Origin of the sequence: Streptomyces sp. AM 4-1-1 (assembly GCF_029167625.1) — a bacterium.
GTDB lineage: Bacteria > Actinomycetota > Actinomycetes > Streptomycetales > Streptomycetaceae > Streptomyces.
Genome location: NZ_CP119145.1, coordinates 5,343,110 through 5,399,564, shown reverse-complemented (window position 1 = coordinate 5,399,564; position 56,455 = coordinate 5,343,110). Strand labels below are relative to the sequence as shown.

The 56,455-nt window shown below is 70.9% G+C and carries 53 protein-coding genes and 1 pseudogene (2 of these 54 cut by a window edge); 19 read left to right on the top strand and 35 right to left on the bottom strand.

What is annotated here, in order from left to right; translation table 11 throughout:
* A protein-coding gene (locus tag PZB75_RS23000; protein ID WP_275537187.1) for a tetratricopeptide repeat protein crosses the window boundary here: on the bottom strand, positions 1–453 show its beginning. 525 nt of this gene lie to the left of the window's left edge; only the first 453 of its 978 coding nucleotides appear in the window; it begins with the start codon at positions 451–453; its stop codon lies beyond the left edge, outside the window.
* 318 nt (positions 454–771) lie between these two features.
* Between PZB75_RS23000 and PZB75_RS22995 the strand changes: the two genes are divergently transcribed.
* Positions 772–1,398 (top strand): TetR/AcrR family transcriptional regulator, encoded by a 627-nt coding sequence (locus tag PZB75_RS22995; protein ID WP_275538831.1) that lies wholly within the window; start codon positions 772–774, stop codon positions 1,396–1,398.
* A 155-nt stretch (positions 1,399–1,553) separates the two neighbouring features.
* On the opposite strand, the gene PZB75_RS22990 is transcribed toward PZB75_RS22995, so the two are convergent.
* The 4 genes from PZB75_RS22990 to PZB75_RS22975 all read right to left on the bottom strand — a co-directional run bounded on the left by PZB75_RS22990 (position 1,554) and on the right by PZB75_RS22975 (position 5,687).
* Complete coding sequence (locus PZB75_RS22990; protein ID WP_275538830.1) at positions 1,554–3,254, bottom strand: methylmalonyl-CoA mutase family protein; 1,701 nt, start codon at positions 3,252–3,254, stop codon at positions 1,554–1,556.
* A 126-nt stretch (positions 3,255–3,380) separates the two neighbouring features.
* Positions 3,381–3,713 carry a DUF3817 domain-containing protein gene (locus PZB75_RS22985; RefSeq protein WP_275537186.1) on the bottom strand — a complete coding sequence of 111 codons (333 nt, stop codon included), beginning with the start codon at positions 3,711–3,713 and terminating at the stop codon, positions 3,381–3,383.
* Between the two features lie 56 nt (positions 3,714–3,769).
* Positions 3,770–4,279, bottom strand: coding sequence for a MarR family transcriptional regulator (locus PZB75_RS22980; RefSeq protein ID WP_275537185.1), 510 nt, complete (start codon positions 4,277–4,279; stop codon positions 3,770–3,772).
* Positions 4,280–4,289: 10 nt separating this feature from the next.
* Complete coding sequence (locus tag PZB75_RS22975; protein WP_275537184.1) at positions 4,290–5,687, bottom strand: MFS transporter; 1,398 nt, start codon at positions 5,685–5,687, stop codon at positions 4,290–4,292.
* A gap of 73 nt (positions 5,688–5,760) precedes the next feature.
* Here PZB75_RS22975 and PZB75_RS22970 point away from each other — a divergent pair, with 73 nt between their 5' ends.
* Positions 5,761–6,759 carry a DUF5937 family protein gene (locus PZB75_RS22970; RefSeq protein ID WP_275537183.1) on the top strand — a complete coding sequence of 333 codons (999 nt, stop codon included), beginning with the start codon at positions 5,761–5,763 and terminating at the stop codon, positions 6,757–6,759.
* Positions 6,760–6,993: 234 nt separating this feature from the next.
* Here the strand turns inward: PZB75_RS22970 and PZB75_RS22965 are convergent, their stop codons facing one another.
* Both PZB75_RS22965 and PZB75_RS22960 read right to left on the bottom strand, forming a co-directional pair.
* Positions 6,994–7,287, bottom strand: a complete 294-nt coding sequence (locus PZB75_RS22965) for an MTH1187 family thiamine-binding protein (protein ID WP_275537182.1) — start codon at positions 7,285–7,287, stop codon at positions 6,994–6,996.
* Complete coding sequence (locus PZB75_RS22960; RefSeq protein WP_275537181.1) at positions 7,284–7,634, bottom strand: DUF3817 domain-containing protein; 351 nt, start codon at positions 7,632–7,634, stop codon at positions 7,284–7,286. Before PZB75_RS22960 ends, PZB75_RS22965 begins: the two co-directional genes overlap by 4 nt.
* Positions 7,635–7,819: 185 nt before the next feature.
* Here PZB75_RS22960 and PZB75_RS22955 point away from each other — a divergent pair, with 185 nt between their 5' ends.
* The 4 genes from PZB75_RS22955 (at position 7,820) to PZB75_RS22940 (ending at position 10,462) form a co-directional block, all read left to right on the top strand.
* On the top strand, positions 7,820–8,452 hold the full coding sequence (locus PZB75_RS22955; RefSeq protein ID WP_275538829.1) for an AIM24 family protein: 633 nt from the start codon (positions 7,820–7,822) through the stop codon (positions 8,450–8,452).
* Positions 8,452–9,102 carry an AIM24 family protein gene (locus PZB75_RS22950; protein WP_275537180.1) on the top strand — a complete coding sequence of 217 codons (651 nt, stop codon included), beginning with the start codon at positions 8,452–8,454 and terminating at the stop codon, positions 9,100–9,102. The genes PZB75_RS22955 and PZB75_RS22950 overlap by 1 nt, the downstream gene beginning before the upstream one ends.
* On the top strand, positions 9,099–9,860 hold the full coding sequence (locus PZB75_RS22945) for an AIM24 family protein (RefSeq protein WP_275537179.1): 762 nt from the start codon (positions 9,099–9,101) through the stop codon (positions 9,858–9,860). Before PZB75_RS22950 ends, PZB75_RS22945 begins: the two co-directional genes overlap by 4 nt.
* Positions 9,861–9,985: 125 nt before the next feature.
* Positions 9,986–10,462, top strand: a complete 477-nt coding sequence (locus tag PZB75_RS22940) for a MarR family transcriptional regulator (RefSeq protein ID WP_275537178.1) — start codon at positions 9,986–9,988, stop codon at positions 10,460–10,462.
* A gap of 210 nt (positions 10,463–10,672) precedes the next feature.
* Here PZB75_RS22940 and meaB read toward each other — a convergent pair whose 3' ends face one another.
* Entirely contained in the window at positions 10,673–11,632 is a 960-nt protein-coding gene (gene meaB, locus PZB75_RS22935; protein ID WP_275537177.1) for a methylmalonyl Co-A mutase-associated GTPase MeaB, read from the bottom strand.
* 81 nt (positions 11,633–11,713) lie between these two features.
* On the bottom strand, positions 11,714–12,916 hold the full coding sequence (locus PZB75_RS22930; RefSeq protein WP_275537176.1) for an acetyl-CoA C-acetyltransferase: 1,203 nt from the start codon (positions 12,914–12,916) through the stop codon (positions 11,714–11,716).
* 133 nt (positions 12,917–13,049) lie between these two features.
* Between PZB75_RS22930 and mce the strand changes: the two genes are divergently transcribed.
* The 7 genes from mce to PZB75_RS22895 all read left to right on the top strand — a co-directional run bounded on the left by mce (position 13,050) and on the right by PZB75_RS22895 (position 23,058).
* Positions 13,050–13,478, top strand: coding sequence for a methylmalonyl-CoA epimerase (gene mce, locus PZB75_RS22925; RefSeq protein ID WP_275537175.1), 429 nt, complete (start codon positions 13,050–13,052; stop codon positions 13,476–13,478).
* Positions 13,479–13,644: 166 nt separating this feature from the next.
* A complete protein-coding gene (scy, locus tag PZB75_RS22920; RefSeq protein ID WP_275538828.1) occupies positions 13,645–17,508 on the top strand; it encodes a polarized growth protein Scy in 3,864 nt (1,287 codons plus the stop codon).
* A gap of 345 nt (positions 17,509–17,853) precedes the next feature.
* Entirely contained in the window at positions 17,854–18,792 is a 939-nt protein-coding gene (locus tag PZB75_RS22915) for a cellulose-binding protein (RefSeq protein ID WP_275537174.1), read from the top strand.
* A gap of 82 nt (positions 18,793–18,874) precedes the next feature.
* The gene (locus PZB75_RS22910) at positions 18,875–19,894 is read left to right on the top strand and encodes an ATP-binding cassette domain-containing protein (RefSeq protein WP_275537173.1); all 1,020 of its coding nucleotides are present in this window, start codon (positions 18,875–18,877) and stop codon (positions 19,892–19,894) included.
* 5 nt (positions 19,895–19,899) lie between these two features.
* On the top strand, positions 19,900–20,679 hold the full coding sequence (locus tag PZB75_RS22905) for an ABC transporter permease subunit (protein WP_275537172.1): 780 nt from the start codon (positions 19,900–19,902) through the stop codon (positions 20,677–20,679).
* 268 nt (positions 20,680–20,947) lie between these two features.
* Positions 20,948–22,189, top strand: a complete 1,242-nt coding sequence (locus PZB75_RS22900) for an ABC transporter ATP-binding protein (protein WP_275537171.1) — start codon at positions 20,948–20,950, stop codon at positions 22,187–22,189.
* On the top strand, positions 22,186–23,058 hold the full coding sequence (locus PZB75_RS22895) for an ABC transporter permease subunit (RefSeq protein ID WP_275537170.1): 873 nt from the start codon (positions 22,186–22,188) through the stop codon (positions 23,056–23,058). Before PZB75_RS22900 ends, PZB75_RS22895 begins: the two co-directional genes overlap by 4 nt.
* 74 nt (positions 23,059–23,132) lie before the next feature.
* On the opposite strand, the gene PZB75_RS22890 is transcribed toward PZB75_RS22895, so the two are convergent.
* Positions 23,133–23,462 carry an ATP/GTP-binding protein gene (locus PZB75_RS22890; RefSeq protein ID WP_275537169.1) on the bottom strand — a complete coding sequence of 110 codons (330 nt, stop codon included), beginning with the start codon at positions 23,460–23,462 and terminating at the stop codon, positions 23,133–23,135.
* Positions 23,463–23,675: 213 nt separating this feature from the next.
* On the opposite strand from PZB75_RS22890, the gene PZB75_RS22885 reads away from it, so the two are divergent.
* Complete coding sequence (locus PZB75_RS22885) at positions 23,676–24,716, top strand: LLM class flavin-dependent oxidoreductase (protein WP_275537168.1); 1,041 nt, start codon at positions 23,676–23,678, stop codon at positions 24,714–24,716.
* A gap of 99 nt (positions 24,717–24,815) precedes the next feature.
* Here PZB75_RS22885 and PZB75_RS22880 read toward each other — a convergent pair whose 3' ends face one another.
* Complete coding sequence (locus PZB75_RS22880) at positions 24,816–25,208, bottom strand: SCO5389 family protein (RefSeq protein ID WP_275537167.1); 393 nt, start codon at positions 25,206–25,208, stop codon at positions 24,816–24,818.
* A gap of 240 nt (positions 25,209–25,448) precedes the next feature.
* Between PZB75_RS22880 and nucS the strand changes: the two genes are divergently transcribed.
* Positions 25,449–26,120, top strand: a complete 672-nt coding sequence (gene nucS / locus PZB75_RS22875) for an endonuclease NucS (protein WP_275537166.1) — start codon at positions 25,449–25,451, stop codon at positions 26,118–26,120.
* A 212-nt stretch (positions 26,121–26,332) separates the two neighbouring features.
* Here the strand turns inward: nucS and PZB75_RS22870 are convergent, their stop codons facing one another.
* The 3 genes from PZB75_RS22870 to PZB75_RS22860 form a co-directional block, all read right to left on the bottom strand.
* Positions 26,333–28,906 carry an ATP-binding protein gene (locus PZB75_RS22870; protein ID WP_275537165.1) on the bottom strand — a complete coding sequence of 858 codons (2,574 nt, stop codon included), beginning with the start codon at positions 28,904–28,906 and terminating at the stop codon, positions 26,333–26,335.
* Positions 28,907–29,268: 362 nt separating this feature from the next.
* The gene (locus tag PZB75_RS22865) at positions 29,269–29,592 is read right to left on the bottom strand and encodes an STAS domain-containing protein (RefSeq protein WP_275537164.1); all 324 of its coding nucleotides are present in this window, start codon (positions 29,590–29,592) and stop codon (positions 29,269–29,271) included.
* Positions 29,593–29,836: 244 nt separating this feature from the next.
* Positions 29,837–30,685, bottom strand: coding sequence for a 3-hydroxyacyl-CoA dehydrogenase family protein (locus PZB75_RS22860; RefSeq protein ID WP_275537163.1), 849 nt, complete (start codon positions 30,683–30,685; stop codon positions 29,837–29,839).
* Between the two features lie 478 nt (positions 30,686–31,163).
* Here PZB75_RS22860 and PZB75_RS22855 point away from each other — a divergent pair, with 478 nt between their 5' ends.
* Positions 31,164–31,736 carry a cob(I)yrinic acid a,c-diamide adenosyltransferase gene (locus PZB75_RS22855; RefSeq protein ID WP_275537162.1) on the top strand — a complete coding sequence of 191 codons (573 nt, stop codon included), beginning with the start codon at positions 31,164–31,166 and terminating at the stop codon, positions 31,734–31,736.
* Between the two features lie 136 nt (positions 31,737–31,872).
* Here the strand turns inward: PZB75_RS22855 and PZB75_RS22850 are convergent, their stop codons facing one another.
* Positions 31,873–32,418: a hypothetical protein gene (locus PZB75_RS22850; protein ID WP_275537161.1), complete on the bottom strand. Its 546-nt coding sequence runs from the start codon at positions 32,416–32,418 to the stop codon at positions 31,873–31,875.
* Between the two features lie 154 nt (positions 32,419–32,572).
* Here PZB75_RS22850 and PZB75_RS22845 point away from each other — a divergent pair.
* From PZB75_RS22845 to PZB75_RS22835, 3 genes and pseudogenes are all read left to right on the top strand, one after another.
* Positions 32,573–33,762: pseudogene (locus PZB75_RS22845) on the top strand (histidine kinase).
* The gene (locus tag PZB75_RS22840) at positions 33,759–34,412 is read left to right on the top strand and encodes a response regulator transcription factor (protein ID WP_275537160.1); all 654 of its coding nucleotides are present in this window, start codon (positions 33,759–33,761) and stop codon (positions 34,410–34,412) included. Before PZB75_RS22845 ends, PZB75_RS22840 begins: the two are co-directional and overlap by 4 nt.
* Positions 34,413–34,699: 287 nt before the next feature.
* The gene (locus tag PZB75_RS22835; RefSeq protein WP_275538827.1) at positions 34,700–36,478 is read left to right on the top strand and encodes a glycoside hydrolase family 18 chitinase; all 1,779 of its coding nucleotides are present in this window, start codon (positions 34,700–34,702) and stop codon (positions 36,476–36,478) included.
* Positions 36,479–36,932: 454 nt separating this feature from the next.
* Here PZB75_RS22835 and PZB75_RS22830 read toward each other — a convergent pair whose 3' ends face one another.
* From PZB75_RS22830 to rho, 20 genes are all read right to left on the bottom strand, one after another.
* On the bottom strand, positions 36,933–37,379 hold the full coding sequence (locus tag PZB75_RS22830; RefSeq protein ID WP_275538826.1) for a DUF2550 domain-containing protein: 447 nt from the start codon (positions 37,377–37,379) through the stop codon (positions 36,933–36,935).
* 131 nt (positions 37,380–37,510) lie between these two features.
* Positions 37,511–37,885 (bottom strand): F0F1 ATP synthase subunit epsilon, encoded by a 375-nt coding sequence (locus tag PZB75_RS22825; RefSeq protein ID WP_275537159.1) that lies wholly within the window; start codon positions 37,883–37,885, stop codon positions 37,511–37,513.
* 110 nt (positions 37,886–37,995) lie between these two features.
* The gene (gene atpD, locus PZB75_RS22820) at positions 37,996–39,447 is read right to left on the bottom strand and encodes a F0F1 ATP synthase subunit beta (RefSeq protein WP_275537158.1); all 1,452 of its coding nucleotides are present in this window, start codon (positions 39,445–39,447) and stop codon (positions 37,996–37,998) included.
* Positions 39,448–40,365 (bottom strand): F0F1 ATP synthase subunit gamma, encoded by a 918-nt coding sequence (locus PZB75_RS22815; RefSeq protein ID WP_275537157.1) that lies wholly within the window; start codon positions 40,363–40,365, stop codon positions 39,448–39,450.
* A gap of 3 nt (positions 40,366–40,368) precedes the next feature.
* Positions 40,369–41,940: a F0F1 ATP synthase subunit alpha gene (gene atpA, locus PZB75_RS22810; protein ID WP_275537156.1), complete on the bottom strand. Its 1,572-nt coding sequence runs from the start codon at positions 41,938–41,940 to the stop codon at positions 40,369–40,371.
* A gap of 138 nt (positions 41,941–42,078) precedes the next feature.
* On the bottom strand, positions 42,079–42,894 hold the full coding sequence (locus PZB75_RS22805) for a F0F1 ATP synthase subunit delta (protein WP_275537155.1): 816 nt from the start codon (positions 42,892–42,894) through the stop codon (positions 42,079–42,081).
* Positions 42,891–43,436 (bottom strand): F0F1 ATP synthase subunit B, encoded by a 546-nt coding sequence (locus PZB75_RS22800; protein WP_275537154.1) that lies wholly within the window; start codon positions 43,434–43,436, stop codon positions 42,891–42,893. The genes PZB75_RS22805 and PZB75_RS22800 overlap by 4 nt, the downstream gene beginning before the upstream one ends.
* Before the next feature lie 39 nt (positions 43,437–43,475).
* Positions 43,476–43,712, bottom strand: a complete 237-nt coding sequence (atpE, locus tag PZB75_RS22795; protein ID WP_275537153.1) for an ATP synthase F0 subunit C — start codon at positions 43,710–43,712, stop codon at positions 43,476–43,478.
* Between the two features lie 86 nt (positions 43,713–43,798).
* The gene (atpB, locus tag PZB75_RS22790) at positions 43,799–44,620 is read right to left on the bottom strand and encodes a F0F1 ATP synthase subunit A (RefSeq protein ID WP_275537152.1); all 822 of its coding nucleotides are present in this window, start codon (positions 44,618–44,620) and stop codon (positions 43,799–43,801) included.
* A gap of 226 nt (positions 44,621–44,846) precedes the next feature.
* Positions 44,847–45,284 (bottom strand): hypothetical protein, encoded by a 438-nt coding sequence (locus tag PZB75_RS22785; protein ID WP_275537151.1) that lies wholly within the window; start codon positions 45,282–45,284, stop codon positions 44,847–44,849.
* A gap of 264 nt (positions 45,285–45,548) precedes the next feature.
* Entirely contained in the window at positions 45,549–46,937 is a 1,389-nt protein-coding gene (locus tag PZB75_RS22780; protein WP_275537150.1) for an MraY family glycosyltransferase, read from the bottom strand.
* A 92-nt stretch (positions 46,938–47,029) separates the two neighbouring features.
* A complete protein-coding gene (glyA, locus tag PZB75_RS22775; protein ID WP_275537149.1) occupies positions 47,030–48,349 on the bottom strand; it encodes a serine hydroxymethyltransferase in 1,320 nt (439 codons plus the stop codon).
* 113 nt (positions 48,350–48,462) lie between these two features.
* Complete coding sequence (locus PZB75_RS22770) at positions 48,463–49,104, bottom strand: protein-tyrosine-phosphatase (protein WP_275537148.1); 642 nt, start codon at positions 49,102–49,104, stop codon at positions 48,463–48,465.
* A complete protein-coding gene (locus tag PZB75_RS22765; protein WP_275537147.1) occupies positions 49,101–49,748 on the bottom strand; it encodes an L-threonylcarbamoyladenylate synthase in 648 nt (215 codons plus the stop codon). Before PZB75_RS22765 ends, PZB75_RS22770 begins: the two co-directional genes overlap by 4 nt.
* 55 nt (positions 49,749–49,803) lie before the next feature.
* Positions 49,804–50,649, bottom strand: a complete 846-nt coding sequence (prmC, locus tag PZB75_RS22760) for a peptide chain release factor N(5)-glutamine methyltransferase (protein WP_275537146.1) — start codon at positions 50,647–50,649, stop codon at positions 49,804–49,806.
* Between the two features lie 47 nt (positions 50,650–50,696).
* Positions 50,697–51,773, bottom strand: a complete 1,077-nt coding sequence (gene prfA, locus PZB75_RS22755; protein WP_275537145.1) for a peptide chain release factor 1 — start codon at positions 51,771–51,773, stop codon at positions 50,697–50,699.
* A gap of 143 nt (positions 51,774–51,916) precedes the next feature.
* Positions 51,917–52,141: a 50S ribosomal protein L31 gene (gene rpmE / locus PZB75_RS22750; RefSeq protein WP_275537144.1), complete on the bottom strand. Its 225-nt coding sequence runs from the start codon at positions 52,139–52,141 to the stop codon at positions 51,917–51,919.
* A 225-nt stretch (positions 52,142–52,366) separates the two neighbouring features.
* Positions 52,367–53,467: an LCP family protein gene (locus PZB75_RS22745; protein WP_275537143.1), complete on the bottom strand. Its 1,101-nt coding sequence runs from the start codon at positions 53,465–53,467 to the stop codon at positions 52,367–52,369.
* A 260-nt stretch (positions 53,468–53,727) separates the two neighbouring features.
* The gene (locus PZB75_RS22740) at positions 53,728–55,500 is read right to left on the bottom strand and encodes a trypsin-like serine protease (RefSeq protein ID WP_275537142.1); all 1,773 of its coding nucleotides are present in this window, start codon (positions 55,498–55,500) and stop codon (positions 53,728–53,730) included.
* Positions 55,501–55,751: 251 nt separating this feature from the next.
* Positions 55,752–56,455, bottom strand: the final stretch of a protein-coding gene (gene rho / locus PZB75_RS22735) for a transcription termination factor Rho (RefSeq protein ID WP_275537141.1). Its footprint extends 1,438 nt past the window's final position; 704 of the gene's 2,142 nt are visible here — the last part of the coding sequence; its start codon lies beyond the right edge, outside the window; its stop codon occupies positions 55,752–55,754.

The following is a 56,455-nucleotide window of genomic DNA, read 5'->3' as shown; positions in this document are numbered from 1 at the left end:
GTCGAGGGTCTGCCGGATCTGGGCCTCGGGGGCGGCGCCCTGGAAGAGCGGGAGGGCCTGGCCCGCGACCACGGCGAAGACCGCCGGGATGCCCTGGATACCGAACTGCTGCATCAACATCTGGTTGGCGTCGACGTCGACCTTGGCCAGCACGAAGCGGCCGGCGTACTCCTGGACGAGGCGTTCGAGCAGCGGTCCCAGCTGCTTGCACGGCTCGCACCACTCGGCCCAGAAGTCGATGACGACGGGAACCTCGGTGGAGCGCTGGAGCACTTCCCGCTCGAAGCCCGCCTCATCGACGTCGATCACCAGGGCGGACGGCGGTACCGCACCACCACCGCCCTGCCGGGCGGCCTCGGCACGCGCCTGCTCCGCCTTCACCTTGGCCTCGTTGGCCGCCTTCACAGCGGCGAGGTCGACGACGCCGCTCATGGACATGTTCCTAGGCTGCATGCGTACATCCTCCCCCCTCGGCACGCCGTAACGGAAAGCGATACGGGAACCACGCCCGTCCGTGGACCCCGCCGGTGTGCGGGATGACGGACGGACACGGCCCTGGGGCCCCTGAAAGACCCGGTTCGGCTCCGGGTCCCCACCCGGTGCCTGTGGTTGTCGCTGTTCGCTGCGGGCTGACGGTACGACCGCCATCCTTACGATACGACCCGTAGCGTAACTGCACGATGCCCCTCGTGCACAGGAGCGAGTGGTGATCTGTCTCACGGAAACCGGGGCCGGACCGAGTTGGCTACCGGCGGGTATGGTCACCGCATGCTGAGCCGCAGCGACCCCCCGCACGCCCGCACAGGACGCCCGCGCAGTGCCGCGGCCGACGCCGCGATCCTGGAGGCGACCCGGGCGTCCCTGGTGGACCTGGGCTGGTCGAAGCTGACGATGGGCGATGTGGCGAACCGGGCGGGGGTCGCCAAGACGACGCTCTACCGGCGGTGGGCGGGCAAGAACGAGCTGGTGGTGGACGCCGTCGCGGTCCTCTTCGACGAGCTGGAACTCCCGGACCTGGGCAGTCTGGCCGCCGATGTGCAGGGCGTCGTGCTCCAGTTCGCCGCGCTGCTGGAGCGGCCCGAGACCAAGACCGCGCTGATGGCGGTGGTCGCGGAGTCGACCCGTGACGACGCGCTGCGCCAACGCATCCGTGACTCGATCGTGGACCGGCAGAAGCGCCTCGTGATGCTGGGCCGGGAGCGGGCGCAGGAGCGCGGGGAGCTGCCCGGCGAGCCGGACGGGGCCACGGCGGCGCGGACGGCCGATCTGATCTTCGATGTGATCGCGGGCGCCGTGCTGCACCGGACGCTGGTGAGCGCCGAGCCGGTGGACGCCGACTGGGCCCGGCGGTTCTCCGTCCTGCTGATCTCGGGGCTGGGGGCGGACGCGGCCCGATGACCGGCCGGGTCCCGCCCGCGGCCCGCCGTCCGGCCGCCCCGTCATGTCCCGCCACCCCCGGCCGCCCGCCGTTCCGCGGCCGGACGGCGGTTCGGTGACGGGGCGGCGGTTCGGGGACGGGGCCGGTGCCTGGAACGGGACGGCGGCTCAGAGGCTCAGAAGCCGGGCGGCTCGGTGTACGTGCCCCATTCGTCCCGCAGGACCCCGCAGATCTCGCCGAGGGTCGCCTCGGCCCGTACCGCTTCGAGCATCGGCTCGATCATGTTGCCGCCGTCGCGGGCGGCGGCCAGCATCGCGTCCAGCCCGGCCCGGACCCTCGCCTCGTCGCGGGCCGCCTTGCGGCTGCCGAGGTGGCTCACCTGGTCGCGCTCGACCTCGTGGCTGACCCGCAGGATCTCCAGGTCCCCGGTGACCGAGCCGTGGTGGACGTTGACGCCGACGACCCGCTTGTCGCCCTTCTCCAGCGACTGCTGGTAGCGGAAGGCGGATTCGGCGATCTCACCGGTGAACCAGCCGTCCTCGATGCCGCGCAGGATGCCGGAGGTGATCGGGCCGATCGGGTGCCGGTTGTCCGGGTGGGCGCGCAGACCGCGCTCCTTGATCTGCTCGAAGACCTTCTCGGCGTCGGCCTCGATCCGGTCGGTGAGCTGCTCGACGTACCAGGAACCGCCCAGCGGGTCCGCCACGTTGGCGACGCCGGTCTCCTCCATCAGCACCTGCTGGGTGCGCAGGGCGATCTCGGCGGCCTGCTCGGACGGCAGCGCGAGGGTTTCGTCGAGGGCGTTGGTGTGCAGCGAGTTGGTGCCGCCGAGGACGGCGGACAGGGCCTCGACCGCGGTCCGTACGACGTTGTTGTACGGCTGCTGGGCGGTGAGCGAGACACCGGCGGTCTGGGTGTGGAAGCGGAGCCACTGGGCCTTGTCGGTCTTCGCCCCGTACACCTCCTTCATCCAGCGGGCCCAGATCCGGCGGGCCGCGCGGAACTTCGCGATCTCCTCGAAGAAGTCGAGGTGCGCGTCGAAGAAGAAGGAGAGGCCGGGCGCGAAGACGTCGACGTCCATGCCCCGGGAGAGGCCCAGCTCCACGTAGCCGAAGCCGTCGGCGAGGGTGTACGCCAACTCCTGCGCGGCCGTCGCCCCGGCCTCGCGGATGTGGTAGCCGGAGACCGAGAGCGGCTTGTACGCGGGGATGGAGCGGGCGCAGTGCTCCATCAGGTCGCCGATCAGGCGCAGATGGGGCTCGGGCTGGAACAGCCACTCCTTCTGGGCGATGTACTCCTTGAAGATGTCGGTCTGGAGCGTGCCGTTGAGCACGGCCGGATCGACGCCCTGGCGCTCGGCGGCGACGAGGTACATGCAGAAGACGGGGACGGCGGGGCCGCTGATCGTCATGGAGGTCGTGACGTCGCCGAGCGGGATGCCCTGGAACAGGATCTCCATGTCGGCGGCGGAGTCGATGGCGACGCCGCAGTGCCCGACCTCGCCGAGGGAGCGCGGGTCGTCGGAGTCGCGGCCCATCAGGGTCGGCATGTCGAAGGCGACGCTGAGACCGCCGCCGCCCGCGGCGAGGATCATCTTGTAGCGCTCGTTGGTCTGCTCGGCGTTGCCGAAGCCGGCGAACTGGCGGATGGTCCAGGTGCGGCCGCGGTAGCCGGTCGGGTGGAGGCCGCGTGTGAAGGGGTACTCACCGGGCCAGCCGATCCGCTCGAATCCCTCGTACGTGTCCCCGGGGCGTGGCCCGTACACGGGCTCGACCGGGTCCCCGGAGAGCGTGGTGAAGTCCGCGTCGCGCTTGCGGGCCTTGTCGTAGCGGGCCTGCCAGCGGAGGCGGCCCTCGTCGATCGCGTCAGCGTCCATACCGTCCATGCTTCGAATTTACTAGGACGTCCTAGTAAATGTCGATGGGAAACCGCCCGGCACTTCGCACGGGCGGTCGGCGGGCGACGGACGGGCGGTGGGTGGACCACCGCCCGGCGCGGTGGTTCAGGCCCTGGCGGTCTGCGGGGTGCCGTCGGTGATCATCGGCTCCACCTCGCGGACCACGGCCCGCTCGACGAAGAACGCGGCGGTGGGGATGGTGCCCGCGACCAGCACCCACAGCAGCTTGCCGACCGGCCACTTCGCCTTGGAGCCCAGGTCGAAGGCGAAGACCAGATAGATGATGTAGAGCACGCCGTGGATCTGCGAGACCACGAGGGTCAGGCCCTCGCCGGTCTCGAAGCCGTACTTGAAGACCATGCAGGTGCAGAGCACGAGCAACATGACAGCGGTGACGTAGGCCATCACCCGGTATCGGGTCAGCACACTGCGTTTCATGCCATCGAGCGTAACCGGACACCTCGGGCGATCTTGCGGCGCCCTGCCGTCGTCGCTCAGACCTCGTCGAAGTCCTGGGCGGCGACCCGCAGGGGCCGCAGCATCGCGAAGATCTCGGCACATTCCTCGGCGTCGTAGGCGCCGAGCCCGAAGTCCATCGCCATCAGTTCGCGGGTGGCCGCCTCGACGACCTCGCGGCCCTTCTCCGTGATGGACGCCAGGGTGCCGCGGCCGTCGTTGGGGTTGGGCCGCTTGTCGACCAGCCCGGACCTGACCAGCCGGTCGACGGTGTTGGTGACGGACGTGGGGTGCACCATGAGGCGTTCGCCGATCTTGGACATCGGTAGCTCACCGGCCCGGGAGAAGGTGAGCAGCACCAGCGCCTCGTACCGCGCGAAGGTCAGCCCGTACGGCTTGACGACCGCGTCGACCTCGGCGAGCAGGATCTGCTGGGCGCGCATGATCGAGGTGATCGCACCCATGGAGGGAACGGGGCCCCAGCGCTGCCGCCACAGTTCGTCGGCGCGCGCGATGGGGTCGAAGGAGAGGCTGAGCGGCTTCGGCACGGCCCCGACCTTACCCAGTGGCCCCGAGGCGTCCGGAGCCGTCCCGCCTTTCGGTCCCCGGACCGCGTTCCGGCGCGGTCGCGCGGGCCTCCCTGACGAGGAGCAGGGTGCACAGGGTGCCGGCGATCCCGGCGGCGAGGACGACCTGGTGGACGGGGAGGAATTCGGCGGCCAGCCCGGCGAGGGCCATGCCGGCGCCCTGGATCGTCATCAGCCCCGCGGTGAGGAGGGTCATGGCCCGGCCGCGCAGTTCCTCCGCCACGGCGTCGACGAACCACTGGTCGAGCCCGATGTTGTACGCGGCGCCCGCCCCGGCCAGCACGAGAGCGGCGACGGCCGGGACCAGGCCGGGCCGGAACCCGTACACCAGGAACGGCAGGAGGCCCACGGCGGCGACCGGCAGCACGATCCGCGAGCGGAGCCGGGGGCCGAGCGCGGTGCCCACGTACAGCTCGGCGGCGATGTGCCCGACCGGCATCGCGCACATCAGCAGTCCGAGGGCCGCGGGGCCCGCACCGATGGCGTCCGCGTAGGGGGCGGCCAGCGCCTCGGGCGCGACGACGAAGAACGCGGGCAGCCAGAAAAGCAGCAGCAGCGCGCGGGTCCTGCGATCGGCGAGGACCCGCCGGGCACCCGCGAACGAGTCCTTGAGCAGGGCGGCCGACGTCCCGTCCGGCCCGGTGCGGGCCGGGCGGTGGCGGGTGCCGAACCGCAGGAGGGTCGCGGAGCAGAGGAAGGTGACGACGGTGACGGTGAGCGCGCCGCGCGGGGAGACGACGGTGAGCAGCACACCGCCCGCGCCGAAGCCGGTGAGCACCGCGCTCTGCGAGACGAGGCGGAGCAGGGACCGGCCGAGTACGTACAGCTCGCCGTCGCCCAGTACGTCGGTGAGGGCCGCCATCCGGGTCCCGGTGAAGACGGGCGACACGGCGGCGATGAGGCAGCGCAGCGCGAGGAGCCCGGCGACGGGGGTGACCGGCAGGACCATCCCGGCGGCGCAGAGCGCGCACAGGAGGTCACAGCCGACCAGGACCCGGCGCGCGGGATACCGGTCGGCGACGCTCGCGAAGAGCGTGCCGCCGACGAGGTACGGGAGGAAGCCGAGCGCGAAGGTGAGGGAGCTGAGCAGCGGGGAGCCGGTGAGGTCGTAGACCAGCACGGTGAGCGCGATCTCGCTGACGACGACGCCGAGGAGGGAGAGCAGATGGGCGGCGAACACCGCCCGGAACTCCCGGACGGCGAACACGGTGGAGTAACCGCGGGCGGCGGACCGGGTCTGGTCCCGGAGCGCGGGGAGCCCGCTCGGGTCGGGGCTCGGGGCGCGCTCCGGGACCGGTGCCGTGGGCGGCACCCTGGGGGCGGACGGGTCGCGGGGATCGCCCGCCGGGGTGTGGGTGTCGCTCGGCATGGACGCAGTCTGTGCGGCCCCGGTCGCCCGCCCGTAGACTTTCGTCCCAGACCGAAACTTCCCGGGGCCGCGTATGCCGTTCCATCTCCGCTTCGACGAGGGTGACCTGCTCCGCTGCCGGTTCGCGCTCTCCCCGCTCTGGGAGACCCAGGAAGCGGTGCGTGTCCTGGACCGCCCGGACCGGCAGGGCTACCACCTGCCGTGGCTGCGGCGTACCCGGGAGGCGGCCGCCGGGCTCGACCTCGCCCCGCTCCAGCTGCTGATGCCGCGCGGCGGGCACAACCCGGACTTCCTCTGCCCGCCGCCGGCGGGTCCGACGGCCTCCTTCGACGAGGAGATCGCGCAACTGCGCACCACCGATCCCGGCGTCGCCCGCCAGGACATGGCGCTCGCCCTCGCGGACAACCCCGGCGCGCTGGACTCCCCCGGCGGCCGGGCCCTGCTCGCGAATCCCGCACGGTCGGTCCAGCAGTTGGCGGATCTGCTCGAACAGGTCTGGCGGGCACTGGTCCGGCCGCACTGGCCCCGGCTGCGCGCCCTGCTGGAGGCGGACATCGCGTACCACTCGCGCCGCCTCGCCGAGATCGGCTTCGAGCGGCTGCTCGGCGAGTTGAGTCCCCAACTGCGCTGGACCGGTTCGACGCTGACCGTGCTGCGGACGACCGGCGATCACGAACGGGTGCTCGGCGGTCAGGGTCTGGTCCTGATGCCGAGCGTCTTCACCTGGCCGAACGTGGTCGGCGGATACGAGCCGCCGTGGCGGGCCGGTGTGGTCTACCCGGCCCGGGGCATCGGCGGGCTGTGGGCGGAGCCCGCCGACCGCACCCCGGACACGCTCGCCCGGCTGCTCGGCCGGGCCCGGGCCGATGTGCTGTGCGCGCTCGACGAACCGTCCGGGACCACCGCGCTGGCCCACCGGCTGGGCCTCGCGCCGTCCTCCGTCTCGGAGCATCTGTCGGTGCTGCGGGCGTCGGGGCTGCTGACGTCACGGCGGTACGGCCACCAGGTGCTGTACGAGCGGACACCCCTGGGCATCGCCCTCGCGGTCCCCGATCCGTACGCGGGGCCGTGAACCGGGCGTCGTGGGCCGGGGATCGTGCACCGGCCGCCGTGACTCCGGCGCTGTCGGCCGGGCGTCGTGCGTCCGGTGTCGTGTGCCGGCCGCCACGCACCCGGGCGGGGGCCGGGATGTCAGCCCGCCAGATCGCACATCCGGGCGGGGACAGGGTGTCAGCCCGCCAGATGGCACACCGGGCCGGCCGGGGTGTCAGCCCGCCAGATGGCACACCCGGGCGGGGACGGGATGTCAGCCCGCCAGATGGCGTTCCACCGTCTCCACCTTGGAGGTGAGACCGTCGGTGACACCGGGTCGGATGTCGGCCTTGAGCACCAGCGAGACGCGCGGGGCGCGGGCCTCGACGGCGGCGACGGCGCGCCTGACGACGTCCATCACCTCGTCCCACTCGCCCTCGACGGAGGTGAACATGGCGTCCGTGCGGTTGGGCAGTCCGGACTCGCGGACGACCCTGACGGCGTCGGCGACGTACTCGCCCACGTCCTCACCGACGCCGAGGGGGCTGACCGAGAAGGCGACGATCACGCGCTGACCGTCCCTTCCCTGCGGGCGCGGGCGGCGATGACGCCGTCGGCCTCGTACCGCTTGAGGACCTTGTCGCCGTAGAGCCCGCCGAACGGCAGCAGGCAGAGCAGGAAGAAGAACGCGACCCGCTTCAGCGGCCACTTGGTCTTCGCCCAGACGTCCAGCAGCAGCACGACGTAGATCACGAAGAGCACCCCGTGCAGGGCGCCGAGCGGCATCATCAGGAAGTCGATGTCCGAGACCCGGCTGAGCACCGAGCCGAAGAGGATGAGCGCCGGGAAGGAGAGCGCCTCGGGAATCGAGATGAGGCGCAGCCGGTGCAGGGCGGAGGCGGTCTTGATGTCCACGGGGGCACCTTCGGTGGGAGGAGCGTGACGGCTTGTGAACGGACGCACAAGCGCTCCCATTGTGCACCGTCCGGCGCGCGGTCCGGCGCCCGGGGTGGGGCGGGTGTCGGGGGCGGGTCGGGGTCCGTGTCGTTCCCGGGACTCTGTGCGGAGGCGGTCCGGGCCGCTACGGTCGCTCCGTGGCAATGTTCCGACTGCAAGGCAGCAAGACGCTCGCCGTCGACCTGACCGACGACGCCGTCAAGGCGAAGAACGGTTCGATGGTCGCGTACGACGGCCGGATGACGTTCAAGAAGATGACCGGCGGGGGTGACGGCATACGCGGGATGGTGACCCGCCGCCTGACCGGGGAGCAGATGGCCGTGATGGAGGTGAAGGGGAAGGGGACGTGCTACTTCGCGGACCGGGCGAGCGAGATCAGCCTGGTGTCGCTGCACGGTGACAAGCTGTACGTCGAGGCGAGCAATCTGCTGTGCACCGACGCCGCGCTGCGCACCGGGACCAGCTTCACCGGGCTGCGGGGCGGGGCGAGCGGCAACGGCCTGTTCACCACGACCGTCGAGGGCACCGGCCAGGCGGCGATCATGTCGGACGGGCAGGCGGTGGTGCTGCGGGTGACGCCCCGGTACCCGCTCTTCGTCGACCCCGGCGCCTACATCGCCCATCAGGGCGGACTCCGGCAGCACCTCCAGGCGGGGGTCAACTTCCGGACACTGATCGGCGAGGGTTCGGGCGAGGCTTTCCAGATCAGGTTCGAGGGCGACGGTCTCGTCTACGTCCAGCCGAGCGAGCGGAACACCGTCGGGGGCGATGTCTGATGCCGTTCCGTGAGATCAACTCGAAGATGGTCGAGGGGACCGTGGTCCCCGGCCAGAAGATGTACAGCCAGCGCGGCGCGATGCTCGCGTACCGGGGCGAGGTGTCGTTCACGCCGAACATCCAGGGCGGGCAGGGCGGACTGATGTCGATGATCGGCCGGCGGGTGGCCAACGAGGCGACCCCGCTGATGACGGTCGAGGGCAACGGCACGGTGATGTTCGGCCACGGCGGCCACCACATCCAGGTGATCAACCTGGCGGGCGACACGCTGTACGTGGAGGCGGACCGGCTGCTCGCCTTCGACGGGACGCTGACCCAGGGCACGATGTTCATGGGTTCGCAGGGCGGGGTGATGGGCATGGTGCGCGGTCAGGTGACCGGGCAGGGGCTCTTCACCACGACGCTTCAGGGACACGGGGCGGTCGCGGTGATGGCGCACGGCGGAGTGATCGAACTGCCGATCGCCCCGGGCCACGAGGTGCACGTGGACCCGCAGGCGTACGTCGCGCACCACGGCGACGTACGGAACAAGCTGTCGACCGCGCTCGGCTGGCGCGACATGGTGGGGCGCGGCTCGGGCGAGGCGTTCCAGCTGGAGCTGACCGGCAACGGCGCGGTGTACGTCCAGGCGTCGGAGGAGAAACTGTGAGCACGCCCGTGATCTTCGATCCGATGACACTGCCGTCGGACGACAACGTCAACGCGTACACCTTCTGCGTGGAGCTCCGTGGGAGCCAGTGGTTCCTCCAGAAGGGCAAGATGATCGCCTATTACGGGCAGATCCAGTTCGACGGCGTCGGGCACGGCCGGTTCGAGCGGCTCATGCGCGCGAGCTTCCACTCACCGCTGCACGCGAGCGACTGGGTGGTGGCCGAGGGCGACGGGAAGATGCTGCTCGCGGACCGGGCGTTCGACGTCAACTCGTACGACCTGGAGGACGGGAACCTGACGATCCGGTCCGGCAATCTGCTGGCGTTCCAGCCGACGCTGGCGCTGAAGCAGTCGATCGTGCCGGGGTTCCTGACGCTGATCGGCACGGGGAAGTTCGTCGCCGCTTCCAACGGTCCGGTGGTCTTCATGGAGCCGCCGCTGCGGGTCGACCCGCAGGCGCTGGTGGGCTGGGCGGACTGCCCGTCGCCCTGCCACCACTACGACCACGGGTACATGACGGGGCTGCTGGGCGGACTGCGGGCGATGACCGGGATCGGCGGGGCCTCGGGCGAGGAGCACCAGTTCGAGTTCGTCGGCGCCGGTACGGTGCTGCTCCAGTCGACCGAGGCGCTGATGGCCGAACAGCCGTCCGGGGGGACACCCGACCAGCCGGGCGTCCCGGGCGCGGGTCAACCCGGCTCCGGGAACCGTCGCCCAGGTCAGCTGGGGGATCTCCAGCGGCGCTTCGGTTTGTGAGCGGTACCCTGCGGAGTGTGACGTCGAACGTCTGCGCCCGGAATCCGGGCTCCGCTTCCGAGCGGGTGCCGGGCGTCACACCTCCCACTTCGTCCGGCTTTCAACTTCTTAGGTAGAATCCACATATGGAGACCGAGACGGCCACCCGTTGGCTGAGCGACGCGGAGCAGCGCGCCTGGCGCACACATCTGGACGTCAGCAGACTGCTGATGCACCAACTGGAGAAGGACCTCCAGCCCTTCGGCCTGACCAACAACGACTACGAGATCCTGGTCAACCTCTCGGAGTCCGAGGACCAGCGGATGCGGATGAGCGACCTGGCCGCCGCGACCCTCCAGTCGAAGAGCCGGCTCTCCCACCAGATCACCCGCATGGAGAACGGCGGCCTGGTCCGGCGCGAGAACTGCGAGTCCGACCGGCGCGGACTGTACGCGGTCCTGACCGAGCTGGGCGCGGAGACGATGGCGAAGGTGGCACCGCACCACGTCGCGTCCGTGCGCAAGCACTTCATGGACCTGCTGACCCCGGAGTCCCTGGCCGAACTGCGCGCCGCGCTGACCCCGGTCGCGGACCATCTGCGCGACGGACGCGGCAGGGCCTGAGGACCGCCCGGGAGCCCGCGGACGGGTCCCGCCGCCGGAGCTCGCGGACCGGCCGCGCCGAGCGGTGGCGGTACGGGCGCGCGCACGCGGTGGGCCGACGGGCCCGCGCGACCGGCCGCGGCGCGATCGAAGCGGCCGCCGCCCCCAGCGGCGGCGCCGTGGCCGACCCGGCACACCGCCCGCGAGGGCGTCAGGGGTGCCGCCGCCCCGTCAGGGCTCCCCGGTCAGTCCCGCCACCAGTTCGTCCGCCGCCGCGTACGGGTCGAGGTGCCCCGCCACGATCCGTTCCGCGAGGGCGCCGAGGCGGCGGTCGCCGTGCAGGTCGCCGATGCGGCGGCGCAGCGCGGTGACCGCGATCGTCTCGACCTCGCGGGCCGCCCGCGCGGTGCGCCGCTCGGCCAGCACGCCACGCTCCTCCATCCACGCCCGGTGCTTCTCCAGCGCCTCGACGACCTCGTCGATGCCCTGGCCCCGGGCCGCGACCGTCTTCACGATCGGTGGCCGCCAGTCGCCCGGCGCGCGGGCCTCGCCCAGACCCAGCATGTGGTTCAGCTCGCGGGCGGCGGCGTCCGCGCCGTCCCGGTCGGCCTTGTTGACCACGTACACATCGCCGATCTCCAGGATTCCGGCCTTCGCCGCCTGGATGCCGTCGCCCATGCCGGGAGCCAGCAGCACCACGGAGGTGTCCGCCTGGGAGGCGATCTCCACCTCCGACTGACCGACGCCGACCGTCTCGACGAGGATCACCTCGCAGCCCGCCGCGTCCAGCACCCGGATGGCCTGCGGCGCCGACCAGGCCAGACCGCCCAGATGGCCTCGGGTGGCCATGGAACGGATGTAGACACCGGGGTCGGAGGCGTGCTCGGACATCCGGACCCGGTCGCCTAGGAGCGCGCCGCCGGAGAAGGGCGACGACGGGTCGACCGCGAGCACCCCGACCCGCTTCCCGGCCCGGCGGTACGCCGACACCAGGGCCGACGTCGAGGTGGACTTGCCGACGCCCGGCGGGCCGGTCAGACCCACGACGTACGCGTCGCCCGCCAGCGGCGCCAGGGCGGCCATCACCTCCCGCAGCTGCGGCGACGCCCCCTCCACCAGGGAGATGAGCCGGGCCACGGCCCGTGGCCGGCCCTGCCGCGCCTGTTCGACCAGGGTGGGGACGTCCACCATCACCGCTCCGTTCGGTTCACTGTCGTGCGTACGGCTGTCCTGCGTACGGCTGTCGTACGGGTGGGGCGTGCGGGCGGGGTGTCAGTTGCCGGGGACGTGGAGAATCAGGGCGTCGCCCTGGCCGCCGCCGCCGCACAGCGCCGCCACGCCCGTACCGCCGCCGCGCCGCTTCAGCTCCAGCGCCAGGTGCAGCGCGAGACGGGCACCGGACATGCCGATCGGGTGGCCGAGCGCGATGGCGCCCCCGTTGACGTTCACCTTCTCCTCGGCGAGGCCGAGGTCCTTCACCGACTGGACGGCGACGGCCGCGAACGCCTCGTTGATCTCGACCAGGTCGAGGTCGTCGACGGTGAGACCGCCCTTCTTCAGGGCGTGCGCGATGGCGTTGGACGGCTGGGACTGGAGCGAGTTGTCCGGGCCCGCCACATTGCCGTGCGCGCCGATCTCGGCGATCCAGTCGAGACCCAGCTCCTCCGCCCTGGCCCGGCTCATCACGACGACGGCGGCGGCGCCGTCGGAGATCTGCGAGGAGGTCCCCGCGGTGATCGTGCCGTCCTTGGCGAAGGCCGGGCGCAGCCTGCCCAGCGACTCGGCGGTCGTCTCCGGCCGGATGCCCTCGTCCTCGGTGACGAGGACCGGGTCGCCCTTGCGCTGCGGGACCTCGACGGGGGTGATCTCGGCCTCGAAGACGCCGTTCTTCCGGGCGGCGGCGGCGAGCTGGTGGGACCGGGCGGCGAAGGCGTCCTGGTCGGCGCGGTTCAGACCGAGGCGGGCGTTGTGCTTCTCGGTGGACTCGCCCATCGCGATGTTCTCGAAGGCGTCGGTCAGACCGTCGTGGGCCATCGCGTCGAGCATCTCGATCGCGCCGTACTTGTGGCCCTCCCGGGACTTCGGGAGCAGATGGGGGGCGTTGGTCATCGACTCCTGCCCGCCCGCGACGACCACGTCGAACTCGCCGGCGCGGATCAGCTGGTCGGCGAGGGCGATGGCGTCCAGACCGGACAGGCACACCTTGTTGACGGTGAGCGCGGGGACGTTCATCGGGATGCCCGCGTTGACGGCGGCCTGCCGGGCCGGGATCTGGCCCGCGCCCGCCTGGAGCACCTGGCCCATGATCACGTACTCGACCTGGTCGCCGCCGATGCCCGCGCGGTCGAGGGCGGCCTTGATGGCGAACCCGCCGAGCTCGGCGCCCGAGAAGGACCTGAGCGAACCGAGGAGCCGTCCCATGGGCGTACGGGCGCCCGCGACGATCACTGAGGTGGTACCGGTCGTTCCAGGCATGAGGCACGCCCCTTGGAGTAGATGTGAACGAGGGTTCACTTGAATGTACTGAGCGGTACCGCGCCCGTCATCCGGCGGCGGGTGTGATCGCGCGCACGTTGCGTAACCGTCCCGGGAGCGCTGCACTGGTTCCATGCTGACGCGAATCGACCACATCGGGATCGCCTGCTTCGACCTGGACAGGACCGTCGAGTTCTACCGCTCGACGTACGGGTTCGAGGTGTACCACTCGGAGGTCAACGAGGAGCAGGGCGTGAGGGAGGCGATGCTCAGGATCAACGGGACATCGGACGGCGGGGCGTCGTACCTCCAGCTCCTGGAGCCGATCCGGGAGGACTCGGCCGTCGGGAAGTGGCTGGCCAAGAACGGCGAGGGCGTCCATCACATCGCGTTCGGCACCGCCGACGTGGACACGGACGCGGCGGACATCGGCGCGAAGGGGGTCAGGGTGCTGTACGAGGAGCCCAGGGCCGGTTCCATGGGGTCGCGGATCACCTTCCTGCACCCCAAGGACTGCCACGGCGTGCTGACCGAACTGGTCACGTCCGCGAGAGAGCACTGACCCGCGCATACCCGGCCCGGTAGAGTGGGCTGTTCCGGGCCGGGGCCGGGTCGGGGCCGCGCCGCGTTCCCGCCTTTGATCTGTCACCATTCATCCCCGGGGGACCGCTCGTCGTCGAGCGGTCCTTGTTTGCAGAGTTGCGACCAGGGGACGGATGGACCGCGCAGTGCGGGGCTACGAACGCCAGGAGAGCCACCGAGCTGAAGACGACCATCTCTCGCGGTTCGAAGCCGAGATGGACCGGCTGAAGACCGACCGGGAGAAGGCCGTTCAGCACGCCGAGGACCTCGGTTACCAGGTCGAGGTCTTGCGTGCCAAGCTGCACGAGGCGCGCCGCAATCTGGCGAGCCGTCCGGCGTACGACAGCGCGGACATGGGCTACCAGGCCGAGCAGCTGCTCCGCAACGCCCAGATCCAGGCTGAGCAGTTGCGCAGCGACGCCGAGCGCGAGCTGCGTGAGGCACGGGCCCAGACGCAGCGCATCCTCCAGGAGCACGCCGAGCACCAGGCGCGTCTCCAGGCGGAGTTGCACAACGAGGCCGTGCAGCGGCGGCAACGGCTCGACCAGGAACTGGCCGAACGCCGCCAGACCGTCGAGTCGCACGTCAACGAGAACGTCGCCTGGGCCGAACAACTGCGCGCCAGGTCCGAGTCCCAGGCCCGCCGGCTCCTCGACGAGTCCCGCGCCGAGGCCGAGCAGTCCGTGGCGGCGGCCCGTGCCGAGGCCGCCAGGCTCGCCGACGAGACCCGGCAGCGGATGGTCGCCGAGTCGGAGGCCGCACGAGCCGAGGCCGAGGCGCTGCTGCTGCGGGCCCGCCGGGACGCCGAGCGAATGCTGGCCGCCGCGTCCACCCGGGCGCAGGAGGCCACCAGCCACGCCGAGCAGCTGCGGACCACGACGACCGCCGAGACCGAGCAGGTCAGGCAGCAGGCGACGGAGCTGGGCCGGGCCGCCGAGCAGCGCGCGCAGGAGGCCGAGACCCGGCTGCGCGAGGCCCGGCTGGAGGCCGGGAAGGTCCTGTCCGAGGCGAAGGAGGCCGCGGCCAAGCAGCTGGCCGGCGCCGAATCGCAGAACGAGCAGCGCACCCGTACGGCCAGGTCGGAGATCGCCCGGCTGGTCGGCGAGGCCACGAAGACCGCCGAGGCGCTGAAGGAGGAGGCCGAGCAGGCCCTCGCCGATGCCCGCGCGGAGGCGGAGCGGATGGTCTCCGAGGCGTCGGAGAAGGCCCGCACGGTCGCCGCCGAGGACAGCGCGGCCCAGCTCGCCAAGGCGGCCCGCGCCGCCGAGGAGGTGCTGACCAAGGCGTCCGACGACGCGAAGTCGACGACCAGGGCGGCGAGCGAGGAGGCCGACCGCATCCGCCGCGAGGCGGAGGCCGAGGCGGACCGGCTGCGCGGCGAGGCCGCCGAACAGGCCGACGAGCTCAAGGGCGCGGCCAAGGACGACACCAAGGAGTACCGCGCCAGGACCGTCGAGCTCCAGGAGGAGGCGCGCAGGCTGCGCGGCGAGGCCGAGCAGCTGCGGTCCGAGGCGGTCGCCGAGGGCGAGCGCATCCGTGGCGAGGCCCGTCGGGAGGCCGTCCAGCAGCTGGAGGAGGGTGCGCGGACCGCCGAGGAGCTGCTGACGAAGTCGAAGGCCGACGCCGAGGAGCTGCGTACCGCCGCGGCCGCGGAGAGCGAACGGGTCCGTGCCGAGGCCGCCGAGCGCGCCGCGGCGCTGCGCAAGCAGGCCGAGGAGACCCTGGAGCGGACCCGCGCCGAGGCCGAGAAGATGCGGGCGGACGCCGAGGAGCTGGCGGCGAGCACCGTCGCGGACGCCGAGCGGACCGCCACCGAACTGCGCGAGGAGACCAGGCAGGCGGTCGCCGCCCGGCAGACGGAGGCCGCCGAGGAGCTGGCCCGGCTGCGCGGCGAGGCCGAGGCGAAGGTCGCCGCCGCCGAACAGACGCTCACCGACGCCCGCGCCGAGGCCGAGCGGGTCCGCCGGGAGACGAGCGAGGAGTCGGAGCGGCTGCGCGCGGAGGCCGCGGAGCGGCTGCGGGTGCTCCAGGAGCAGGCGGAGACCGAGGCCGAGCGGCTGCGCACCGAGGCCGCCGCCGACGCCGCGCAGTCCCGCGCGGAGGGCGAGAGCGTCGCCGTCCGGCTGCGCGCCGAGGCCGCCACCGAGGCGGAGCGGCTGAGGACCGAGGCCAAGGAGGGCGCGGACCGCGTCCGCGCGGAGGCGGCCGCGGCAGCCGAACGGGTGTCCGCCGAGGCCGCGGAGGCGCTGTCCGCCGCCCAGGACGAGGCGAACCGGCGCCGGCGCACGGCCGAGGAGACCCTGGAGTCGGCGCGCGCCGAGGCGACCCAGGAGCGCGAGCGGGCCCGTGAGCAGAGCGAGGAACTGCTCGCCGCCGCCCGCAAGCGGGTCGAGGAGGCCCAGGCCGAGGCGCGACGCCTGGTCGAGGAGGCGGACGGCCGGGCCACCGAGCTGGTGGCCGCCGCCGAACAGACCGCCCAGCAGGTACGGGACTCGGTCGCCGGCCTCCAGGAGCAGGCGGAGGAGGAGATCGCCGGGCTGCGGTCCGCCGCCGAGCACGTCGCGGAGCGCACCAGGACCGAGGCACAGGAGGAGGCGGACCGGGTCAGGGCCGACGCCTACGCCGAGCGGGAGCGGGCCACCGAGGACGCCAACCGGGTGCGGCAGGTCGCGAACGAGGAGACCGAGGCCGCGAAGGCGCTCGCCGAGCGGACGGTGTCCGAGGCCATCGCCGAGTCGGAGCGGCTGCGCGCGGACACCTCGGAGTACAGCCAGCGGGTCCGTACCGAGGCATCCGACGCGCTGTCGTCGGCCGAGCACGACGCCTCCCGCACCCGCGCCGAGGCGCGCGACGACGCCAACCGCATCCGTTCCGAGGCGGCGGCGCAGGCGGACCGGCTCGTCGGCGAGGCCACGGCCGAGGCCGAGCGCGCCGGTACGGAGACGGCGGAGCGGACCCAGCAGCTCCTGGGCGAGGCCGCGGCCGAGGCCGAGCGGGTCCGTGCCGAGGCGGTCGAGCGGGCCGAGCGGCTCGTCGGCGAGGCGACGGACGAGGCCGAGCGGCTGCGCGCGGAGGCGGCGGACACCGTCGGCTCGGCGCAGGAGCACGCGACCCGTACCCGCGCGGAGTCGGAGCGGGTGCGCGCCGAGGCGGAGACCGCCGCCGAGCACATGCGGGCGGAGGCCCGCGCGGAGACCGACCGGCTGCTCGACGAGGCGCGTGAGGCGGCGGCGAAGCGGCGTGCGGACGCCGCCGAGCAGGCCGACCAGCTCATGAACAAGGCCCAGCAGGAGGCGCTGCGCACGGCGACCGAAGCGGAGAGCCAGGCCGACACGATGGTCGGCGCGGCCCGCAAGGAGGCCGTGCGGATCACCTCGGAGGCGACCGTCCAGGGCAATTCGCTGGTGGAGCGGGCCCGTACGGACGCCGACGAGCTGCTGGTCGGGGCCCGCCGGGACGCGACCGCCATACGGGAGCGGGCCGAGGAGCTGCGGGCGCGGCTGGAGACCGAGATCGAGGAGCTGCACGAGCGGGCCCGCCGGGAGACGTCCGAGCAGATGAAGACGGCGGGCGAGCGTGTCGACAATCTGATGAAGGCGGCGACCGAGCAGCGCGACGAGGCCGCGGCGAAGGCCAAGGAGCTCCTGGCCACCGCGAATTCGGAGGCCAGCAAGGTCCGGATCTCCGCGGTGAAGCGCGCCGAGTCCCTGCTCAAGGAGGCCGAGCAGAAGAAGGCGTCGCTGGTGCGTGAGGCCGAGAAGCTACGGGCCGACGCCGAGCAGGAGGCGAAGCAGACGATCGAGGACGGTCGCCGCGAGCTGGATCTGCTGGTGCGCAGGCGCAAGGACATCAATACGGAGATCTCGCGGGTCCAGGATGTACTGGAGGCGCTGGAGTCGTTCGAGGCACCGGCGGCGGACGGAAAGCCGGCCAACGGCGGCACCCGAGGAGGCGTCAAGGCAGGTGTCTCGACAGGCACTCGTGCGGGTGGCAAGTCGTCAGAAAGCTAGTGCCTTTCGTTTGGATCAGGCCGGATCAGGGAGCGGGCTCCGGTGCCGTGCGTCGCAAGACGGAAGAGGGAGACGTGGCGGAGCCGTGCCGACCGACGACAGGACCGCGAGATGCGGCACCGGAGCCCGCGAGCCCGTCCTGACCGAACGAAAGACCCTGGCCGGACATCCATCTCCCGCACTCCGACAGGCACGTTCGGTCCCCCGGGCGGCAAGGATTCCGGAGGGCAGCCACTCAAAAGAGGTGACATTCTCCAGATCAAACGGGCATCCGCTCGATGACACGCCGTTCAGGCCCCTAGGATTCCCTCTATCACCTCACCGGTCTCATTCGACAGGAACCCCATGAGTGACCCTTCCTCCCCCTTCGGCTTCGAGCTCGTGCGGCGTGGTTACGATCGCGGTCAGGTAGACGACCGCATTACCAAGCTCGTCGCCGACCGTGACAGCGCTCTGGCCCGAATCACCGCTCTTGAGAAGCGCATCGAGGAACTCCACCTCGAAACGCAGAATGCCCAGGCCCAGGTCAGCGACGCCGAGCCGTCGTACGCCGGTCTCGGCGCCCGCGTGGAGAAGATCCTCCGCCTCGCCGAGGAGGAGGCGAAGGACCTGCGTGAGGAGGCCCGCCGCGCGGCCGAGCAGCACCGCGAGCTCGCCGAGTCCGCCGCCCAGCAGGTGCGCAACGACGCCGAGTCGTTCGCCGCCGAGCGGAAGGCGAAGGCCGAGGAAGACGGTGTGCGCATCGTCGACAAGGCCAAGGGCGAAGCGACCTCCCTGCGCACCGAGGCGCAGAAGGACGCTCAGCAGAAGCGCGAGGAGGCGGACGCCCTCTTCGAGGAGACCCGCGCCAAGGCCGCGCAGGCCGCCGCCGACTTCGAGACCAACCTCGCCAAGCGCCGCGATCAGTCGGAGCGCGACCTCGCGTCCCGTCAGGCGAAGGCCGAGAAGCGTCTCGCGGAGATCGAGCACCGCGCCGAGCAGCTTCGCCTGGAGGCGGAGAAGCTTCGCACGGACGCCGAGCGCCGGGCACGGCAGACGGTGGAGACCGCGCAGCGCCAGGCGGAGGACATCGTCGCCGACGCCAACGCGAAGGCCGACCGCATCCGCAGCGAGTCGGAGCGCGAGCTGGCGGCGCTCACCAACCGCCGCGACTCGATCAACGCGCAGCTCACCAACGTGCGCGAGATGCTGGCGACGCTGACCGGCGCCGCGGTGGCCGCCGCCGGCTCGCCGGCCGACGAGGAGCCGATCTCCCGCGGCGTCCCGGCCCAGCAGACCCGCTGATCCAGGGTCGCGTCGCGAGGTCCGCGCGCCCGGTTCCGCCTTTGTGGTGGCGCCGGGCGCGCGGCCGATCTAGCGTGAACGCATGATCGAGCTTGACGGCCTCAGTAAACGCTTCGGCAACAAGGTTGCCGTCGACCAGTTGTCCTGCCGGGTCAGACCGGGAATGGTGACCGGATTCCTGGGTCCGAACGGCGCGGGCAAGTCCACCACCATGCGGATGATGCTCGATCTCGACAACCCGACCAGCGGTTCGGTGCGCATCGACGGCAGGCGCTACCGCGAGCTGCGGGAGCCCCTGAAGCACATCGGGGCGCTGCTCGACGCCACATCGATGCACGGCGGTCGCAGCGCGTACAACAATCTGCTCTGCCTGGCCCAGAGCAATCGCATCCCGGAGAGCCGGGTCGGTGAAGTGCTCGACATGGTCGGGCTGACCGCGGTGGCGAAGAAGAAATCCAAGGGCTTCTCGCTCGGCATGGGCCAGCGGCTCGGAATCGCGTCGGCGCTGCTGGGTGATCCCGAGATCCTGATGTTCGACGAACCCGTCAACGGTCTGGACCCCGAGGGAATTCACTGGATTCGCAATCTGATGAAGGCGCTGGCCACGGAGGGCCGGACGATCTTCGTCTCCTCGCATCTGATGAGCGAAATGGCGCTCACCGCCGACCATTTGATCGTGATCGGCCAGGGCAGACTGCTCGCCGACACCTCGATGGCCGACTTCATCCATCAGAACTCCCGCAGCTACGTCCGGCTGCGCTCCCCGGAGCAGGAGCGACTGCGTGATGTGCTGCGTGAGGAGGGGGTCGTCGTGATCGAGGCGGGCGACGGCGTACTGGAGATCGACGACGCGACGACCGAGAGCCTGGGCGAACTGGCCGCCCGGCACCAGATCGTGCTGCATGAGCTGAGTTCCCAGCGGGCCTCGTTGGAGGAGGCGTTCATGCAGATGACGGCAGGGTCCGTGGAGTACCACGCGCACTCCGAACGGGGCGAGGAGCCGGCGCCGGTGGGAGCCCAGTGGGGCGACGCGTGGAAACGGGAGCAGCCGCCGGGCCAGCCGTCCGACGGCGGTCCGGACAACCAGGACAGGGGGGTGTGACGACGATGGCATCGGCACCCGCAGTCCTGCGTTCCGAGTGGACCAAGATCCGCACGGTCTCCTCCACCAAGTGGACGCTCGTCGCGGCGTTCTTCGTCACCGTGGCACTGAGCGCGGCGCTCAGCGCACTGATGAAGAGCCAGTTCGACAGCCTCTCCAGCGAGGAGCGGGCCACCTTCGACCCGACCTTCGTCAGCTTCTCCGGGATGACGCTCGGCCAGCTCGCCATGGTCGTCTTCGGCGTGCTGGTGGTCGGCACCGAGTACAGCTCGGGCATGATCCGGACCTCGCTGGCGGCGGTGCCGAAGCGCGGTTCGTTCCTCTTCTGCAAGATCCTGGTGGCGGGCGGTCTGGCCCTGCTGGTCGGTCTCGCGACCAGCTTCGTGTCGTTCTTCCTCGGCCAGGCGCTCCTCGGTGAGCACCGGACGACCATCGGCGCGGACAACGTGCTGCGCGCGGTCATCGGCGGCGGCGTCTACATGGGGCTGATCGCGATCTTCTCCATGGGTGTGGCGACGATGCTGCGCAGTTCGATGCTGTCGCTCGGCATCCTGATGCCGTTCTTCTTCCTCATCTCGCAGATCCTGTCGGCGGTCCCGGGTGCCAAGAAGGTGGCGCGGTACTTCCCCGACCAGGCCGGCTCCAAGATCATGCAGGTGGTCCCGGACGCCTTGAACACCGCGAAGGCCCCGTACGGGCCATGGGGCGGGCTGGGCATCATGGTGCTGTGGACGGCCGCGGCGCTGATCGGCGGTTATCTCGTACTGAGGAAGCGGGACGCCTGAGGGCCGTCCCTCACCGGGCCGGGTCCGGGTCCGGCTCCGGGTTTTCCCACCGGGCCGGTCCGGGCTCCGGGTTTCCCCTCCGGGCCGGCCCGGTCGGGCGGATCACACCTGGGGCCGTCACAGCCCGTCACAGCTGTACCGAGGGAAGGTGTGCCTCACCGGGACTTTGGCCGGAACCGTCAGCGCCTGGTTATCCTCCTAACTCTTACGGGGGTGTGCGGCCGGACGGCCTGGGCCCCGATGACAGATGAGTCGATGGGGCTTGAGCATGATCGAGGCAGTCGGCCTGACCAAGCGTTACGGCGCTAAGACGGCCGTGCACAACCTTTCCTTCCAGGTGCGGCCGGGGGCCGTCACCGGGTTCCTCGGTCCCAACGGGTCCGGCAAGTCCACCACCATGCGCATGATGCTCGGCCTGGACCGGCCGACCTCCGGGCATGTGACGATCGGCGGGCACCCCTACCGGAGCCTGCCGAACGCCCCCCGCCAGGTGGGCGCGCTCCTCGACGCGAAGGCGGTGCACGGCGGTCGCAGCGCCCGCAACCATCTGCTCTCCCTCGCCCAGCTGGCCGGCATCCCCGCCCGGCGGGTCGACGAGGTACTCGGTGTGGTCGGTCTCCAGGACGTGGCGCGGAAGCGGTCGCAGTCGTTCTCGCTGGGCATGGGCCAGCGGCTCGGCATCGCGGCGGCCCTGCTCGGGGACCCGCAGGTGCTGCTGTTCGACGAACCGGTCAACGGCCTCGACCCGGAGGGCATCCACTGGGTCCGCAATCTGATGCGGGCGCTGGCCTCGGAGGGGCGTACGGTCTTCGTCTCCTCGCACCTGATGAGCGAGATGGCGCTCACCGCCGACCAGCTGATCGTGATCGGCCGGGGCCAGTTGCTCGCCGACATGAGTGTCAAGGATTTCATTTCGGCCAATTCGGCCGACTTCGCCAGGGTCCGGCCGGCGCAGAACCCGCCCGAACACCGGGAGAAGCTGTCCGCCGTACTCGCCGAGGCGGGCGGTCAGGTCCTCCCGGAGCCGGACGGGGCGCTGCGCGTCACCGGCCTCGCGCTGCCGCGGATCTCCGACCTGGCCCATGAGGCGGACGTCCGGCTGTGGGAGCTGTCGCCGCACCAGGCTTCGCTGGAAGAGGCGTACATGCGGATGACGCAGGGCGCGGTGGACTACCGCTCGACGGCGGACCAGAAGGCGGGCTTCCAGCCGGCGGTCCAGCAGGGGTACGCACCGCCGCAGCAGATCGTCGTGCCCGACGTACCGCAGCAGGGCTGGTACGCACCGCCGCCGCCCGGACAGAACCCGTACGCGGCCCCGGCCGACGCGCCCAACGCGGCCCCGGCCGCTCCCGTCCCGGTGCTGCCCCCGCGAAGCCCCGCCCAGCCCGCTCCGGCCGCTCCCGGCCCGGTGCCCGCAGGGACCCCCGCGCCCGCGACGCCCTCCCCCACGGCGGCACCGTCCGCCCCCGCCGACCAGCCCGAGCGCGAGAGCAGCGAGGACCCCCGATGAGCACCCCGCAGGCCCCGTACCAGCCGCAGGCCCCGGCACCCGCGCCGCAGCAGCACCGGCAGGACGGCGCGTCCGCAGGTCTGTACACCTCGCCGATCCCGCAGCGCGCCGCCACCCTCGGCGACGCGCTCGCCTCCGAGTGGACCAAGATCCGTTCGGTGCGCTCCACGATGTGGACGCTCGGCGTGATGGTCGTGCTGATGCTCGGCATCGGTCTGGCGGCCGCGGCCCTGGTCGACGCGGCCGACACGGATCTCGGGGACACCCCGGTGCTCAGCCTCGGCTTCTACGGTGTGCTGCTCGGTTCCCTGTGCGTGATCACGCTCGGCGTGCTGACCATCGCCTCCGAGTACGGCACCGGCATGATCCGTTCGACACTGACGGCCTGCCCCAGCCGCGCCCGGGTGCTGACCGCCAAGGCGATCGTCTTCTTCCTGCTCACGTTCGTCGTGACGACGGCGGTGGCCACGATCGTCGCCGTGTCGCAGGAGCAGATCCTGGGCGGCGCCGAGCCGTCCGGCGGCGACTGGCTGCGCGCGACGGTGGGGATCGGCCTCTACACCGCGACGCTCGGGCTGCTGTCGCTCGGCCTCGGCGCGCTCGTCCGGCACTCCGCCGCCGCCATCACGATCATGATCGGTGTGGTGCTGCTGCCGCTGGTGGTCTCGATGTTCATGTTCTCGGACTCGCTGGCGGACGTTCAGCGCTGGCTCTTCGAGTACTCGATCCCGTTCCAGATCTTCGGTCTGTACGGCTCCTCGGTGACCGACTCGGGTCCGTCCGGCTGGCAGCCGCTGTGGATCATGCTCGGCGCGGCGGCCGTCGCGCTGGGCGGCGCGTTCCTCTCACTGGACCGCCGTGACGTCTGAGCCGTGAGCCCCGCGGCTTCCGCGCGGAGCACGGACCCGGCCGGACCGTGAGGACCCGGCGCCGTCCGCCGCCGTCAGTGGCGAGGCGCGTTCCTGGACCGCTGCACCCGTGTGGTGCGGCGGTCCCTCGCGTTCCAGCACGCCTTGTGCCAGTGCCTGCGGTCGTCGATGCCCGCGTACTGCGACCACGCCACGAGATGCGGGACGCCCGACGGGATCTCCTGGTCGCACCCGGGGCAGCGGTACCTCTTGCCCGCCGCGCTCGCCCCGCTCACCGGCCGCACCGACCAGTCCTCGCCCCGCCAGTCCTCGGTGCGCCCGAATCCCCCGTACCGGTCCCCCGCGTCGCTCGCGCTGTCGACGGGACTCTCGCCGCCTCGGGGGCGGTTGCGACGCGGGGACACGTGACACCTCGTGGGGGGAACGGTACGGGCAGGTTGCCGTCCAGCGTAGAGCCATCCGGTGCCGGTGGGTGTCCGCCGGCGGGAAGCCGCGCGCTCGGGGCGAGCGGTTACCGGAAAATCGCAACAACTTCCGCGCGGACCGTGCCTTTGGCACGTGTCAGACGTTGTTGCCAGGAGAGGGGATACGCGTCGGCCGTAAGGAGGCAAGAGGCGATGCGCGTCGGAACGTTCGTACTGGCGGCCCAGTTCCCGGGCCAGGGACAGGGCGAGGCACTGCACCGGGCGGTTCGCTCCGCCGAGGTGGCGGAGGAGTCCGGGCTCGACACCGTCTGGCTCGCGGAGCATCACTTCGTTCCGTACGGAGTCTGCCCGTCCGCCGTCACGCTGGCCGCGCTGCTGCTCGGCCGCACCCGCCGAATCCGGGTGGGCACGGCGGTGAGCGTCCTTCCCGTCCAGCACCCGGTGGCACTGGGCGAGCAGGCCGCCCTGCTCCATCTGACGAGCGGAGGACGGTTCTCGCTCGGTGTGGGCCGCGGCGGCCCGTGGGTGGACCTGGAGGTGTTCGGAGGCGGCCTGGAGGCGTACGAGAAGGGCTTTCCCGAATCCCTCGGCCTCCTGCTCGACTGGCTGCGCAAGCCACGGGTGGCGGGCCGTGGGGAGCGGTTCGCGTTCCGGGAGGTGGCGGTGGTGCCGCGCGCCGACGAGCTGCTGACCGACGATCCGCGAGGGTCGGAAGGGCCCGAGGTGGTCGTCGCCTGCACCTCGCCGAAGAGTGTGCGGCTGGCGGGGGAGAAGGCACTGCCGATGCTCCTCGGCATGCACTGCGGCGACGAGGACAAGGCGGAGATGGTCGCGCTGTGGCGGACGGCGGCCCGCGCGGCGGGACATCCGCCCGCGACCGTGGAGCGGGTCGGACATGTGTCCGCGGGGGTGGCGCAGATCGGGGACCGTGCCGACGAGGCCACCGAGACGCTGGTGAAGGCCATGCCGGGCTGGCTGCGGCAGGGGCTGGACGCCCATGTCACCGTCGACGGACGGCACCGGGTGATGCGCGACCCCGTCGCGTACACGGAACTGCTGTGCGGCATGCATCCGGTGGGCCCGCCCGCGCTCGCGGCGGACCGGCTCGCGGCCACCGCCGAACGGACCGGCATCACCCGCTTCGCGCTCCTGGTGGAGGGTTCGGGCGACCTCGCCGCCACGGAGGAGAACGTACGGCGGCTGGGCACCGAGGTGCTGCCGCTGCTCAACTGACCGGCCGTCGGCGACCGGGTGCTCGGGTGGTACGCGTACGGGGGCTGCCGCCCCGGAGCCAGGTGCACCTCCCGCGGCCCGGAACGGCAGCGGAGGCGTTCAGCAGTCCCGTAGCTCGGGCGACTGGTTGAGCAACTGGCCCCTCACCGAGGTGAAGCGCGCCAGTCTGTCGTCCGAGGAGGCGTCCAACGGGAACACCGCGACACGGTGGCAGTTCTGGAACGCCAGGCGCACCCCGAAGTGCCGCTGCAGCGCGCCACGGATGGCGTCGCTGGCGAGTGCGCGCAGCAGCTGACCGCGTGCCTGCTCGCTCGGCGGCGGCGTCTGGTTGTCGGCGAACTCGCCGCCGTCCACCTTCAGCTGAGCCACCAGAGAGCTGATCATCTCCCACGCGAAGGGCAGGGAGGTCCGGACGCAGTCGACGAAGTCGGCTTCGTCGACCTCGCCTCGCTCGGCCTGTTCCAACAGCGCCGGTGAGACGTCGAGCGACATGGGTTCTCCTCTCGCGGCCCCGGAACAGTCGTCCGGGGCCGACCCCGGCGGGGGGCCGGGGTCTTACGGGCAGGTAAGAAGGACGGCGACGCAGCGTACACACACGGCGACCTCCTGCTTCCACGGTAAGCGCGCGATCCTGGCCGCACCAGGAGAATGGGAAGACAACCGGCCAATAACGAACGGTCTCTTACTGGGCGAATCGCGTGGACGGCCGGTCGTCGAGTAGCGTTGCCGACCATGCGTCTCGTCATCGCCCGCTGCTCCGTCGACTACGCGGGCCGGCTCACCGCCCATCTGCCCTCCGCTCCCCGCCTCATTCTGGTGAAGGCGGACGGCAGCGTTTCCATTCACGCCGACGACCGGGCGTACAAACCGCTCAACTGGATGTCCCCGCCCTGCACCCTCAAGGAGGGCGCGGACGAGAACGAGGGCGTGTGGACGGTGGTGAACAAGGCGGGCGAGAAATTGATCATCACCATGGAGGAAGTGCTCCACGACTCGTCCCACGAGCTGGGCGTCGACCCGGGGCTCATCAAGGACGGGGTGGAGGCGCATCTCCAGGAGCTGCTGGCCGACCGCATCGAGACGCTGGGCGAGGGCTACACCCTGATCCGCCGCGAGTACTTCACCGCGATCGGCCCGGTCGACATCCTGTGCCGCGACGCGGACGGGGCGACGGTGGCCGTGGAGCTCAAGCGCCGCGGTGACATCGACGGGGTGGAGCAGCTGACCCGTTATCTGGAGCTCCTCAACCGGGACCCGCACCTCGCGCCGGTACGGGGCGTCTTCGCCGCCCAGGAGATCAAGCCGCAGGCCCGGGTGCTGGCGACGGACCGGGGCATCGGCTGCGTGGTCCTCGACTACGACGCGATGCGCGGTATCGAGGACGACAAGCTGCGGCTGTTCTGACCGTCCGCCCGCCGTGACGGCACGGCGGGCGCAGGGGTACGGCCCCGGACCGCCTCGCCGCGGTCCGGGGCCGTACCCCTGCCCGGCCGGTGCGGTGCGCCGGACCCGCACCGTCGCGGTTCCGTGTCCGACCCGTCCGGGGCAGTCCGTCGCGGCGCGGCCCGCGCCTCCTGGTCCCTGGACGCCCCGTCCGGGGAGGGGCGTCGGCTGCCTCAGGCCGTCGGTGCCGGCTCCTCGGCGGACGCGACGGGGTCCGGGGACTCCGGGGACGCGGACGTGTCCTGTGACGCCGGCACCGGGGCCTCGCTCGTCATCGTCACACTGCTCGACGGAGGAAGCGGTCCGATCGCGGAGTCGGACGTCTCCGGTTCGGTCGGCGGGTCCGGGACGGTCGACGGATCGGTCGGCGGGGTCTCCCCCGGGCCCGACGACGTCGACGTGCTGGGACCGGGGTCCTGGGACGTCGACCCGGTGGGCGACGGGTCGTCGGGCGATTCGCTCGCGCTCACGTCCCCGCTCGGGGACTCCTCGTCCGTCGGGGTGGACCCGGACTCGCTCGCCCCCGGACCGGGCGTACCGCTCTCCGTCTCGCTGGGTGATGCCTCGCCGGACGTCCCCGGCGCCACGGGAGCGCCGTCGTGGCCGCCCCATCCGCCGGGGCCCGTACCGTCCGTCGTCGCGTCCGCCGGGAGGCCGTTCTCGTCGCCGCCCGCCTCGGTCGACTGCTCGCTCGTGACGGGCCGCCCGCCCGGCGGCTTGTTGCCCGAGGTCGCGCCCAGGGTCACCACGGTGCCCAGCACGGCCGCCAGCAGCGCGCCCGCGCACGCCGCGACCAGGTTCCGCCGGGCGCCGCCCAGGAGCGTGCGGCGGCCGCGGTGCGGCTTCCGTACGGCCGGGGCCGGCGGTACGGCTCCGACGCCGAGCAGGGCCGCGTCCGCGTCGAACGGCTTGATCTCGGGGAACGGCAGGAGCGTCGGCACGCCCGCGGCCGGTGTCGCCGACTCGTCGTACCGGACGAACGGCGGGTCCTCCACCGGCGGGGCCGCCAGGGCCAGGGCCGGTCCCGCCGAGCGGTCCGCGACCAGCGCGAGTGCCCGGCGTCCGGCCACCGCGCCCGGCTTGTCGGCGAGCGCCCCTCGCATCGCGATCGACGCCTCCAGTTCGGCCCTGGCCCGGTCGAGGCTTCCGGTGCAGAGCGCGAGGACGCCCAACTCATGGTGGAAGTACGCCTCTTCGGCGACCTCCCCGGCGATCCTGGCCGCCTCCTGACCGAGCCGCAGCGCCCGCTCCCAGACCCCCCAGTGCAGCCCGGCCGCGAAGGCCGGGGCGGCGCTGCGGGCCAGCAGGACGGCGGCGCTGGTCTGTCCCGCCTCGCCGCCCGGCACCAGCCGGGTCATCGCGGCGAGCAGCGCGTCCGCCTCGGCGACGGCGCGTTCGGGGGTCACGGACGGGTGCCCGGCCCACCAGGCGTAGTGCTGGGCGGCGGTACGGGCACGGTCGCCCGCGTCCTCGCCGTATCCCTCGGCCTCCAGCTGGACCCGCACCCCGGCGGCCAGCCGGTAGCGCGGTCCGGCCGGGGACAGCAGTCCGCAGGCCGCGAGTTCACCGAGCGCGGCGTCGGCGTGGGTGTCCCCGACGAGCGCGGGGAGATGGGCCTGGTGCGGTACCTCGCCGCCGAGCGCGACGGCGAAGTGCAGAGTGTCGCGGGCGGCCCGGCTCAGCCGGGAGGCGAGCAAGGGGGCGGGCGCCGCGCCCTCGCCGAGCGAGGGCAGCGGCACCTCGTCGTCCGGCGGTACGAGGGAGGTGACCGGGGCGTCCTCGGGGCGGTCCTCGAAGAAGTTGTACTCGTCGAAGGTCTCGGCGCCGGCCCGCAGCCGGTCGCGCTGGCGCAGCAGCGCGCCGGCCTGGACGAAGCGGAGCGGCAGTCCCTCGGACTCGAACCAGAGGTCGCCCGCCCAGTTTCGCTCCTCCTCGGAGAGCGGGCGGTCGACGGCACGCTCCAGCAGGTCGAGCGAGGCCGCCCGGCCAAGTCCGCCGAGGACGATCTCCTCGACACGCCCCTCGGTGCCGGGTGGGGCGACCTCGGGGGTCGCGGCCAGCAGGAAAGCGCTTTCGGGCGCCGCGTCGAGCAGTTCGTCCAGTGCGGCGCCGCCGAACTCCAGGTCGTCCAGGACGACGACCGCGCCGATCCCCCGGACGCCTTCGAGAAGTCCGGCGCGGTCGGGACGGTACAGCGGGGCGTGCTGGACCGCCTCGAAGAGCCCGTACAGCAGATCGGTCGCGGTGCGCTTGTGGCCGGAGAGCCGGACGACGCCGTCGGGGGCGAGGTCCGCGCAGTCCGCGGCGACGGCGTCGAGCAGTGTGGTGCGGCCCGCTCCGGGCGGCGCGGTCACCCGCGCCGAGCGGCCACGTGTCAACAGGTCCACCAGGCGCTCGCGGTCCTCCTGGCGCTCCAGGAGCGGCAGTTGCGGGAGCGGCGGTCCGGGCGGTACGGGCGGGGTGCCCGCGCTCTCGCGGTCCGCGCGCTCGGCGGCGGTGTGCCGGACCGGTGCCGGGGGCTGCTGCCCCGGCGGGCACGCCTCGACCTCGCTGCCGTCGACCGGGTTCACGGTGAGCAGGAGGTCGCCCGAGACGAGCTGGACGGTGCGGGGCCGCTGCGGCGGCTGGCCGAGGTCGGGCGTCAGTGGATCGCGGGAGGGCCTGCGCCGCGCGGTGTCCTCACCGGTCTCGTCGGGACGGCCGCTCGCGTGGCCGTGCTCATCGGGTCCCCGAGTGGTCGGGTCCATCGTCCAAGTCCCCCAGACGCGTGGCGCGCGGTTGCCCCTCCGGCCTCGCGCGCCCGCTGTCGGTTCCGGTCCGGTGTCCGCCCATGGGGCCGTCGATCGGCAGACGGGCGAACCATAGGGCTCCGTACAGTATCTACGAACGCAGGGGGGATCGGACCGTCCTGGAGATCACGGTCTCGTCAGCATTGCGGGGCCCCGGCCGCCGCACGTCCGGTTCTTCGTCTTCGCCGCGCACGTCCGGTTCTCCGGCTCCGTCGCGTTGGCCCGGTTCTTCCACGCGGGCGCGCAGGTCTTCCACGCGGGCGCGCAGTCGCGCGGGTCCCGGTTCCGGGCCGTCGAGTCCATCCGGTCCGGGCGGTGCGTCAGACGCGCGGCAGGGAGTCCGCGGCGATCCCGCCCTCGATGGCGAGGATGCGGTGCAGTCGGGTCGCCACCAGCAGACGCTGCATCTGGGGCGGCACGCCCCGCAGCACCAGCCGCCGTCCCGCCCGGCCGGCCCGTCGGTGCGCGCCCATGATGACGCCGAGCCCGGTGGCGTCCCAGGAGTCCAGCGCGGTCAGGTCGAGCACCAGGTCGCCGGCTCCCTCGTCGAGCGCCGAGTGCAGGACCGTACGGGCGTCCGCCGCGCTCCGGACATCGAGGCGGCCCCCGACGACCAGCTCGGTGTGGTCGCCCCTGATGTGCATATGCGCTCCCCTGGAAACGTCGTGGCGATGTCTCTGTCTGTTCTGTTGTCTGTCACAACTGACTGCTGTAGCGACAGAGAAGTTGCCGTCTGTGAGCGAACCGATACCGAATTCACTCCGTGGAGTGATAGAGATCGACGAAAGTCCCCTGGCCCCGGCAAGAGGTCCGCAGTTCCGAGAGGTGTTCCCCCGGGCCCCCGGGTCCGATTGACGGCACATCAGGCAGCCGGGGGCCGATCCGCGTTCAGTACGTGTAGAAGCCCTGCCCGCTCTTGCGGCCGATGTCACCCGCGTCCACCATCCGGCGCATCAGCTCGGGGGCGGCGAACTTCTCGTCCTGCGACTCGGTGTAAATGTTCCCCATGGCGTGCAGCAGGATGTCGACGCCGGTCAGGTCGGTGGTGGCGAGGGGACCCATGGCGTGGCCGAAGCCCAGCTTGCAGGCGGTGTCGATGTCCTCGGCCGACGCGACACCCGACTCGTAGAGCTTGGCGGCCTCGATGACCAGCGCCGAGATCAGCCGGGTGGTGACGAAGCCGGCGACATCCCGATTGACGACGATGCAGGTCTTGCCGACGGACTCGGCGAACTCACGGGCGGTGGCGAGGGTTTCGTCGCTGGTCTTGTAGCCGCGGACCAGTTCGCACAGCCGCATCATCGGGACCGGGGAGAAGAAGTGCACACCGACGACCCTCTCCGGCCGGTCCGTCACCGCGGCGATCTTGGTGATCGGGATGGCGGAGGTGTTGGAGGCGAGTACCGCGTCGGGGCGTACCAGCTTGTCGAGGCTCCGGAAGATCTCGTGCTTGACGTCGATGTTCTCGAAGACCGCCTCCACGACGAGGTCGGCGTCCGCGACCGCGTCGAGGTCGGTGGTCGTGGTGATGCGGGCGAGCGCGGCCTCGGCGTCCGCCGCGTCCAGCTTCCCCTTGGCGACGAACTTGTCGTACGAGGTCCTGATGCCGTCGCGGCCACGGGCCAGGGCCGCGTCCGTGACATCACGCAGCACGACGTCCCAGCCCGCCTGGGCGGAGACCTGTGCGATGCCGGACCCCATGAGTCCGGCCCCGATGACGGCAAGCTTCCTGGCCACGTTCGCACCCCTTGTTTCGTGTTCGGCCCCGGCCGGCGTTCTCCGCACTGGCACATGCTCTTCGGCGGAGGTTAGCCGCCGTGGGCGGCCGTGGGGCCTCGAAGAGATGCGCGTCACGTCTCACATGACGGACATCACACCGGTCCGGCTCATTCGGTGGTGCGCCGGGCGCAGTTGAGGGCGCGTGAGGCGGTGGGCGCGGGCGTCCGCCGGGGGTGAGGACGCGGAGGCCCGGTCCGTCCGCCGGGGGAGCCGGGGCGTACGGATTCGGTACGGCCGCCGGGGGAGCCGGGGCGTACGGATTCGGTACGGCCGCCGGGGGAGCCGGGCGGGCGCGGGCCCGGCCCGGTCGGGCGGACCGGAAGACCTGATGTCCTCCTCCACCGCGATCGCGGTGGGTGGGGAGTGGATCGGCGAGGGGAGTCGCGGGGCGTCGGGAGCCCGCTCCCCGTCGCGGGGAAGGTCATAAGCTGGCCGCATGGTCAATCTGACGCGCATCTACACCCGTACCGGAGACCAGGGCACCACCGCCCTCGGCGACATGAGCCGGACCGCCAAGACCGATCTGCGGATCTCGGCCTATGCCGACGCCAATGAGGCCAACGCCGTCATCGGTACGGCCATCGCGCTCGGGCAACTTCCCGAGGAGGTCGTGAAGGTCCTCGTCCGGGTGCAGAACGACCTGTTCGACGTGGGCGCCGACCTGTCGACACCGGTCGTCGAGGACCCGAAGTACCCGCCGCTGCGCGTCGAGCAGTCGTACGTCGACAAGCTGGAGGCGGACTGCGACACCTTCCTGGCGGACCTGGACAAGCTGCGCAGCTTCATCCTGCCGGGCGGTACGCCGGGGGCCGCGCTGCTGCACCAGGCGTGCACGGTCGTGCGCCGGGCGGAGCGGTCCACCTGGGCGGCGCTGGAGGTGCACGGCCAGGTGATGAACGCGCTGACCGCGACCTATCTCAACCGGCTCTCCGATCTCCTGTTCATCCTGGCGCGGACCGCGAACAAGGAGCTGGGGGACGTGCTGTGGGTCCCGGGCGGCGAGCGCTGAGCCCGACCCGCGCCGTCCGCCGCGGAACTGTCCGCCTCGGAAGAAATCACCCCCCGGGAGACCGTCGCCGCAGGCCCGCCCCCGCGGGCCGGCCGCCCTCCGGTCCTCGACGGGCGCGCCGACCACTCCCGGTTCCTCACCGGTCCTTCACCGGCTCCCTTTTCGGGAAGACCGTGTAGCTTCCTGCGATCAGCACGTTGAGACCGATCACGAAGAGCATCGTCCGCTGCCAGGACACCAGCGGACCGGTGTCGCCGTCCCCGCCGACATACCAGGCCGCCGCCTGGAGCAGGACGATCGCGGTCATGGCCGCGGCCGTCCAGCGGCCCGCCACCCGCCACTCGTGGACCGCTCTGGCCGCGCCGTACCTCGGCGGCCGGACCGGCGGCGGGCCGTCCGCGAACCGATGGGCGACACGTACGTCGACCCACTTCACGGTGGAGTGCCCGAGGCCGACGGTGAATCCGATGTAGACGGCGGCGAGACCGTGCTTCCAGTCGGGCTGGGCGCCGTTCTTCAGGTCCACGGCGGTCACCACCAGGAGGACGGCCTCCAGCAGCGGCTCGCACAGGAGCACGGCCGCGCCGAGCCGTGGCCTCCTCGCCGGGTAGCGCAGCGTGAGCCCCAGCGCCAGCAGCACCCAGAAGGCGATCTCACAGGACACGATCAGTGTGACGATCACAGTACTTCTCCTCCCGTTCCCCTCCAGCCTTCCGTCCGCACGGCCGGTGTGCGTCGTCGTCACTGACGAGTCCGCACTGCATCCTTCGATGTAGTCGCGGCTCGGTCCCGGCGCGGAGGCCCGGTGGGCGGCGCCCGTGTTGGATGGAGGAGTGCTGCCACTCCCCCTCGCCCGCCCGCACCGTGACGACGTACTGATCGCGGCCGTCGGACTGTTCGGCGGGCTGTTCCTCTGGGCGGTCGGCCCGCGTTCGCAGAACGGCCCGGTCCTCGACGCGCCCTCGTACCGCTCACCGTGATGGCCGCGCTGGAGCTGGTACGCAGGACGGCGCCCCGGGCCGCCCCGGCGCTCGGCACGCTCGCGATGGCCGTGGAGGTCCTGACCCCCGGGAACCTGGTGACGGTGCTGATGTACACCGACCTCCTGTACGCGGCGGTGGTGTACGGCACTCCGGCGGCGGCCCGGCGCATCCCGGTGGCGGCCTTCCTGTTCACCGTCGGGGTCACGGTCGGGCTGTTCACCTCGACCCGCGGGCCCGAGGCGCTGGTCGTCGGCATCCTCGCGGGACTGGTCTGCTTGGCGCCCGCGCTCACCGGGGTCAGCGTGCGCAACCACCGGGAGGCGGCCGAGGCCGCGCGGCTGAGGGCCGACCGGACGGCGCTGCTGGCGGAGAAGGACCGTGTCCGGGCGGTCACCGCCGAGCGCGCGCGGATGGCCCGGGAGCTGCACGACGTGGTCGCCAACCACCTCTCCGCGATCGCCGTCCACTCCACCGCCGCGCTCTCCATCGACGACCCCGGGACCTCCCGGGACGCGCTGACCGTGATCCGGGAGAACAGCGTCGAAGGTCTGGCCGAAATGCGCCGTCTGATCGGGCTGCTGAGGGACGGAAGCGGCGAACCGGAACCGGCGACGGCGCCCACCCTGGACGCTCTGGACACCCTCGTCGCACAGGCCGCGACCAGTGGCGCGGCGGGCGGACTCGTCCTCACGCTCGACGACACCCGCCCGGCACCGGACCGGTTGCCGGCTCCGGTCGAGTCGGCCGCGTACCGGATCGTCCAGGAGTCCCTGACGAACGCGCTCAAACATGCGGCGCCCGGACCGGTCACGGTGCGGCTCGGCCGGTCCGGACGATCGCTGACCGTACGGGTCAGCAGTGTGTACGGCGACCTGCCGCAGCCGCGTGCCCCGGGGTCCGGCGCCGGTCTCGCCGGGATGCGGGAGCGGGTGGCGCTGCTCGCCGGGGAGTTCGAGGCCGGTCCCGTGACCGGCGGGAACGGCGGGCGGATCTGGCGGGTGCGGGCCGAACTTCCCGTGGACGAAGGGAACGTGACGTCATGACGATCCGTGTGCTGGTCGCCGAGGACCAGTCGGCGGTCCGGGCCGGTCTGGTGCTCATTCTGCGCAGTGCCCCGGACATCGAGGTCGTCGGAGAGGCCCGGGACGGTGAGGAGGCGGTGCGGCCGGCCCGCGAGCTGCGGCCGGACCTGGTGCTGATGGACATCCGGATGCCACGGCTGGACGGGGTGTCGGCGACCCGGCGGGTGGTGGCCGACGAGCTCGCCGATGTGCTCGTGCTGACCACCTTCGACCTGGACGAGTACGTCTTCGGGGCGTTGCGGGCGGGCGCGGCGGGCTTCCTGCTGAAGAACACCGACGCCCGCGATCTGCTCGAAGCGGTCCGCACGGTGGCGCGCGGCGAGGGGCTGATCGCCCCGGCGGTGACGCGCCGGCTGATCGCGGAGTTCGCCGCACCCTCCTCACGTGTCCGGTCCGTGGACTCTCCCGGTTCCGATGTCCTCGAACCGCTCACCCGACGGGAGCGGGAAGTTCTCGGCTGTCTCGGTGACGGACTGTCGAACGCGGAGATCGCGGTCCGGCTCAATATGGCTGAAGCGACGGTGAAGACGCACGTCAGCCGGTTGCTGGCGAAGCTGGGACTGCGCAGCCGGGTGCAGGCAGCGGTGCTCGCGCAGGAGTTGGGGGTTTGAGACTTGCTCCGATCTTTGGTCTGGACCTCTTGACGATTGGTCCAGACCTTCCTAATCTCACCGAGCACACTGCGGTGAGTACGCCATGACAAAAAAGCGGACTCAGGGCGGCGCAAGGGTTGCAGTTTGCGGATTACCCCCGTTTGTCGGACCTCTCCCGAGGAGCACCGTTGAGCATCCATCCCCCCCAAAACGAGAACCGGTCACGGTTCAGACTCGGCGCCGGCCGGGCATCCAAGTCGAGGGTGGTCGCCGGTTTCACCGCCCTGCTGATCCCGCTCGCCGCGATGGTCGGCCTGGCCGCCCCGGCGGACGCGGCCGCCGGCACGGCGACCGCGACCTACCTCAAGAAGTCCGACTGGGGCAGCGGTTTCGAGGGCCAGTGGACGGTGAAGAACACCGGCACCAGCGCTCTCAGCTCCTGGACCATCGAGTGGGACTTCCCGTCCGGCACCGCGGTCGGCTCCGCCTGGGACGCCACCGTCACCAGCTCCGGAACCCACTGGACCGCCAAGAACCTCAGCTGGAACGGCTCCATCGCCCCGGGCGCCAGCCTCAGCTTCGGCTTCAACGGCACCGGCGCCGGCGCCCCCACCGGCTGCAAGCTGAACGGCGCCTCCTGTGACGGCGGCGGCACCACCCCCGGTGACAACGCCCCGTCGGCCCCCGGCACCCCCACCGCGAGCAACATCACCGACACCTCGGTGAAGCTCAGCTGGGCCGCGGCCACCGATGACCACGGCATCAAGAACTACGACGTCATCCGTGACGGCGCCACGGTCAGCACCGTCACCGGCACCACGTACACCGACTCGGGCCTGAGCAAGGGCACCGACTACTCGTACACCGTGCAGGCCCGTGACACCGCCGGCCAGACCGGTCCGGTCAGCGCCGCGGTCAAGGTCCACACCACCGGTCAGTCCGGCCCGGACAACCCCGGCCCCGGCACCGGCAGCAAGGTCAACCTCGGTTACTTCACCGACTGGGGCGTCTACGGCCGGAACTACCACGTCAAGAACCTGGACACGTCCGGTTCCGCCGCGAAGATCACGCACATCAACTACGCCTTCGGCAACGTGACCGGCGGCAAGTGCACGGTCGGTGACTCCTACGCCGACTACGAGATGGCCTACACCGCCGACAAGTCCGTCGACGGCGTCGCCGACAACTGGGACCAGCCGCTGCGCGGTAGCTTCAACCAGCTGCGCAAGCTCAAGGCGAAGTACCCGAACATCAAGATCCTCTGGTCCTTCGGTGGCTGGACCTGGTCCGGCGGCTTCGGCCAGGCGGCCCAGAACCCGGCCGCGTTCGCCGACTCCTGCTACAACCTGGTCGAGGACCCCCGCTGGGCGGACATCTTCGACGGCATCGACCTCGACTGGGAGTACCCCAACGCCTGTGGTCTGACCTGTGACACCAGCGGCCCGGACGCCCTGAAGAAGATCACCACGGCCATGCGCGCCAAGTTCGGCAGCAAGAACCTGGTGACGGCCGCCATCTCGGCGGACGGCTCGGACGGCGGCAAGCTCGACCTCGCCGACTACGCGGGCGCTGCCCAGTCCCTGGACTGGTACAACGTGATGACGTACGACTTCTTCGGTGCCTGGGACGCGAAGGGCCCGACGGCTCCGCACTCCCCGCTCACCACGTACAACGGCATCCCGCAGGCGGGCTTCAACTCCGCCGACGCCATCGCCAAGCTGAAGGCCAAGGGCGTCCCCGCCTCGAAGCTGCTGCTCGGCATCGGCTTCTACGGCCGCGGCTGGACCGGTGTGACGCAGGACGCCCCCGGCGGCACCGCGACCGGTGCGGCCCCGGGCACGTACGAGGCCGGCATCGAGGACTACAAGGTCCTCAAGTCCAGCTGCCCGACCACCGGCACCATCGCCGGCACGGCGTACGCCCACTGCGGCACCAACTGGTGGAGCTACGACACCCCGTCCACCATCGGCTCCAAGATGACCTGGGCGAAGAACCAGGGCCTGGGTGGCGCGTTCTTCTGGGAGTTCAGCGGTGACACCACGAACGGCGAGCTCGTCGGTGCCATGGCCAACGGCCTGAAGTAGTCGCACAGCAGTACCGCACGACCCGGAAAAGCAACCGGGGAGACAGGTCCGCCCCCTGTCTCCCCGGTTTTTCCATGCCCTGACACCGCCGCCTCACCGGCCTGCGGGACAGGGACACGGACGGACGGACCGGACGGACACGGGCGTACGGGAACGGATACGGGACCGGGCACGCCCACCGCACCACCGGCCACCACACCACCGGCCACCAGTCACCAGTCACCAGTCACCAGTCACCAGTCACCAGTCACCAGTCACCCCAGGGGGGCACCCGCTAACACGTATGCCGGTACGCGCAGCAGCCCGACGCACGACCACGTGCGCCCCCACAGCGGCGTCCGGGCACGCTCCCGCCCCCGAGAGATCAGGGACAGCGGGACAGAGGGCCAGGACCGAGGACGAGGCTCAGGGATGATTCAGGAACAGGGACACGCGTACGGGTACGAACCGCGGCTCACGCCACGTTGACCCGCTGGCCGGGCGGAGCCGCCTCCAGCCAGGCGAGGAATCCGGTGAGGGCGTCCTCGCTCATCGCCAGCTCCAGGCGGGTCTCACGGTGGAGACAGCCGAGCACGACGGCGTCGGAGAGGAGCGCGAGTTCTTCCTCGCCCTCGGGCAGCCGGCGGGTCACGACCTCGATCGAGGCACGCTCCAGCACACGGCGCGGACGCGGGGAGTACGAGAAGACCCGGAACCAGTTGACCCGGTCGCCGCTGTACCGCGCGACGCCGTACACCCAGCCCTTGCCCGAGGTGTCGGGCTCCTGCGCGACGTCCCAGCGCAGGCTGCAGTCGAAGGTCCCGCCGGAGCGCTGGATCAGCCTCCGGCGCAGACCGAAGACGAAGAGCCCCACCAGGACCAGTGCGACGACCAGACCGCTCACCCACAGCGCGAGGAACATCTCCACCGACCTCCTCGCAACATCGAGTAACGGATACGAATCAAACCGCACCTGCATCGCCTCAGCCGCGACACGGTCTGGAGAATTCCAGCTCGGGCCGCGGCTGAGGGCAACAACTGTCGGCGGGGTGCCTAACGCACCGCCACCGCACGCATTCGGACATCCGCGCGCCGCTCCGCGGCGGCGTCGGCGTCCGACTTCGCGCGTTCCAGCGCACGCTCGGCGCGCTGGACATCGATCTCGTCCGCCAGCTCGGCGATCTCCGCCAGCAGCGACAGCTTGTCGTCCGCGAACGAGAGGAAACCGCCGTGCACAGCTGCGACGACAGTCCCGCCGTCGCTCGTACGGATGGTCACCGGGCCCGACTCCAGCACACCGAGCAGCGGCTGGTGACCGGGCATGACGCCGATGTCGCCGGACGTGGTGCGCGCGACGACCAGGGTGGCCTCGCCGGACCAGACACTGCGGTCCGCGGCGACCAGCTCGACGTGCAGCTCAGCAGCCAAGGGTGGCTCCTCGGGTCACCACCCGGCCGCCTGGCCGGGTGTTGGGTCAATTCTACGGGGCGTGGAGAGGGGGGCGGGACCGGACCCGCCCCCCTCGGTGAGCCGACGGCTCAGGAGACGCCGAGCTCCTTGGCCTTGGCCTTCAGGTCGTCGATGCCACCGCACATGAAGAACGCCTGCTCCGGGAAGTGGTCGTACTCCCCGTCACAGATCGCGTTGAACGCGGCGATCGACTCGTCGAGCGGCACGTCCGAACCGTCCAGGCCGGTGAACTGCTTGGCGGCGTGGGTGTTCTGCGACAGGAAGCGCTCGACGCGACGAGCACGGTGGACGACGAGCTTGTCCTCCTCGCCCAGCTCGTCGATACCGAGGATCGCGATGATGTCCTGGAGGTCCTTGTACTTCTGCAGGATTCCCTTGACGCGGCTGGCCGCGTCGTAGTGCTCCTGCGCGATGTAGCGCGGGTCCAGGATGCGGGACGTCGAGTCCAGCGGGTCGACCGCCGGGTAGATGCCCTTCTCCGAGATCGGACGCGACAGAACGGTCGTCGCGTCCAGGTGGGCGAAGGTGGTCGCCGGCGCCGGGTCGGTCAGGTCGTCCGCGGGGACGTAGATCGCCTGCATCGAGGTGATCGAGTGACCACGCGTCGAGGTGATGCGCTCCTGGAGCACACCCATCTCGTCGGCCAGGGTCGGCTGGTAACCCACCGCGGACGGCATACGGCCGAGCAGGGTGGACACCTCGGAACCGGCCTGGGTGAAGCGGAAGATGTTGTCGATGAAGAGCAGCACGTCCTGCTTCTGCACATCGCGGAAGTACTCCGCCATGGTCAGGGCGGACAGTGCGACCCGCAGACGGGTGCCCGGCGGCTCGTCCATCTGGCCGAAGACCAGCGCGGTCTTGTCCAGGACGCCCGACTCGGTCATCTCGTCGATGAGGTCGTTGCCCTCACGGGTGCGCTCACCGACACCGGCGAACACCGACACACCGTCGTGCAGCTTCGCCACACGCATGATCATTTCCTGGATGAGGACCGTCTTGCCGACGCCCGCACCACCGAACAGACCGATCTTGCCGCCCTTGACGTACGGGGTCAGCAGGTCGACGACCTTCAGGCCGGTCTCGAACATCTCGGTCTTGGACTCGAGCTGGTCGAAGGCCGGGGCCTTGCGGTGGATCGGCCAGCGCTCGGTGATCTGAGCCTCGGCCTCCGGCTCGTTCAGGATCTGGCCAAGGGTGTTGAAGACCTTGCCCTTGGTGATGTCACCGACGGGCACGGTGATGCCCGCGCCGGTGTCGGTCACCGGGGCCTGGCGGACCAGACCGTCGGTGGGCTGCATCGAGATCGCGCGGACCACGCCGTCACCCAGGTGCTGGGCGACTTCGAGGGTCAGCGTCTTGCGGGCGCCGGCCTCGGCCGGGTCGTCCACATCGACGTGCAGCGCGTTGTAGATCTCCGGCATCGCGTCGACGGGGAACTCCACGTCGACGACCGGGCCGATGACCCGGGCGACGCGGCCCGTGGCAACGGCCGTCGAAGCCTGCTCGGTAGTCGTCGTCATTTACCTGTCACTCCCCGCGGTCGCGTCGGCCAGCGCACTGGCACCACCGACGATCTCGCTGATTTCCTGGGTGATTTCGGCCTGGCGGGCCGCGTTGGCAAGCCGGGAAAGACTCTTGATGAGGTCCCCGGCGTTGTCGGTCGCCGACTTCATCGCACGGCGGCGGGCGGCGTGCTCGGAAGCGGCGGCCTGGAGCAGTGCGTTGTAGATACGGCTCTCGACGTAGCGCGGCAGGAGGGCGTCGAGGACGTCCTCCGCCGACGGCTCGAAGTCGAACAGCGGAAGGATCTCGCCCTTCGCCCCGTTCTCCTCCGCGACCTGGTCGAGCGAGAGCGGCAGCATCCGGTTGTCCACCGGGTTCTGCGTCATCATCGACACGAACTCGGTGAAGACGATGTGCAGCTCGTCGACACCGCCTTCGGCCGTGTCCGCCTGGATGGCCTCGATCAGCGGTGCGGCGACGCGCTTGGCGTCCCCGTACGTCGGGCTGTCGGTGAAGCCGCTCCACGACTCCGCGACCTTGCGCTCGCGGAAGCCGTAGTAGGCGACACCCTTGCGGCCGACGATGTACGTGTCGACCTCCTTGCCCTCACTGCCCAGCCGCTCCCGGAGCCGTTCCGCCGCCTTGATGGCGTTGGCGGAGTAGCCGCCGGCCAGACCGCGGTCGCTCGTGACGAGCAGGACAGCGGCCCGGACCGGGGACTCGACCTCGGTGGTGAGCGGGTGCTTGGTGATGGAGCCGGTCGCCACCGCGGTCACCGCGCGGGTGAGCTCGGTCGCGTACGGCGTCGAGGCCGCCACCTGGCGCTGCGCCTTGACGATGCGCGAGGCGGCGATCATCTCCATCGCCTTGGTGATCTTCTTCGTGGCGGTGACGGAGCGGATGCGGCGCTTGTAAACGCGAAGCTGAGCGCCCATCGATCAGCCCTCGCCCAGCAGCTTGCCGTCCGAGGTCTCGAACTGCTGCTTGAAGGCGGCGATCGCGTCGGCGATCGACTGCAGCGTGTCGTCGGACATCTTGGCGCCCTCGGCGATGCTGGTCAGGAGGTCCTTGCGCTCGCGGCGCAGGTACTCCAGCAGCTCCGTCTCGAAGCGGCGGATGTCCTCGACCGGGACGTCGTCCATCTTGCCGGTGGTGCCGGCCCAGACCGAGACGACCTGCTCCTCGACCGGGAACGGGGCGTACTGCGGCTGCTTCAGCAGCTCGACCATGCGCTTGCCGCGCTCCAGCGAGGCCTTGGAGGCCGCGTCCAGGTCGGAACCGAAGGCGGCGAACGCCTCCAGCTCGCGGTACTGGGCGAGGTCCACGCGCAGTCGGCCGGAGACCTGGCGCATGGCCTTGTGCTGGGCGGAGCCACCGACGCGGGAGACCGAGATACCGACGTTCAGAGCCGGACGCTGACCGGCGTTGAAGAGGTCGGACTCCAGGAAGCACTGGCCGTCGGTGATGGAGATGACGTTGGTCGGAATGAACGCCGACACGTCGTTCGCCTTGGTCTCGACGATCGGGAGACCCGTCATCGAACCCGCACCCATGGCGTCGGAGAGCTTGGCGCAACGCTCCAGCAGACGCGAGTGGAGGTAGAAGACGTCACCCGGGTAGGCCTCACGCCCCGGCGGGCGGCGCAGCAGAAGGGACACGGCGCGGTAGGCGTCGGCCTGCTTCGAGAGGTCGTCGAAGATGATCAGGACGTGCTTGCCCTGGTACATCCAGTGCTGACCGATGGCCGAACCGGTGTAGGGCGCCAGGTACTTGAAGCCCGCCGGGTCGGACGCCGGAGCGGCGACGATGGTCGTGTATTCGAGCGCGCCGGCCTCTTCCAGGGCACCGCGCACGGAGGCGATGGTGGAACCCTTCTGACCGATGGCGACGTAGATGCAGCGCACCTGCTTGTTCACGTCGCCCGAGCGCCAGTTGTCGCGCTGGTTGATGATCGTGTCGACGGCCAGAGCGGTCTTGCCGGTCTGACGGTCGCCGATGATCAGCTGACGCTGGCCGCGGCCGATCGGCACCATGGCGTCGACGGCCTTGTAGCCGGTCTGCATCGGCTCGTGCACCGACTTGCGGACCATGACGCCGGGGGCCTGCAGTTCGAGGGCGCGGCGGCTGTCGGTCGCGATGTCGCCGAGGCCGTCGATCGGGTTGCCGAGCGGGTCGACGACGCGGCCGAGGTATCCCTCGCCCACACCGACGGAGAGCACCTCGCCGGTGCGCTGCACCGACTGGCCCTCCTCGATCCCGCTGAACTCGCCGAGGACGATCGCACCGATCTCCCGCTCCTCAAGGTTGAGGGCGAGACCGAGGGTGCCGTCCTCGAACTTCAGCAGCTCGTTCGCCATGGCCGAGGGAAGGCCCTCGACCTTCGCGATGCCGTCACCGGCAACGCTGACCGTACCGACCTCCTCGCGCGAGGCCGCGTCCGGCTTGTACGACTGGACAAAGTTCTCCAGCGCATCCCGGATCTCCTCCGGCCGGATCGTGAGCTCCGCCATCTGGGTTCCCTGCTCTCCTTGTTGGGCCCGAAGTTTCTTAAGGGGGTCTGGGGGCCGACCCCCAGGAATCTTCTGCAATCTCTGCACGGCCCAACCGGGCCGCTGGTCTTGCTTCTTCTGTTGGTGCGCTGCCCGGTGTCAGCCGGCCATGCGTCGGGTCGCCTCGTCGAGGCGTTCCGCGACGGTGCCGTTGATGACCTCGTCGCCGACCCGCACCACGATCCCGCCGAGGACCTCGGGGTCCACTTCGAGGTTGAGGTGCATCTGCCGGCCGTAGATCTTCGCCAGGGCGACGCCCAGGCGCTGCTTCTGCCGGTCGCTGAGCGGCACCGCCGAGGTGACGACGGCCACCATGCGGTCCCGGCGCTCCGCGGCCAGCCGGGAGAGCGAATCGAGTCCCGCTTCCAGGCTACGTCCACGCGGCTGGGACACCAGGCGCACGACGACGCGCTCGGTGACGGGCGTGGCCTTGCCGCCGAGCAGGCTGCGCAGCAGCTCGCTCTTGGCTCCGGCCGTCGCCGTCCGGCTGGTGAGCGCGGAGCGCAGCTCCGTGTCGGAGGCGACGATCCGGCCGAACCGGAACAGCTCGTCCTCGACGTCGTCGAGGGCGCCGCCGCGCTGGGCGGCGGTGAGGTCCGCGGTGTTCGCCAGCTCCTCCACGGAGTCGACCAGGTCACGCGACTGCGACCAGCGGGACCGGACCATGCCGGAGACCAGGTCGACGGCTTCGCCGCCCACCTGCCCGCTCAGCAGCCGTCCGGCCAGCTCGGCCTTGGCCTCGCCGGACTGCGCCGGGTCGGTCAGGACCCGACGCAGCGAGACCTCACGGTCGAGCAGCGCGGTGACGGCGGCCAGCTCCTCGGCGAGCTTCCCCGCGTCGACCGAGGTGTTGTCGGTCAGCGCGTCGAGACGCTCACGTGCGGCAGCCAGTGCCTCGCGGCTCGCTCCGTTCATCGGACCGCCTCGGCCTTCGCCTCGAGCTCGTCGAGGAAGCGGTCGACGGTTCCGCTCTGCCGGGCGTGGTCCTCAAGGGACTCGCCGACGAGCTTGCCGGCCAGGTCGGTGGCGAGCTTGCCCACGTCCTGACGCAGCGCCGCGGCCGCGGCCTTGCGGTCGGCCTCGATCTGGGCGTGGCCCGCCGCGATGATCTCCTCGCGCTGCCGCTGGCCTTCCGCCTTCATCTCCTGGATGATCACGGCGCCCTGCTCCTGCGCCTCCTGGCGCAGACGAGCGGCTTCATGGCGAGCCTCGGCGAGCTGAGCCTTGTACTGCTCAAGCACGCTCTGGGCTTCGGTCTGAGCCGCGTCGGCCTTTTCGATACCGCCTTCGATGGCCTCGCGTCGCTCTTCCAGAACCTTGTTGATGTTCGGGAGGAGCTTCTTGGCGAGGAAGCCGAAGACGATGACGAAGGCGATCAGACCGATGACGAGCTCAGGAATCGGCGGAATGAGCGGGTTTTCCGCCTCTTCGGCCGCGAGCTGAACCAGGGGGTTCACATCAGTGCCTTTCGTCGGTATGGACTAGTCGCAGTCGTCTTAGTAGACGAACGGCATGACCAGACCGATGAGGGCGAGCGCCTCACAGAAGGCGAAGCCGAGGATCTGGTTGGAACGGATCAGGCCGGCGGCCTCGGGCTGACGGGCGAGGGCCTGGGTGCCGTTACCGAAGATGATGCCGACGCCGACGCCGGGGCCGATGGCGGCCAGACCGTAGCCAACAGAGCTGAGCGAGCCGGTGACGCCTTCGGCGGCGAGGTTCTGGAGAGCGGACATGCCGGTTCTTCCTTCTCTTTCACGGACCGGTGGGGGTTGGCCACCGGACGACTGGGGGTTCTTGAACGGGCGCGATCAGGAGGTGATCAGTGGTTCTCGGCGACAGCGCCCTGGATGTAGCTGCACGCCAGGAGCACGAAGACGTACGCCTGAACAGCCTGGATGAACAGCTCGAAGGCGGTCATCACGACGGCCATCACGAACGAGACACCGGCGTAGGCGATGCCGATGCCGTTCAGCAGGTACCAGCTGGCGATGGTGAAGAGCAGCAGCAGGGTGTGACCGGCGAACATGTTCGCGAAGAGTCGGACCGCGTGGGTGAACGGACGGACCAGGACGTTCGAGAAGAACTCGATGACCATGACCATCGGCAGGACCGCGCCGAGCGACTTGTCGTAGCCCGTCAGGTTCTTGAACCCGCCGACGAAGCCGTGCCGCTTGAAGGTGACGCTCATCCACACCAGGTAGACGATCGCCGCCAGGGCCGCCGGGTACGCGATGATCGCGGTCACCGGGAACTGGGCGAGCGGCACGATCGACCAGAGGTTCATGATCCAGACGAAGAAGAACAGCGTCACCATCAGCGGGACGTACTTCTCGCCCTCGCGCTTGCCGAGCGTCTCGTAGACGATGCCGCGGCGCACGAAGTCGTATCCGGCTTCAGCGACCATCTGGAGCTTGCCGGGGACGATCTTCGGCTTGCGGAAGGCGGCCCAGAAGAAGCCGACGATGACGACCGTGCCCAGCAGGGCCAGCAACATCGTCTTGTTGAAGTAGAAGTTGCTGTCCGCGTCACCGAAGATCGGCTCGAACAGGAAAGAGTGCAAGCCAGGACCCGGGAAACCACAACCGTCGAAGATGTGGCAATCGGTCTCGAAGGCGAGCACCTGTGTCGGGTCAGCACTCACCGCGGGCTCCTTCAGCGTGGCGCATAGGTACGGCAACCTCGATGTGTCGGCGCGGCGCGAGGCCGCGGTTCGGCACTGGACTGGTGTAACGGATGTGTGAGCGGCAGTCAGGCATTTGAGCCTCGCGATCGAGCAGGCGTCAGCTCACATGCCCGCGCCCGCAGTGCCGCAGTTGGAACCGGACGATAGCAGGGTCCCGGACCGGCACTTATCCCGCCCCTACCCTTCACGTCGGGGACCCCGCCTTTTCGGGCTTCTCGCCCTTGTCGGCCTCGGGTTCGACGTAGAGGATCTTGGCCTTCATGTGGGAACGAGCCTGTGCGCCGATCCACACGAGCGTCGTCGCGACCAGAGTGATCGCGAAGGCCTTCGGGTGGAACAGGGTGGTGTTCTTGAACACGGCGACAAAGACGAACAGCAGCAGAATCTGCGTCGTGTAGAGCAGAAGACCCATGGCCTGGAACAGGTGCGGCAGGGACCTCGCGGTCCGTTGCAGAACGATCAGACCGATCCCCATGAAGAGGACGACCACGAGCGTCGCGACGACCGCGCCGACCGCTCCCTTCCCGCCCACGAGCGCAGCGCTGACCGCGGCGGCGACAGCACCGACGGCAGCAGTGGGCACGGCGGTCTGAAGGAGAGTCCGGGCGTCGTTGGACGGCATGGCGGCAGCTCCGCTTTGCAGGGGATGGGCAGTGGTGTCGTCATGGACGAGCGTAGGGCCCGGTCCGAGTGTTCCCCCGGGCCGCCGGACTCTCTGAGTCGAGGTCCTTCGGCTCCGTCACCGGGCTTCGTGAACGGTATCACAAACTATTTGATGAGGTCTTTACTCAGAAAGTGTGCTGACTGTCACACATGAGAGCTAATTCGCGCGTGTGTGCAAGACAAGCCAATGGCTGTCTGGTATTGCCCGCCGGTGCCCGAATCGTCAGCGCGGCGTTCCGGCATTCCGCCGGTCGGAGAAGCGCGAACGGGCGCCGATGGCGGTCGCTCCGTTGACACCGGCGACACCCGCCGCGACCGGGGCCCGCTCGGCGGTCTTCCCGTCGTCCGGACCTCCCTGCCCCATCCGCCCCTCCAGGGGCCCCTGTTGGGCCTCCCGCGTGGCCTCGGACGGCGTCGCGGTCGGCGGGGTCTTCCTCCGCCGGTAGCGCGGCGGTACGACGGCCTGGGCCCAGCGCGGCGCGCGGGGGGTGAAGGCGGGCGTCAGCAGCAGTACGAGGCCCACGGCGCTCAGCACCACGATGGCGAGCACGATCCACATCGAGGCCGAGGGCACCGAGTAGCCGACCGTGCCGAACGCGATCAGCCCCGACCAGAAGTACATGATCAGCACGGACCTGCTGTGCGAGTGGCCGATCTCCAGCAGCCGGTGGTGCAGATGGCCGCGGTCGGCCGCGAACGGCGACTTGCCGTTCCAGGTCCGTCGCACGATGGCGAGCACCAGGTCGGCGGTGGGGATCGCGATGATCGTCAGCGGCAGCATCAGCGGGATGAAGACCGGCAGCATCGCGTGGGTCGCCTGCTGCTCACTGCCCGCGAAGAGCTTCATCGCGTCCGGGTCGACCTGCCCGGTGATGGAGATCGCGCCGGCCGCCAGGACCAGCCCGATCAGCATCGACCCGGAGTCGCCCATGAAGATCCGGGCGGGATGCATGTTGTGCGGCAGGAAGCCCAGGCACATGCCCATCACGATCGCCGCGAACAATGTCGCGGGGGCGGCGGCCTCGATCCCGTACCCGACCCAGAGCCGGTACCCGTAGAGGAAGAACGCCGCGGAGGCGATGCACACCATGCCCGCCGCCAGGCCGTCGAGGCCGTCCACGAAGTTGACCGCGTTGATCGTGACGACCACCAGCGCGACCGTGAGCAGGGTGCTCTGCCACTGGGTGAGGGCGACCGTGCCGACCCCCGGGATCGGCAGCCACAGAATGGTCAGGCCCTGGAGGACCATCACGGCGGCGGCGATCATCTGACCGCCGAGCTTGATCAGCGCGTCGATCTCGAACTTGTCGTCGAGCACCCCGATCAGCCAGATCAGGGCGGCGCCGGAGAGCAGTGCGCGCGGTTCGTTGGAGAGCGCGAACACGCCGTTGAGGTTGTGCAGGTGGTCCGCGACGATCAGCCCGGCGCACAGACCGCCGAACATCGCGATGCCGCCGAGCCTCGGGGTCGGCTCCTGGTGCACGTCACGCGCGCGGATCGCGGGCATCGCGCCCACCGTGATGGCGAACTTCCGCACCGGTCCGGTCAGCAGATAGGTCACTGCGGCCGTGACACAGAGCGTCAGCAAATAATCACGCACGGGCTGCCCCACTGGTTTCGCCGGCCATCTCAGCCCACACCCTAACTACGTCGGCCTCATGGTTGAGGACACGGAGGTACGGGTGATGGTTGCATGTGCCACGTCTACCCCGGATAGGGGGGATATTTCCCTGCCAGTTCTCCGACCCGCGCGGCGACGTCCCCGTCCGCCCCGCCGGCACCCGTGCCGCGTACCGCCGCGCCGAACAGAACGGCCAGCTCCGCCATGTCCGACTCGCCCAGGCCCTGTGTGGTGACCGCGGCCGTGCCGAGCCTGATCCCCCGCACGCCCGGCGCGGTGACGTCGGCCGCGCCGCCGCGCGGCAGCGCGCAGGTGTCCAGCACGATGCCCGCCGCGGCCAGCCGTTCGCGCGCCACCCGGCCGTCGACGCCCAGCGGGGCCGGGTCCGCGACGATCAGATGGGTGTCCGTGCCTCCCGTGGTGACCTCGAAGCCCTCCGCCTCCAGGCCGGCGGCCAGCACCCGGGCGTGCGCGACCACCTGGTGGGCGTAGCGCGCGAACGCCGGGGCAGCCGCCTCGCCGAACGCGACCGCCTTCGCGGCGATCGTGTGCATCTGCGCACCGCCCTGGGTGAACGGGAAGACCGCCCGGTCGATGCGCTGCGCCAGCTCGGCTCCGCACAGGATCATTCCGCCGCGCGGTCCGCGCAGCACCTTGTGCGTGGTCGCGCAGACCACGTCGGCGTACGGGACGGGGCTGGGCGCCGCTCCCCCGGCGATGAGCCCCATCGGGTGCGCCGCGTCGACGACGAGGTACGCGCCCACCTCGTCGGCGATCTCGCGGAACGTCTCGTAGTCGGGGTGGCGGGGGTACGAGATCGAGCCACTGACGATCGCCTTGGGCCGGTGCGCCCTGGCCAGGGCGCGCACCTGGTCGTAGTCGATGAGACCGCTCTCGGGGTCGACCCCGTACCCGACGAAGTCGAACCAGCGCCCGGAGAAGTTGGCGGGCGAGCCGTGCGTCAGGTGTCCGCCGTCCGGGAGGCCGGTCGCGAGGACCGTGTCACCGGGGCGCAGCAGCGCCGCGTACGCCGCGAGGACGGCCGAGGAGCCCGAGTGCGGCTGTACGTTGGCGTGTTCGGCCCCGAAGAGCGCGGTGGCCCGGCGGACGGCGATGCGTTCGGCGGCGTCCGCGTGCGCGCAGCCGCCGTGGTGGCGGGCTCCCGGGTAGCCCTCGGCGTACTTGTTGGCGAGGGGGGAGCCGAGGGCGGCCAGCACGGCGGGCGAGGTGAAGTTCTCGGCGGCGATCAGCTGGAGCGTGCCGGACTGCCGGCGGACCTCGGCGATCAGCACATCGGCGATCTCCGGGTCCTCCCTGAGGAGCGCGTCGAAGTCCTGCGGCAGGGTGGCGCGGTGGTCGGTGGGGGGTACGGGTGCGGGTGCGGCTGGAGTGGTGACCGGCATGTGACGGCTCCGGGCCTGGGAGGGGGTGGGGGTGCCGCCTCCAATGTAGGCCGGGACACGGCCCGCCGCCCGCTGCCGGAGGGGTCGGTTCCGCCCGGTGTGGCCCGCTTGGCTCAGTGCGGGGCCGTCACTCCCGTCAGTGCGGTCAGTACCGGGTCGAGGGCCTGGTTGATCTCGTCGCCGATGGAGCGGAAGAACGTGATCGGCGCGCCGTACGGGTCGTACACCTCGTCCGCCTCGGCGGTGGGCGCCAGCAGCCAGCCGCGCAGCGCGGCGGAGGCGCGGACCAGGGCGCGGGCGCGCTCGACGACACCCTCGTGGCGGGCGTCCGGCAGGGTGGCCGGATCTATCGCCCGGACCAGCCGGGTGAACTCCTTGAGGGTGAAGGTCCGCAGTCCCGCGGAGTGCCCCATGGAGATGACCTGGGCGCGGTGGTCGCGGGTCGCGGTCAGCACCAGATCGGCGCGGATCACGTGCTCGTCGAGGAGTTCGCGGCCGACGAAGCCGGTCGCGTCGGCGCCGAAGTCCGCGAGGACGACCTCGGCGTTCGCCTCCATGGGGGCGCCTTCGTGGCCCCAGGTGCCCGCGCTCTCCACGATCAGCCCGCCGCTGAGGGGATCGCCGAGGCGGTCCGTCAGGGCGTGCCGGGTCAGCCGCTCGGTGATCGGTGAGCGGCAGACATTGCCGGTGCTGACGTGGAGGATGCGGAAAGTGTCGTGCTGCCCCGCTATGCCACGCCCCTCAGGGGCGGTCAATTGGCCACCTCAAGGTCGGGTACGACCTCACGGAGCTCTTCGACGGAGAGCGCGCCGGCCCGGAGCAGTACGGGCACCTTGCCGGTGACGTCGACGATCGAGGACGGGACGATGCCGGGGGTCGGGCCGCCGTCGAGGTAGACGGAGACGGAGTCGCCGAGCATGTCCTGGGCCGCGTCGCAGTCCTCCGGCGCGGGGTGTCCGGTCAGGTTGGCGCTGGAGACGGCCATCGGGCCGACCTCGGTGAGCAGTTCGATCGCGACGGGGTGCAGCGGCATCCGGATGGCGACGGTGCCACGGGTGTCCCCGAGGTCCCACTGGAGGGACGGCTGGTGCTTGGCGACGAGGGTGAGCGCGCCGGGCCAGAACGCGTCGACCAGTTCCCAGGCCTGCTCGGAGAAGTCGGTGACCAGGCCGTGCAGGGTGTTCGGGGAGCCGATCAGCACGGGGGTCGGCATGTTCCGGCCGCGGCCCTTGGCGTGGAGGAGGTCGACGACGGCCTCCGAGGTGAAGGCGTCCGCACCGATCCCGTACACGGTGTCGGTGGGCAGCACGACCAGTTCGCCGCGGCGGACGGCGGACGCGGCCTCGCGCAGGCCCGTCGTGCGGTCGGTCGCGTCGTTGCAGTCGTATCGCCGTGCCATCAGCCGGCCTCCTCAAGCATGTACGGATGGGGCGGGTACGGGTCCGGCGCGCCGGTCACGGCATGGCCTTGCGGGCGGTCGCGAAACGGGGCCGGTTGTTCAGGTCGGGGTGGTCGGCCGCGTCGGCCCAGCCCCGCTCCTCGGTGAAGATCCACGGCACCTGCCCGCCCTGGGTGTCGGCGTGCTCGATGACGACGAGGCCGCCGGGTCGCAGCAGCCGGTGCGCGGTGCGTTCGATGCCCCGGATGGTGTCCAGGCCGTCCTCGCCCGAGAAGAGTGCCATCTCGGGGTCGTGGTCGCGTGCCTCGGGTGCCACGTACTCCCACTCGGTGAGCGGGATGTAGGGCGGGTTGGAGATGACCAGGTCGACCTGGCCGTCCAGCTCGGGCAGGGCCGTCAGGGCGTCGCCCTTGTGCACGGCCACCCTGGACCCCTCGGCGTTCTTCCTGGTCCAGCGCAGCGCGTCGTCGGACAGCTCCACGGCGTGCACGCGCGAGCGCGGCACCTCCTGGGCGACGGCGAGGGCGATCGCGCCCGAACCGGCGCAGAGGTCCACGACGACCGGTTCGACGACGTCCATCGCCCGGACGGCGTCTATGGCCCAGCCGACGACCGATTCGGTCTCCGGGCGGGGCACGAAGACCCCGGGGCCCACCTGGAGCTCCAGATAACGGAAGAAGGCGCGTCCGGTGATGTGCTGGAGCGGTTCACGGGCCTCGCGGCGGGCGATGGTCTCCCAGTAGCGGGCGTCGAACTCCGAGTCCGCGACATTGTGCAGCTCGCCCCGCTTGACGCCGTGGACGAACGCGGCGAGTTCCTCCGCGTCGAATCGCGGTGAAGGGACACCGGCGTCGGCCAGCCGCTGGGTGGCCTGGGCCACCTCGGCGAGCAGCAGGTTCATCGCGGTTCTCCGTACGGGTTCACGAGCGGTGGGACTACGGGCGTGGCTCAGGCGGCGGCCAGTTTGGCGGCCGAGTCGGCGTCGACGCACGCCTGGATGACCGCGTCCAGCTCGCCGTCGAGCACCTGGTCCAGGTTGTACGCCTTGAAGCCGACACGGTGGTCGGAGATGCGGTTCTCCGGGAAGTTGTACGTGCGGATCTTCTCGGAGCGGTCGACGGTCCGCACCTGGCTGCGCCGGGCGTCCGCGGCCTTGGACTCGGCCTCCTCCTGGGCGGCGGCGAGCAGCCGGGAGCGGAGGATGCGCATGGCCTGCTCCTTGTTCTGGAGCTGGCTCTTCTCGTTCTGGCAGGAGGCGACGACACCGGTCGGCAGGTGGGTGATGCGGACGGCCGAGTCGGTGGTGTTGACGGACTGGCCGCCGGGGCCCGAGGAGCGGTAGACGTCGATGCGGAGGTCGTTGGTGTGGATCTCGACGTCGACCTCCTCGGCCTCGGGGGTGACCAGCACACCGGCGGCCGAGGTGTGGATGCGGCCCTGGGACTCGGTGGACGGCACCCGCTGCACGCGGTGCACGCCGCCCTCGTACTTCATCCGGGCCCATACGCCCTGGCCGGGCTCGGTGGCGCCGTTGCCGCCCTTGGTCTTGACGGCGACCTGGACGTCCTTGTAGCCGCCCAGCTCGGACTCGGTCGAGTCGATGATCTCGGTCTTCCAGCCGACGCGCTCGGCGTACCGCAGATACATGCGCAGCAGATCGCCCGCGAACAGGGCGGACTCGTCGCCGCCCGCGCCGGCCTTGATCTCCAGGAGCACGTCCTTGTCGTCGCTCGGGTCGCGCGGGACGAGGAGGAGGCGAAGCTTTTCGGTCAGCTGTTCGCGCTGCTTCTCCAGGTCCTTCACCTCGGCGGCGAAGTCCGGGTCGTCGGCGGCGAACTCGCGTGCGGTCTCGATGTCCTCACCGGTCTGCTTCCAGGAGCGGTACGTGCCGACGATCGGGGTCAGCTCCGCGTAACGCTTGTTGAGCTTGCGGGCGTTCGCCTGGTCGGCGTGGACCGCGGGGTCGGCGAGCTTCTTCTCAAGATCGGCGTGTTCACCGATCAGTTCCTCGACCGCCTCGAACATCAGGGGCTCCTGGTTTCTACGTCAACGGGCCTGCTGGAGGGCGCTGCACCGGCCGGGGTGGGTGCGTCCGGAGGCCCGGCCGGAAAAAACGCCGGTCCCGACGCCCCCGGGAGAGGGCGCCGAGAACCGGCGCGGTCGGCTCGCTACTTCTTGGCGGAGCCGGCAGCCTTGCCGAAGCGGGCCTCGAAGCGGGCCACACGGCCACCGGTGTCGAGGATCTTCTGCTTGCCCGTGTAGAACGGGTGGCACTCGGAGCAGACGTCGGCACGGACGTTGCCGCTGCCGATGGTGCTGCGGGTGGTGAACGACGCACCGCAGGTGCAGCTGACCTGCGTCTCGACGTACTCGGGGTGGATCTCGCGCTTCAAGGTGTCTCCTAGTTTCGGGAGGGCGCCGGGTCGTCCGCGCGGATTGCGCGTCCGTGAACCGGGGCCGACGTACCAGTCTGCCAGGACCGGCCGTATCTCCCAAAACCGGGGTGGGCCGCCGACTATTCCCGACCGCTCCCGGCCGACAGGCGCGGCCGACGGTGTGCGGCGCGGTACGCGGTGTGCGTCGGTACGGGTGCGGTACGGGGCCGGGGCCCGCGCCCGCTATCCGACGACCCGCCCCGCCTCGCCCTTGTCGCCCGCCGACTCCTCGGTGGCGGAGGCGGGGACCGGCCGGTCCTGCCGCAGCGCCGTCCAGACCTGCTCGGCCGCCGCGTCGATGGGCACCACGCGGTTCGGGTCGGCCGGGTCGTAACGCACGGGCAGCGTGATCATGTGCGTCTTCTTCGGGCCGATGCCCTTGAGTCCGTCCGCGAAGTCCTTGAGGTTCTTGACCGAGGCGAGACGCGAGTCGGTGGTGACGGCCTTGGTGGCGGCGTCGGCGAGGCCGAACAGCTTCGTGGGGTGGGAGAGCGCACCGACGCTCTTCGCCTGCTCCATCAGCGCCTTGATGAACGCCTGCTGGAGCTGGATGCGGCCCAGGTCACTGCCGTCGCCGACGCTCTTGCGGGTACGGACGAGACCGAGCGACTGCTCGCCGTCGAGGGTGTGCGTGCCCGGCGCCAGCTTCAGATGGCTCTTGGGGTCGTCGATCGCCGTTCTCGTCGTGATCCGGACGCCGCCGAGCTCGTCGATGAGCCGTTTGAAGCCGGTGAAGTCGACCTCGACGTAGTGGTCCATGCGGATGCCGGACATCGCCTCGACGGTCTTCACCGCACAGGCCGGGCCGCCGACCTCGTACGCCGTGTTGAACATCGCGTGGCGCTGCGGCGCGACCGGGTTCCCGGACTCGTCGTCCGTGCAGGAGGGCCGGTCGACGAGGGTGTCGCGCGGTATGGACACGACAGCGGCCGAGGTGTGGCCCTCGTACACGTGCACGACCATCGCGGTGTCGGAGCGGGCACCGCCCTCGTCGACGCCGTACCGGGCGTTCGCGCCCGAGCGGGAGTCCGAGCCGAGCACGAGGATGTCCTCGGAGCCGTTGTCGGCGTTCGCGGGGCGGTCCTTGCCCAGCGCCGAGTCGATGTCGACGGCCTTGAGGTTGCCGTTCAGCGTGAAGTAGACGTATCCGAGCCCGGTGCCGCCCGCCAGCACCACACCCGCCGCCACCCAGGCCGCCACGGTCTTCGCCCGGCGGCGGGAGGGCTTCCTCCGGCGTCGGCCGGTGCCGCGTATCCGGCCGCCGCCCTTGCTCTGCTCGGTCATGGTCTTCCTCGATCCCCGGCTGCTCCCAGCTCCCCTTGCCGTCGCATCCAGACTTGGTCCGTCGTGGTCCGCCGCCCTCGGATCGGACGCCGCAGCACCGGCCAGGGTCGCACAACGCGCTGTGGCCCCCGTCCGGGGACGGGGGCCACAGTGTGCCGGGCGACCGGCCAGAGGACCGGTCCCACCTGCGGTTCTCTGTCCGGCATCACCAGCCGCCGGTCATGTTCTCCGCCACCGCTCGTGTGGCGAAGGTCTCGGGATCAGCCGAAGAGGTTGAACCCGTTCCATCCGACGCCGGCCTTGAGGCGGGCGCTGAACGGCGCGGTCGCCGAGCCGCGGCTCGGGTAGATCCACAGTTCGCCCGCGCTGTCCCGGACGAGGAGGTCGGCGATGCCGTCACCCGTCATGTCGCCCGTCGCCACGTAGGCCGTGAAGTTCCAGCCCTTGCCGACCTGGACCCGCGGCGCGAACGGCGACTCGGGGTTGTCCCGGCCCGTGTACAGCCACAGGGCGCCCGCGCTGTCCCGGGTCAGCAGGTCCGGCTTGCCGTCGCCGCTGTAGTCACCCTTGCCGAGGACCGTCACGGCTCCCCAGCCACCGCCACCGCCGACGCGCGCGCCGAGCGTGCCGTCACCGCGGCCGGGGTACGTCCAGATCTTGCCGTCCTTGTCGATGCCGACCAGGTCCTCGATGCCGTCGTTCGTGACGTCGCCGGGGAAGAGGATGTTCTTCCAGGTGTTCCAGCCCTTGCCGATCTGCGTCTCGACGTACGAACTCTGTCCGTCGAAGTGGAGCCAGTAGAGGTTCCCGTTGGGGATGCGGTAGACGTAGTCCTGGTAGAAGTCCCGGTCCAGGTCCGCCTGACGGACCAGATCGGCGCCGCCCCAGTCGCCGAGCGAGGCGGCTCCGGTGACGGAACTTCCCGTCGAGTAGTACTCGAAGGCCTCGCCGTTCGCCTTGCGGGCGAACACGTCAGCCTTGTCGTCGAAGTTGAGGTTGGTGTCGTTGATCCGCGGGTTGATCTTGCTGAAGAGGGTGCTCGTCTTGGCGTAGACGCCGTACGCGCCCGCCTCGACGCAGTCCTCCACACCCCACGAGACGACGCCGGCGAGCCGGCCGTTGATCACGAGCGGTCCGCCCGAGTCGCCGTTGCACGGCGAGACCGTACCGGTGTCGCTGCCACTGGCCGGGGTGCCTGCGCAGATCATCTGCCCGGCCACGAAGTCGGCCGGGTAGTAGGCGGCACAGGTTCCGTCGGACTGCAGCGGCACGGTGGCCTTGCGCAGCGTCTCGGAGATGTCGTCGCTGGTGGAGGAGGTCCGCCCCCAGCCGTAGACGGTCGCGGGCGCACCCGTCCTGTACAGAGCGGTGTCGGTGCCCGACGCCATCTGGAGCGTCTTGTACGGCAGGGAGGCGTCCAGCGTCAGTACCGCGACATCACCGGTCAGGGTGACGTCGTTGAACTCGGGGTTGACCCACTGGCGCCAGACGGCCACGGCCTTGCCGCCGTGGTACGGGTCGTTCGCCTCGGGCAGCAGGGCGGTGCCGCCGAGGACGGTCCCGTGCTTGTTCCAGTCGAGACCGGCGACGCAGTGCGCGGCCGTCAGGACCTTCGCCGGGGAGAGCAGCGTGCCCCCGCAGAAGTAGCCCTCGTCGTCGGCGGTGTTCGCGGTGCCCTTGTCGTCGTAGTAGTGCAGCTGCACCATCCACGGCGCCTCGCTGATCGACGCGGCCGTACCGCCGATGATCTTCGGGTCCACACCGCGCTTCGTGTTGCCCTTACGCCCCTTGGCGTCGGCCCCCGCGCGGGTGTCCGGCGAGCCGGACCGCCGCAGCAGCGCACCGGAACCCTCGACCCGTTCGCGCAGTTCGGCCGGTGAGGCCGAGGTCCGCTTCTGGACGACCGGCTTGCCCGGGAGCGGAGCCGGCTCCGCCGCCTGGGCGGGGACGGCGGAGAGCGCCGCCGCCCCGAGCGCGAGAGCGGCGACGACCGCCGGGAGAGTTCTGAGACCTCTCCGTCTGCCTGATATCACTGGGACTCCCTTCGATGGACACGGCGCAACGCCGTTGCGGCGCCGAGTGGTTGCACTCGAAGGAGAGAGAAGGCACCACTGGATGGTCAACACAGTGGGCGCACAGAAAACGCGTTCCCCCCCACATACAACTCGTTGATCATATAACGCAGCACCGCCCCCGTCACTGGAAATGACGGGGGCGGTGCGGTGTCGCTCGGGGCGCTCCATCAGCCGTATGTCATAGCGGGCACACGGGTGCTGACAGGACGTCAGTCGTTGCCGTTGCCCGGCGCCGGCGTCGTCTTCTGGATCTGGAGCAGGAACTCCGCGTTCGACTTGGTCTTCTTCATCCGGTCGAGCAGCAGCTCGATCGCCTGCTGCTGGTCGAGCGCGTGCAGCACCCGGCGCAGCTTCCAGACGATCGCCAGCTCGTCGCTGCCGAGCAGGATCTCTTCCTTACGGGTGCTGGACGCGTCGACGTCCACCGCCGGGAAGATGCGCTTGTCCGAGAGCTTCCGGTCGAGCTTGAGCTCCATGTTGCCGGTGCCCTTGAACTCCTCGAAGATCACCTCGTCCATGCGCGAGCCGGTCTCGACGAGCGCGGTGGCCAGGATGGTGAGCGAGCCGCCGTCCTCGATGTTGCGCGCGGCGCCGAAGAAGCGCTTCGGCGGGTACAGCGCGGTCGAGTCGACACCACCGGACAGGATGCGTCCGGAGGCGGGGGCCGCGAGGTTGTACGCACGGCCCAGACGGGTGATCGAGTCGAGCAGCACGACCACGTCGTGGCCCAGCTCGACGAGGCGCTTCGCGCGCTCGATGGCCAGCTCGGCGACGGTGGTGTGGTCCTCGGCGGGGCGGTCGAAGGTCGAGGAGATGACCTCGCCCTTCACCGACCGCTGCATGTCGGTGACCTCTTCCGGACGCTCGTCGACCAGGACGACCATCAGGTGGCACTCGGGGCTGTTGACGGTGA

Bases quoted from the DNA above. Each gene is read 5' to 3' on its own strand.
- PZB75_RS22990 (WP_275538830.1), bottom strand. From the start codon at position 3,254: ATGGACGCTGACGCGATCGACGAGGGCCGCCTCCGCTGGCAGGCCCGC.
- PZB75_RS22985 (WP_275537186.1), bottom strand. From the start codon at position 3,713: ATGAAACGCAGTGTGCTGACCCGATACCGGGTGATGGCCTACGTCACC.
- PZB75_RS22975 (WP_275537184.1), bottom strand. From the start codon at position 5,687: ATGCCGAGCGACACCCACACCCCGGCGGGCGATCCCCGCGACCCGTCC.
- PZB75_RS22970 (WP_275537183.1), top strand. From the start codon at position 5,761: ATGCCGTTCCATCTCCGCTTCGACGAGGGTGACCTGCTCCGCTGCCGG.
- PZB75_RS22955 (WP_275538829.1), top strand. From the start codon at position 7,820: ATGTTCCGACTGCAAGGCAGCAAGACGCTCGCCGTCGACCTGACCGAC.
- PZB75_RS22950 (WP_275537180.1), top strand. From the start codon at position 8,452: ATGCCGTTCCGTGAGATCAACTCGAAGATGGTCGAGGGGACCGTGGTC.
- PZB75_RS22940 (WP_275537178.1), top strand. From the start codon at position 9,986: ATGGAGACCGAGACGGCCACCCGTTGGCTGAGCGACGCGGAGCAGCGC.
- meaB (WP_275537177.1), bottom strand. From the start codon at position 11,632: ATGGTGGACGTCCCCACCCTGGTCGAACAGGCGCGGCAGGGCCGGCCA.
- PZB75_RS22930 (WP_275537176.1), bottom strand. From the start codon at position 12,916: ATGCCTGGAACGACCGGTACCACCTCAGTGATCGTCGCGGGCGCCCGT.
- mce (WP_275537175.1), top strand. From the start codon at position 13,050: ATGCTGACGCGAATCGACCACATCGGGATCGCCTGCTTCGACCTGGAC.
- PZB75_RS22915 (WP_275537174.1), top strand. From the start codon at position 17,854: ATGAGTGACCCTTCCTCCCCCTTCGGCTTCGAGCTCGTGCGGCGTGGT.
- PZB75_RS22910 (WP_275537173.1), top strand. From the start codon at position 18,875: ATGATCGAGCTTGACGGCCTCAGTAAACGCTTCGGCAACAAGGTTGCC.
- PZB75_RS22905 (WP_275537172.1), top strand. From the start codon at position 19,900: ATGGCATCGGCACCCGCAGTCCTGCGTTCCGAGTGGACCAAGATCCGC.
- PZB75_RS22900 (WP_275537171.1), top strand. From the start codon at position 20,948: ATGATCGAGGCAGTCGGCCTGACCAAGCGTTACGGCGCTAAGACGGCC.
- PZB75_RS22895 (WP_275537170.1), top strand. From the start codon at position 22,186: ATGAGCACCCCGCAGGCCCCGTACCAGCCGCAGGCCCCGGCACCCGCG.
- PZB75_RS22885 (WP_275537168.1), top strand. From the start codon at position 23,676: ATGCGCGTCGGAACGTTCGTACTGGCGGCCCAGTTCCCGGGCCAGGGA.
- PZB75_RS22880 (WP_275537167.1), bottom strand. From the start codon at position 25,208: ATGTCGCTCGACGTCTCACCGGCGCTGTTGGAACAGGCCGAGCGAGGC.
- nucS (WP_275537166.1), top strand. From the start codon at position 25,449: ATGCGTCTCGTCATCGCCCGCTGCTCCGTCGACTACGCGGGCCGGCTC.
- PZB75_RS22870 (WP_275537165.1), bottom strand. From the start codon at position 28,906: ATGGACCCGACCACTCGGGGACCCGATGAGCACGGCCACGCGAGCGGC.
- PZB75_RS22865 (WP_275537164.1), bottom strand. From the start codon at position 29,592: ATGCACATCAGGGGCGACCACACCGAGCTGGTCGTCGGGGGCCGCCTC.
- PZB75_RS22855 (WP_275537162.1), top strand. From the start codon at position 31,164: ATGGTCAATCTGACGCGCATCTACACCCGTACCGGAGACCAGGGCACC.
- PZB75_RS22840 (WP_275537160.1), top strand. From the start codon at position 33,759: ATGACGATCCGTGTGCTGGTCGCCGAGGACCAGTCGGCGGTCCGGGCC.
- PZB75_RS22835 (WP_275538827.1), top strand. From the start codon at position 34,700: ATGGTCGGCCTGGCCGCCCCGGCGGACGCGGCCGCCGGCACGGCGACC.
- PZB75_RS22830 (WP_275538826.1), bottom strand. From the start codon at position 37,379: ATGTTCCTCGCGCTGTGGGTGAGCGGTCTGGTCGTCGCACTGGTCCTG.
- atpD (WP_275537158.1), bottom strand. From the start codon at position 39,447: ATGACGACGACTACCGAGCAGGCTTCGACGGCCGTTGCCACGGGCCGC.
- PZB75_RS22815 (WP_275537157.1), bottom strand. From the start codon at position 40,365: ATGGGCGCTCAGCTTCGCGTTTACAAGCGCCGCATCCGCTCCGTCACC.
- atpA (WP_275537156.1), bottom strand. From the start codon at position 41,940: ATGGCGGAGCTCACGATCCGGCCGGAGGAGATCCGGGATGCGCTGGAG.
- PZB75_RS22805 (WP_275537155.1), bottom strand. From the start codon at position 42,894: ATGAACGGAGCGAGCCGCGAGGCACTGGCTGCCGCACGTGAGCGTCTC.
- atpE (WP_275537153.1), bottom strand. From the start codon at position 43,712: ATGTCCGCTCTCCAGAACCTCGCCGCCGAAGGCGTCACCGGCTCGCTC.
- PZB75_RS22785 (WP_275537151.1), bottom strand. From the start codon at position 45,284: ATGCCGTCCAACGACGCCCGGACTCTCCTTCAGACCGCCGTGCCCACT.
- glyA (WP_275537149.1), bottom strand. From the start codon at position 48,349: ATGCCGGTCACCACTCCAGCCGCACCCGCACCCGTACCCCCCACCGAC.
- PZB75_RS22765 (WP_275537147.1), bottom strand. From the start codon at position 49,748: ATGGCACGGCGATACGACTGCAACGACGCGACCGACCGCACGACGGGC.
- prmC (WP_275537146.1), bottom strand. From the start codon at position 50,649: ATGAACCTGCTGCTCGCCGAGGTGGCCCAGGCCACCCAGCGGCTGGCC.
- prfA (WP_275537145.1), bottom strand. From the start codon at position 51,773: ATGTTCGAGGCGGTCGAGGAACTGATCGGTGAACACGCCGATCTTGAG.
- PZB75_RS22745 (WP_275537143.1), bottom strand. From the start codon at position 53,467: ATGACCGAGCAGAGCAAGGGCGGCGGCCGGATACGCGGCACCGGCCGA.